General features: G+C 58.1%; 53 protein-coding genes and 2 tRNA genes (2 of these 55 running past the window's edge). 28 read left to right on the forward strand and 27 right to left on the reverse strand.

The features are described 5' to 3' along the window. On the reverse strand, positions 1–992 hold the 5' portion of the coding sequence (gene mdoG / locus MKleb_RS16595) for a glucans biosynthesis protein MdoG (RefSeq protein ID WP_004101027.1). 562 nt of this gene lie to the left of the window's left edge; the window shows 992 of its 1554 coding nt (coding positions 1–992); it begins with the start codon at positions 990–992; the stop codon falls past the left edge of the window. 251 nt (positions 993–1243) lie between these two features. On the opposite strand from mdoG, the gene mdoC reads away from it, so the two are divergent. Further along, positions 1244–2404: a glucans biosynthesis protein MdoC gene (gene mdoC, locus MKleb_RS16600; RefSeq protein WP_004849851.1), complete on the forward strand. Its 1161-nt coding sequence runs from the start codon at positions 1244–1246 to the stop codon at positions 2402–2404. Positions 2405–2440: 36 nt separating this feature from the next. Here mdoC and MKleb_RS16605 read toward each other — a convergent pair whose 3' ends face one another. The 7 genes from MKleb_RS16605 to ghrA form a co-directional block, all read right to left on the reverse strand. Then, positions 2441–3031, reverse strand: a complete 591-nt coding sequence (locus tag MKleb_RS16605; protein ID WP_004849849.1) for a TetR/AcrR family transcriptional regulator — start codon at positions 3029–3031, stop codon at positions 2441–2443. Positions 3032–3077: 46 nt separating this feature from the next. Next, complete coding sequence (gene ymdB / locus MKleb_RS16610) at positions 3078–3632, reverse strand: O-acetyl-ADP-ribose deacetylase (RefSeq protein ID WP_014228822.1); 555 nt, start codon at positions 3630–3632, stop codon at positions 3078–3080. 89 nt (positions 3633–3721) lie between these two features. After that, positions 3722–4027 (reverse strand): type 1 fimbrial protein, encoded by a 306-nt coding sequence (locus tag MKleb_RS16615; protein ID WP_014228821.1) that lies wholly within the window; start codon positions 4025–4027, stop codon positions 3722–3724. 289 nt (positions 4028–4316) lie between these two features. Continuing rightward, positions 4317–4808, reverse strand: a complete 492-nt coding sequence (locus MKleb_RS16620) for a DUF1097 domain-containing protein (protein ID WP_014228820.1) — start codon at positions 4806–4808, stop codon at positions 4317–4319. Between the two features lie 103 nt (positions 4809–4911). Then, complete coding sequence (locus MKleb_RS16625; protein WP_217076008.1) at positions 4912–5466, reverse strand: TorD/DmsD family molecular chaperone; 555 nt, start codon at positions 5464–5466, stop codon at positions 4912–4914. A gap of 22 nt (positions 5467–5488) precedes the next feature. Beyond that, on the reverse strand, positions 5489–6226 hold the full coding sequence (locus tag MKleb_RS16630; protein ID WP_025106900.1) for a phosphatase: 738 nt from the start codon (positions 6224–6226) through the stop codon (positions 5489–5491). Between the two features lie 85 nt (positions 6227–6311). Beyond that, positions 6312–7250 carry a glyoxylate/hydroxypyruvate reductase GhrA gene (gene ghrA / locus MKleb_RS16635; protein ID WP_014838073.1) on the reverse strand — a complete coding sequence of 313 codons (939 nt, stop codon included), beginning with the start codon at positions 7248–7250 and terminating at the stop codon, positions 6312–6314. Between the two features lie 267 nt (positions 7251–7517). Here ghrA and MKleb_RS16640 point away from each other — a divergent pair. Beyond that, positions 7518–7605 (forward strand) — tRNA-Ser (locus MKleb_RS16640). A 324-nt stretch (positions 7606–7929) separates the two neighbouring features. On the opposite strand, the gene MKleb_RS16645 is transcribed toward MKleb_RS16640, so the two are convergent. After that, a complete protein-coding gene (locus MKleb_RS16645) occupies positions 7930–8835 on the reverse strand; it encodes a LysR family transcriptional regulator (RefSeq protein WP_217076009.1) in 906 nt (301 codons plus the stop codon). A 114-nt stretch (positions 8836–8949) separates the two neighbouring features. Between MKleb_RS16645 and MKleb_RS16650 the strand changes: the two genes are divergently transcribed. The 3 genes from MKleb_RS16650 (at position 8950) to MKleb_RS16660 (ending at position 10741) form a co-directional block, all read left to right on the forward strand. Beyond that, on the forward strand, positions 8950–9810 hold the full coding sequence (locus MKleb_RS16650; protein ID WP_014228815.1) for a pirin family protein: 861 nt from the start codon (positions 8950–8952) through the stop codon (positions 9808–9810). Between the two features lie 20 nt (positions 9811–9830). Next, a complete protein-coding gene (locus MKleb_RS16655) occupies positions 9831–10508 on the forward strand; it encodes an isochorismatase family protein (protein ID WP_014228814.1) in 678 nt (225 codons plus the stop codon). A 145-nt stretch (positions 10509–10653) separates the two neighbouring features. Beyond that, positions 10654–10741, forward strand: a tRNA-Ser gene (locus tag MKleb_RS16660). Positions 10742–10828: 87 nt separating this feature from the next. On the opposite strand, the gene MKleb_RS16665 is transcribed toward MKleb_RS16660, so the two are convergent. From MKleb_RS16665 to MKleb_RS16680, 4 genes are all read right to left on the reverse strand, one after another. Beyond that, complete coding sequence (locus tag MKleb_RS16665) at positions 10829–13903, reverse strand: efflux RND transporter permease subunit (RefSeq protein ID WP_025106260.1); 3075 nt, start codon at positions 13901–13903, stop codon at positions 10829–10831. Continuing rightward, on the reverse strand, positions 13900–15048 hold the full coding sequence (locus MKleb_RS16670; protein ID WP_025106259.1) for an efflux RND transporter periplasmic adaptor subunit: 1149 nt from the start codon (positions 15046–15048) through the stop codon (positions 13900–13902). The genes MKleb_RS16665 and MKleb_RS16670 overlap by 4 nt, the downstream gene beginning before the upstream one ends. Before the next feature lie 78 nt (positions 15049–15126). Continuing rightward, complete coding sequence (locus MKleb_RS16675; RefSeq protein WP_217076010.1) at positions 15127–16323, reverse strand: sensor histidine kinase; 1197 nt, start codon at positions 16321–16323, stop codon at positions 15127–15129. Further along, positions 16320–17015, reverse strand: coding sequence for a response regulator (locus MKleb_RS16680; RefSeq protein WP_217076011.1), 696 nt, complete (start codon positions 17013–17015; stop codon positions 16320–16322). The genes MKleb_RS16675 and MKleb_RS16680 overlap by 4 nt, the downstream gene beginning before the upstream one ends. Positions 17016–17137: 122 nt before the next feature. Between MKleb_RS16680 and MKleb_RS16685 the strand changes: the two genes are divergently transcribed. Continuing rightward, on the forward strand, positions 17138–17926 hold the full coding sequence (locus tag MKleb_RS16685; RefSeq protein WP_025106256.1) for a MipA/OmpV family protein: 789 nt from the start codon (positions 17138–17140) through the stop codon (positions 17924–17926). A 115-nt stretch (positions 17927–18041) separates the two neighbouring features. Then, positions 18042–18335 carry a YciI family protein gene (locus MKleb_RS16690; protein ID WP_014838068.1) on the forward strand — a complete coding sequence of 98 codons (294 nt, stop codon included), beginning with the start codon at positions 18042–18044 and terminating at the stop codon, positions 18333–18335. Positions 18336–18385: 50 nt separating this feature from the next. Here the strand turns inward: MKleb_RS16690 and phoH are convergent, their stop codons facing one another. The 4 genes from phoH to efeU form a co-directional block, all read right to left on the reverse strand. Beyond that, entirely contained in the window at positions 18386–19174 is a 789-nt protein-coding gene (gene phoH, locus MKleb_RS16695) for a phosphate starvation-inducible protein PhoH (protein ID WP_014228807.1), read from the reverse strand. 509 nt (positions 19175–19683) lie between these two features. Beyond that, positions 19684–20964, reverse strand: a complete 1281-nt coding sequence (gene efeB, locus MKleb_RS16700) for an iron uptake transporter deferrochelatase/peroxidase subunit (RefSeq protein WP_025106255.1) — start codon at positions 20962–20964, stop codon at positions 19684–19686. Between the two features lie 4 nt (positions 20965–20968). After that, positions 20969–22096 (reverse strand): iron uptake system protein EfeO, encoded by a 1128-nt coding sequence (gene efeO / locus MKleb_RS16705; protein ID WP_025106254.1) that lies wholly within the window; start codon positions 22094–22096, stop codon positions 20969–20971. Positions 22097–22148: 52 nt separating this feature from the next. Beyond that, positions 22149–22979 carry an iron uptake transporter permease EfeU gene (gene efeU / locus MKleb_RS16710; RefSeq protein ID WP_009653546.1) on the reverse strand — a complete coding sequence of 277 codons (831 nt, stop codon included), beginning with the start codon at positions 22977–22979 and terminating at the stop codon, positions 22149–22151. Positions 22980–23252: 273 nt separating this feature from the next. On the opposite strand from efeU, the gene MKleb_RS16715 reads away from it, so the two are divergent. Then, positions 23253–24437: a NupC/NupG family nucleoside CNT transporter gene (locus MKleb_RS16715; protein WP_014228804.1), complete on the forward strand. Its 1185-nt coding sequence runs from the start codon at positions 23253–23255 to the stop codon at positions 24435–24437. Positions 24438–24538: 101 nt separating this feature from the next. Here the strand turns inward: MKleb_RS16715 and MKleb_RS16720 are convergent, their stop codons facing one another. Together MKleb_RS16720 and putP are read right to left on the reverse strand one after the other, a co-directional pair. Further along, on the reverse strand, positions 24539–24973 hold the full coding sequence (locus MKleb_RS16720; protein WP_025106253.1) for a DUF3574 domain-containing protein: 435 nt from the start codon (positions 24971–24973) through the stop codon (positions 24539–24541). A 112-nt stretch (positions 24974–25085) separates the two neighbouring features. After that, the gene (gene putP / locus MKleb_RS16725) at positions 25086–26594 is read right to left on the reverse strand and encodes a sodium/proline symporter PutP (RefSeq protein ID WP_025106252.1); all 1509 of its coding nucleotides are present in this window, start codon (positions 26592–26594) and stop codon (positions 25086–25088) included. A gap of 427 nt (positions 26595–27021) precedes the next feature. On the opposite strand from putP, the gene putA reads away from it, so the two are divergent. Together putA and MKleb_RS16735 are read left to right on the forward strand one after the other, a co-directional pair. After that, positions 27022–30984, forward strand: a complete 3963-nt coding sequence (putA, locus tag MKleb_RS16730) for a trifunctional transcriptional regulator/proline dehydrogenase/L-glutamate gamma-semialdehyde dehydrogenase (RefSeq protein ID WP_217076013.1) — start codon at positions 27022–27024, stop codon at positions 30982–30984. A 192-nt stretch (positions 30985–31176) separates the two neighbouring features. Continuing rightward, positions 31177–31572, forward strand: a complete 396-nt coding sequence (locus tag MKleb_RS16735) for a lysozyme inhibitor LprI family protein (protein WP_014228800.1) — start codon at positions 31177–31179, stop codon at positions 31570–31572. Here MKleb_RS16735 and rutR read toward each other — a convergent pair. After that, complete coding sequence (gene rutR / locus MKleb_RS16740) at positions 31569–32207, reverse strand: HTH-type transcriptional regulator RutR (RefSeq protein WP_004849813.1); 639 nt, start codon at positions 32205–32207, stop codon at positions 31569–31571. The genes MKleb_RS16735 and rutR overlap by 4 nt on opposite strands. Before the next feature lie 284 nt (positions 32208–32491). Between rutR and rutA the strand changes: the two genes are divergently transcribed. The 7 genes from rutA to rutG are packed head-to-tail and all read left to right on the forward strand — an operon-like array spanning position 32492 to position 37913. After that, on the forward strand, positions 32492–33583 hold the full coding sequence (rutA, locus tag MKleb_RS16745; RefSeq protein ID WP_014228799.1) for a pyrimidine utilization protein A: 1092 nt from the start codon (positions 32492–32494) through the stop codon (positions 33581–33583). Then, on the forward strand, positions 33583–34293 hold the full coding sequence (gene rutB, locus MKleb_RS16750; protein WP_025106250.1) for a pyrimidine utilization protein B: 711 nt from the start codon (positions 33583–33585) through the stop codon (positions 34291–34293). Before rutA ends, rutB begins: the two co-directional genes overlap by 1 nt. Further along, positions 34286–34678 carry a pyrimidine utilization protein C gene (gene rutC / locus MKleb_RS16755; protein ID WP_004131297.1) on the forward strand — a complete coding sequence of 131 codons (393 nt, stop codon included), beginning with the start codon at positions 34286–34288 and terminating at the stop codon, positions 34676–34678. Before rutB ends, rutC begins: the two co-directional genes overlap by 8 nt. Beyond that, the gene (rutD, locus tag MKleb_RS16760) at positions 34675–35478 is read left to right on the forward strand and encodes a pyrimidine utilization protein D (protein ID WP_025106249.1); all 804 of its coding nucleotides are present in this window, start codon (positions 34675–34677) and stop codon (positions 35476–35478) included. The genes rutC and rutD overlap by 4 nt, the downstream gene beginning before the upstream one ends. Further along, positions 35475–36065 carry a malonic semialdehyde reductase gene (locus MKleb_RS16765; RefSeq protein WP_014228796.1) on the forward strand — a complete coding sequence of 197 codons (591 nt, stop codon included), beginning with the start codon at positions 35475–35477 and terminating at the stop codon, positions 36063–36065. The genes rutD and MKleb_RS16765 overlap by 4 nt, the downstream gene beginning before the upstream one ends. A gap of 9 nt (positions 36066–36074) precedes the next feature. Then, positions 36075–36569 (forward strand): NADH-dependent FMN reductase RutF, encoded by a 495-nt coding sequence (gene rutF, locus MKleb_RS16770; protein ID WP_004849801.1) that lies wholly within the window; start codon positions 36075–36077, stop codon positions 36567–36569. A gap of 21 nt (positions 36570–36590) precedes the next feature. Then, positions 36591–37913 (forward strand): pyrimidine utilization transport protein G, encoded by a 1323-nt coding sequence (rutG, locus tag MKleb_RS16775; RefSeq protein WP_217076015.1) that lies wholly within the window; start codon positions 36591–36593, stop codon positions 37911–37913. 235 nt (positions 37914–38148) lie between these two features. On the opposite strand, the gene MKleb_RS16780 is transcribed toward rutG, so the two are convergent. After that, positions 38149–38322 carry a con-10 family general stress protein gene (locus tag MKleb_RS16780; protein ID WP_004131287.1) on the reverse strand — a complete coding sequence of 58 codons (174 nt, stop codon included), beginning with the start codon at positions 38320–38322 and terminating at the stop codon, positions 38149–38151. 374 nt (positions 38323–38696) lie between these two features. Between MKleb_RS16780 and wrbA the strand changes: the two genes are divergently transcribed. Together wrbA and MKleb_RS16790 are read left to right on the forward strand one after the other, a co-directional pair. Continuing rightward, a complete protein-coding gene (gene wrbA, locus MKleb_RS16785) occupies positions 38697–39293 on the forward strand; it encodes an NAD(P)H:quinone oxidoreductase (RefSeq protein ID WP_004100968.1) in 597 nt (198 codons plus the stop codon). Positions 39294–39313: 20 nt separating this feature from the next. Beyond that, positions 39314–39541 (forward strand): YccJ family protein, encoded by a 228-nt coding sequence (locus MKleb_RS16790; protein ID WP_004849783.1) that lies wholly within the window; start codon positions 39314–39316, stop codon positions 39539–39541. Positions 39542–39680: 139 nt separating this feature from the next. On the opposite strand, the gene agp is transcribed toward MKleb_RS16790, so the two are convergent. Further along, on the reverse strand, positions 39681–40928 hold the full coding sequence (gene agp / locus MKleb_RS16795; protein ID WP_025106248.1) for a bifunctional glucose-1-phosphatase/inositol phosphatase: 1248 nt from the start codon (positions 40926–40928) through the stop codon (positions 39681–39683). Positions 40929–41067: 139 nt separating this feature from the next. Next, a complete protein-coding gene (locus MKleb_RS16800; RefSeq protein ID WP_009653459.1) occupies positions 41068–41292 on the reverse strand; it encodes a hypothetical protein in 225 nt (74 codons plus the stop codon). 271 nt (positions 41293–41563) lie between these two features. On the opposite strand from MKleb_RS16800, the gene MKleb_RS16805 reads away from it, so the two are divergent. Further along, the gene (locus tag MKleb_RS16805) at positions 41564–41686 is read left to right on the forward strand and encodes a small membrane protein (RefSeq protein ID WP_004849777.1); all 123 of its coding nucleotides are present in this window, start codon (positions 41564–41566) and stop codon (positions 41684–41686) included. 121 nt (positions 41687–41807) lie between these two features. Here MKleb_RS16805 and MKleb_RS16810 read toward each other — a convergent pair whose 3' ends face one another. Next, complete coding sequence (locus MKleb_RS16810; protein WP_025106247.1) at positions 41808–43199, reverse strand: APC family permease; 1392 nt, start codon at positions 43197–43199, stop codon at positions 41808–41810. A 352-nt stretch (positions 43200–43551) separates the two neighbouring features. Continuing rightward, positions 43552–44970, reverse strand: a complete 1419-nt coding sequence (gene puuA / locus MKleb_RS16815; protein ID WP_004849770.1) for a glutamate-putrescine ligase — start codon at positions 44968–44970, stop codon at positions 43552–43554. 224 nt (positions 44971–45194) lie between these two features. Here puuA and puuD point away from each other — a divergent pair, with 224 nt between their 5' ends. The 4 genes from puuD to MKleb_RS16835 all read left to right on the forward strand — a co-directional run bounded on the left by puuD (position 45195) and on the right by MKleb_RS16835 (position 49544). Then, positions 45195–45947: a gamma-glutamyl-gamma-aminobutyrate hydrolase gene (puuD, locus tag MKleb_RS16820; RefSeq protein WP_160887670.1), complete on the forward strand. Its 753-nt coding sequence runs from the start codon at positions 45195–45197 to the stop codon at positions 45945–45947. 25 nt (positions 45948–45972) lie between these two features. Then, positions 45973–46530, forward strand: a complete 558-nt coding sequence (puuR, locus tag MKleb_RS16825) for an HTH-type transcriptional regulator PuuR (RefSeq protein ID WP_004849766.1) — start codon at positions 45973–45975, stop codon at positions 46528–46530. Positions 46531–46773: 243 nt separating this feature from the next. Further along, positions 46774–48261, forward strand: coding sequence for an aldehyde dehydrogenase PuuC (puuC, locus tag MKleb_RS16830; RefSeq protein WP_025106246.1), 1488 nt, complete (start codon positions 46774–46776; stop codon positions 48259–48261). Between the two features lie 2 nt (positions 48262–48263). After that, positions 48264–49544, forward strand: coding sequence for an NAD(P)/FAD-dependent oxidoreductase (locus MKleb_RS16835; RefSeq protein ID WP_014228788.1), 1281 nt, complete (start codon positions 48264–48266; stop codon positions 49542–49544). Positions 49545–49572: 28 nt separating this feature from the next. Here MKleb_RS16835 and MKleb_RS16840 read toward each other — a convergent pair whose 3' ends face one another. Next, positions 49573–50520 carry a LysR substrate-binding domain-containing protein gene (locus tag MKleb_RS16840; RefSeq protein ID WP_162557340.1) on the reverse strand — a complete coding sequence of 316 codons (948 nt, stop codon included), beginning with the start codon at positions 50518–50520 and terminating at the stop codon, positions 49573–49575. An 82-nt stretch (positions 50521–50602) separates the two neighbouring features. On the opposite strand from MKleb_RS16840, the gene MKleb_RS16845 reads away from it, so the two are divergent. Then, on the forward strand, positions 50603–51694 hold the full coding sequence (locus tag MKleb_RS16845) for a tartrate dehydrogenase (protein WP_014838053.1): 1092 nt from the start codon (positions 50603–50605) through the stop codon (positions 51692–51694). Between the two features lie 532 nt (positions 51695–52226). Here MKleb_RS16845 and ptsP read toward each other — a convergent pair. Beyond that, positions 52227–54728 carry a phosphoenolpyruvate--protein phosphotransferase gene (ptsP, locus tag MKleb_RS16850; RefSeq protein WP_025106244.1) on the reverse strand — a complete coding sequence of 834 codons (2502 nt, stop codon included), beginning with the start codon at positions 54726–54728 and terminating at the stop codon, positions 52227–52229. A 309-nt stretch (positions 54729–55037) separates the two neighbouring features. Between ptsP and MKleb_RS16855 the strand changes: the two genes are divergently transcribed. The 3 genes in view from MKleb_RS16855 to MKleb_RS16865 are tightly spaced (at most 51 nt apart) and all read left to right on the forward strand, a layout consistent with a single transcriptional unit that may run on beyond the window. Beyond that, entirely contained in the window at positions 55038–56114 is a 1077-nt protein-coding gene (locus tag MKleb_RS16855) for a PTS fructose transporter subunit EIIC (RefSeq protein WP_004131253.1), read from the forward strand. A 20-nt stretch (positions 56115–56134) separates the two neighbouring features. Then, complete coding sequence (locus MKleb_RS16860; RefSeq protein WP_004100938.1) at positions 56135–56455, forward strand: PTS fructose-like transporter subunit IIB; 321 nt, start codon at positions 56135–56137, stop codon at positions 56453–56455. A gap of 51 nt (positions 56456–56506) precedes the next feature. Continuing rightward, positions 56507–57159: the beginning of a formate C-acetyltransferase gene (locus MKleb_RS16865; RefSeq protein WP_217076017.1), read on the forward strand. It continues 1645 nt past the right edge of the window; the window shows 653 of its 2298 coding nt (coding positions 1–653); its start codon is at positions 56507–56509; its stop codon lies off the right edge, out of view.

Below are 57159 nucleotides of genomic sequence, written 5' to 3' on the forward strand. Positions count from 1 at the left end.
AGGTCTTCAAAACGCGAGAACTGACGGCCGCGCTGCAGCAGGCCAAACCCCTGCGGGTTTTCCATTGCGTAGCTGCTGACGGCCAGGTGTTTCGGGTTATTGAGCGGACGCCAGATCCACTCACCGTTACCGGCAAGAATGGACAGCCCGTTGGAGTCGTGCAGCGCCGGGCGGTAGTTGGTGGTCGGAGACGGCTGATGCGGCCCGAACAGGAACATGCTGGTTAACGGCGCCACGCCCAGTTTACCGACTTTGTCACGCAGATAGACCTTAGACTGCACGTCCACCACGGTATCGCGACCGGGCATGATCACAAAGCGATAGGCGCCGGTTGCGCGCGGGGAATCAAGCAGCGCATAAATCGTCAGGCGTTTATCGGTGGCTTTAGGACGCTCAATCCAGAACTCACGGAAGCGCGGGAACTCTTCTCCGGACGGCAGCGCGGTATCGATAGCCAGTCCGCGGGCAGAAAGCCCATATACCTGGCCCTGACCGAGCACGCGGAAATAGCTGGCTCCGAGCATGCTGACGATCTCATCGTTCTTGTCTTTGCTGTTGATCGGATACAGAACCTTAAAGCCCGCAAAACCGAGGTCTTTAACCGTGTCTTTATCGTGCTGAACGTTGCCAAAATTAAAATAGTCCGGGCTATATTTAATTTTACGTACGCTGGTTGCCGTCACTTCATTAATGGTGACCGGCGTATCGAAATACATTCCCTGGTGATAAAACTCGAGCTTGAACGGGCTTTTCAGATTATTCCAATAGGCTTTGTCGTGATTAAACTGAATTTGCTGATAGTCCGCATACTTCATGTCGCGGAAGGCAGAGGGCAGGTTACTTTTAGGCGCTTCAAAGCCTTTGCCGGCTAACGTTTGTGCCTCTTTTGCGACGTCATCAATGCTGAATGCCCATGCAGATGAAGTACACAGGGACAACATTACGGCTGCGCTTAACCAACGCATTTTCATCATCTGTGGTTTATGTTTCATATAAGTAAGCACTTCCCCCTTTGTGTGCTTAAATCGATCCGATCTATTTTAATGGAAACTCAGGCATTCCGACAACATAATCCCTGCATTGTTCGGCATCGCGGCACAGGGAATACACAGTTACTGCCCCGTTTGCACTTTGCGTGCTTATCCTGGAGACAGTTAACCAGAGTTCATGTAGGGTTGCAGAGAATTTAAACGTTATCACGTTGAGTGATAAGACGAATTGTCTGAGAATGTAGTGATATTGTATGAATAATACTCCGGTACAGCGTGAATATTTTTTCGATAGCATCCGCGCCTGGCTGATGCTATTGGGCATCCCTTTTCACATTTCGCTCATTTACTCCAGCCACAGCTGGCATGTTAACAGCGCCGAGCCCTCGTGGTGGCTGACGTTATTTAACGACTTCATCCATGCCTTTCGCATGCAGGTCTTCTTTGTGATTTCCGGCTATTTTTCCTACATGCTTTTTCTGCGCTATCCGCTGAAAAAATGGTGGAAAGTACGCGTTGAGCGCGTCGGCATTCCCATGTTAACGGCGATCCCGCTCCTGACCCTGCCGCAGTTTATTATGCTGCAGTACGTCAACGGTAAAGCGGATAACTGGCATACGCTGTCAGGCTATGACAAGTTCAACACCCTCGCCTGGGAGCTGATCTCTCATCTGTGGTTTTTGTTGGTGCTGGTGGTCCTGACGTCGCTGGGCGTGGTGATGTTCAAATGGCTGACGCGACCGCGTTCTGCCGCTGCGCCCACCTTTGGTGACACCGTCACATTAGGCCAGCTGTCGATGATTTTTCTCGCTCTGGGCGTGCTGTACGCGGTCATCCGCCGCACTATTTTTATTCTCTATCCGCCCATTCTCAGCAACGGTCTGTTCAACTTTATCGTGATGCAGACGCTGTTCTATCTGCCTTTCTTTATCCTGGGCGCCCAGACGTTTATTAACGCGCGGCTGAAGACGATGTTCACGACTCCCTCGCCGTGGTGCTTTGTGGCGGCTTTACTGGGATTTATCGCCTACCGACTGAATCAGCAGTACGGCTCGGGCGATGGCTGGATGTACGAAACGGAGTACGTGATTACGATGGTGCTGGGGCTATGGATGGTCAACGTGGTCTTTTCGCTTGGCCACCGTTTGTTAAATTTCCAGTCCGCGCGGGTGACCTACTTCGTCAACGCATCGCTATTTATCTACCTGGTGCACCACCCTCTGACCCTGCTCTACGGGGCATGGATAACCCCGGTCATTCAATCAAATACCCTTGGATTTATCACCGGGCTGGTTTTTGTTGTCGGGATTGCACTGGTGCTGTATGAAATTCATCTGCGGATACCGCTGTTGCGCTTTCTTTTTTCCGGAAAATTCCAGCAAAAGACGGCTAAGCCGCAAATTTCCGCCAGTTAAAACAGGGAGCTGCTGTGTGGAACGCACATAGCAGCGCTATTTTTGCGCAAACAACAGCTGAAAGACATCGCGGTACAGGCTCTCCATCGCCGCTTTATCTACCGTCGGAGCCGTCGCCAGGTCGCAACGGTATGCCGCCCCTTCCGTTAATATCGCGATAAATTCGCAGGCGACGCTAATTTGCTCCGCGGTCATCTCAGGATGGTAGTGGCGGGTAAGCCGCCCGCCCTCCTCTTTCAGGCGACGATCGGCCTGGATCATAATTTCACGCAGGCGCGGATTTCGGGACGCCTCGGCGTTAATTTCCATCAGCAGATAATTATCGTTTTTCGTAGACTCGGTCGCGGGGAGCACGCCGGCTAAAACTGAAGCCATGCGGGCTAAATCATGATTCCCGGCAACCATTTCGCCCACTCTGGCATTCACGATCTCGCTGACGATAACTTCGATGATCTCTTCTTTGCTGGCGAAAACGCGATATAGCTGGCCTACGCTAAGGCCAGCCTGACGCGCAATATCCGCTACGGAGGCGCCATGCAGGCCCTTTTCCGCGAAACATTTTTGTGCCGCGGCAACAATTTCCATCCGGCGAAGCCGTTGTTTTTGTAGAACCTTCCCTTCAGTCACCGATGACTCTCCCATTATGATAGTTTCCCGTCTTCGCAGGAAACTATCATATCTTATTCTGATGGCCGAGTTGCGCGCGACTCGCCTCGAGTAATTGGGTATAGATGCCGGCGGTTTCGCTATCAAAACAAACGAAATAAACGCGCTCCAGCGGATTGTAGCGAGTGAGAAAGGCAGTTACCGTCCGCACGGCTATCTCCGCGGCGGCCTGTTTAGGGTAACCATATACGCCGGTGCTGATAGCAGGAAATGCGATGGATCGGTAATTATTTGCCGAGGCCAGCAGCAGGCTATTTTTGTAAACGTCAGCCAGTAATTCCGCCTCCTGTCTGTCACCGCCGTGCCAGACCGGCCCTACGGCGTGAATCACCGCGCTGGCGGGCAGATTTCCTGCCGCCGTAATCACCGCATGACCCGGCGGACACTCTCCCTGCTGTTGCCGCACAACTTTGCAGGCAGCCAGCAATTCCGGCCCTGCCGCGCGGTGAATCGCCCCGTCCACCCCGCCGCCGCCAAGCAGCGACGGATTAGCCGCGTTGACGATAACATCGACCTCAAGCCTGGTAATATCGCCGAGAACCACTTCAGGTTGAACAGCCATTTCTCCTCCTGTCGGCATACGTCTTGAAAGGAATACAGGAGGATAATATGGCACGATAGCCCCCGGGGCGAAAGCCCGGGGGCAGAGGGTTACCGATAATCAACATCCAGAATGGCGAGGGTCCGTTGCGGATTAATATAGCGTAATTGCGCAGAACGGATATTTTCGTTGCGGATATTCCCTTTCTCAAGCTGCTGAGCGGAAATTTTAATCGTCTCCGCCCGCGGGCAATCCATAATAACCTGATTATTGATTGCATCGAGCTGGCAGGGTGCTTCCACCACCCGTCCGTAAAAATGGACGACGCCAGCCACGGTCTGTTCGGCGATCGCAGGGCTAATAAACGAGGGTAATATAAACAGGGCTGCAAGCGAAGCATATCTAATTGTTTTCATTATAAAACTCCTCTGCATATCGGTATAGCTACTGAAGAGCACCAGCCATCCATGAGTGCGACGAGTTAATTTTTTTTACTTCAATTTAATTATATTAACAATTTAAAAACAAAAAATATCATTTGTTTAAATGTGCTAACAAAATCGATTCACTAACTCCCGGTACAGTTAAAGTTGCGGATATATAAGGAAAAACAAAATGGCGGGAAGATTTATGATGAGGTAATACCTGGCAGCAAAAACAGCCAAAGAGCCCGACGGGCTCTTTGGTGATGAAAAGTGGGATAGGTTAAAAAGATTCGCGACTTTGATTAGCCAGAGATTTATTTTTCTCCGCCCGGGTCGCCAGCCACAGGCCGCTATTTTTCATGGCATAGCCAAATACCAGGCCCAGCGCGAGTGAAGGCACAACTAAACGCCAGTCGCCGCCGGCGGCAAACGTCGCACACGCGCCGATAAAAGTACCCGGCACAAAAGAGAGAATCAGCTGGCGCGCCTGGATACACATTAAAAACGCCACGACGCCGGTCATGATATAGCTAACCACTTCCAGCTGCGGCGCCAGCGCGCTACCGTGAATAATCACCAGCGCCCACACCACGCCGCTCATGACCGTACAGGTCGAAATAAGCAGCCCTTTTAACCCACCTTGCGGACAGGCAAAGTAAGCCGTACAGCCGAGGAAACCTGCCCAGCTCAGCAGACCCAATGCGACCGCCACCCATCCCCAGATACCGGAGAGAATGCCCGTCGTTAATGCGATTGCGAAGAGTATGTTCATGGCGCGTATCATAGCAGAAACGCGCCCGTCAAATGCGACACAGAGCACACTAAATGAAATTCAGAATGTTTTGTTGCAACTAAATTGTGACCTTAATCACAATTTATTGCTCATTTTCTTCCTGCAGCTCATCCCACATGGCGGAGAGGGCTTCACGAGTCAGCGGGGCCATGGCGCGCCAGAACGGCGTGGTTGCATGGGCTTCAACTTTGCCCAGGAACTCGCCGCACCACGGCAGAATATACTCAGCGAAAAGGGTTTCCAGAACGTCGCGTTCATCTTCCGGCGCGTGATCTTCCAGCCACGAAGCGGCCAGCAGCAAGGAGCCTAAATGATCCGCGGCGCCCTCCCCCGTGGGGACACCATGCGCGCTGAGGAAAGTACGAACGTCAGCTTCCGTAGCGCCTTCTACCCATGCGCTACGGTAAGGCGCCACGCGGCACTCTTCACCGACAAACAGCGCGTTGTATTCGGCGGCCAGAGACGGCATATCGCAGCTTTTTTGCAGACGCTCCAGCAGTTCATCCTGCTCCAGCGGCCAGCTCGCTGCCAGCTTCCCTTCGCGAATAAGGGTAAACAGCGGCACCAGCAGCGGGTCCTGCGGCTGACGATAATAGAGAGAGCCCAGCACGCGGCAGAGGATTGAAAACTCGTTCATTCATTTATTCCAGTTATTCAAATTAAAGTTCAGCAAACTCAGGAATCGCAGGCATCCCACGCGATTCAAGAAAATTAAGCAGACGCCGCGGCGTCACGTTAAGAATTCGCTCTTCCGGAAAATCAACAGCATCGAGGATTTTGCGACATTCGCTAAATTCACCAAGCGTGAATGCCGTATGGGAATCCGAGCCCAGCGCAACCCAGCCGCCGGCATCGCGTACGGCCGCGGCAACGGCACGGCAGTTATCTTCGCTGCCAATGCGCGACGAAACAAAGGATGAGTTATTGATTTCCAGCGCCACGTGGTGCTTCGCTGCTGCCGCGGCAATGGCCGGGATATCAACGGGAAACTTAGGATTACCCGGATGGCTAATGATATGCACCGCGCCGCTCGCTATCGTGGCGATCATCGCTTCGGTATGCGTTGCTTTATCCTTTGGAGGAAACACCGGCTCGTGAAAACCGGCAATGATCAGGTCCAGCGAGTTGAGCATCGGGCCGGTACAGTCAATTTCGCCCTGGGTATTTTTGATATTGGCTTCGATACCGCGCAGGATACCAACGCCCTCTACCAGCCGCGGCCAGATACGCATATTAATAAAATGCCAGTAGTGAGGCGCATCGGCCATATCGGGCCCGTGGTCGGTAATGGCAAAAAGTTTGATCCCCTTGCGCTTTGCTTCTGCAATATAATCGTGCAGGGTACTGTAGGCGTGGGTGCTGGCGACGGTATGCATGTGCAGGTCAACAGGATACATCACAATCTCCTTCTCTGTTTGTGGCAAGAATAGCAGGAATCTGCGCCTGTGATCAGCAAAAACCCCGCTCACGCGGGGCTGTCGCTTAGTATCCCAGCTGGCGATCGACCTGCCCGCTGACCGTTTCACCTCGTTCTAACTGACCGATGGTTTTGGCGATATAAGCCATGGCTTCCAGAGGCCGGGTGACGGCGGCAACATGCGGCGTCATCGCCACTCGCGGATGCCGCCAAAGCGGGCTCGCTTCAGGCAGCGGTTCGCGGCTGTACACATCCAGCATCGCGCCTTTCAACTTGCCGCTATTCAGCGCGTCCAGCAGATCGTCTTCCACCACATGAACACCGCGAGCCAGATTCAGCACGTAGCTGTTATCCGGCAGCTGCGCCAGGCGCGCGCTATTAATAATTCCAACGGTTTCCGCCGTGTTGGGCAGCAGGTTTATCAGCACTCGTGTTCCGTTGAGGAACGCATTCAGCTCCTCTTCTCCGGCAAAGCTGGTGACCTGCGGCCAGGATTTGCGGCTGCGGCTCCAGATGCGTAACGGAAAACCCCAGCTTTGCAGGGCTTCGGCCACTTTCGCGCCAAGCACGCCCGCGCCCATAATGCCAATGGTGAAATCTTCACGCTGATACTCCTCCAGCGGCTGCCACCGCGCCTCTTGTTTTAATGCCTGATAGTCATCAAAACGACGGAACCAGTGCAACACCTGGCTCACCGCGTATTCTTGCATCTGCAGCCCCATGCCGGTGTCTTCCAGACGGAACAGCGGAGTTGACAGCGGCAGCATTTCCGGGTGTTCCCGCAGTTTGCTGAGGATTGAATCGACGCCGGCGCCAAGGGCAAAGACGGCTTTAAGCTGGCGGCCCTGGAGCATTTCTACCGGCGGATGCCAGACCAGCGCATAGTCAGCGGGTTGATTATCTCCGGGTTTCCACTCGCGGACGCGCGAGCCGGGCAGCTGTTTTTCCAGTTCCGTAATCCAGAAAGGGGTGTCGAACGTGGGGTGGTAAAAGATGATATCCATAAAGGCTCCTGATAGCCGACGCTGCTGGCAGGTTAGGTTAGCGTCGCGTTTTACTCGTTGTTTTCTATTGGATTGCCAGCATAGCAAATTTCATTCGCCGAGCGTGCGAAAAAGGGAATGGCGATAAAAAAATCGATTTTCGCCCATTTAGGGAGCAAGTTGCTTGAAGTTTGGCTAAACGCGCGATTTTTTAAAAAAGTTGATTGACGGGAGATACGTATTTCCCTAAATTAGCGCCCGTCCCGGCAACAACGGGAAAGACAATATGGTGAGGTGTCCGAGTGGCTGAAGGAGCACGCCTGGAAAGTGTGTATACGGCAACGTATCGGGGGTTCGAATCCCCCCCTCACCGCCATATTTTAAGAAGAGCTCGTACGCAAGTACGGGCTTTTTTTCGTATATAGCACCCCGTCCGGTAGCCCGGACAGATGCGCAGCATCGCCTCCGGGAAATTCTGCTACTCCATGCTCTTCTCCCGGGGGCTGCGCGATGCGCCTGCCCGGGCTACAGCACCGCAGATTGCCGATAGCCCGTAGCCCGGGTAAGGCGTTTACGCCGCAACCCGGGGAATATGCCGTGACGCGGTATTGCTGTGGCTTCTTCCCGGCTTGCGCTGCGCTTAGCCGGGCTACCGGGCCGCAGATTGCCGGTAATCCGAGCGCCGGGATTATGGCAAATGCTAATCCTCTTCCATCCGCTGATACTCTTCGCTGAGAAAATCCACCAGCGCCCTGACCGAGGGGAGTAATCCGCGACGAGAGGCAAACACCGCATGGATCACCTCCCTGCGCGGTTGCCACTCATCGAGGACAACCACCAGCTCTCCGGCGGCCAACTGATCGCGCACCATTAATAAAGGAAGCTGTACCACCCCAACGCCGGCAATGGCCGCTTCACGGAGCGCCAGCATATCCGTGGTGACCAGCCGGGGAGTAAAGTAGATTTCCGCCCTTGCCCCCTCCGGGCCGGTCAACTGCCACTTATGCTGATGCTTGCCCGCCCCGAGGCTTAACCCCGGCCAATCGCTTAGCGCTGAAGGAACCTGAGGCTGCCCCTGCCGCTCCGCCAACCGGGGGCTGGCGACCAGACGGTGCCCGCGATCGGCCAGAACACGCATCACCAGATCGCTATCTTCTATCGGCCTTGGACGTACGCGAATCGCGACGTCGACGCCCTCTCCAACAACATCAACGCGTCGGTTAGTCGCTTCCAGCTGCAGATTCACGCCCGGATAGCGCACCATAAACCGTGCCAGCATCGGCCCGATATGCGCATGCAATAGCGTTACCGGGCAGGTCAGCTTTACGCTCCCGCGCGGCTCGGAACGCAGGGTTTCCACCGCCTGTTCTGCCGCTTCCGCCTCGATCAGCATCGCTTTGCAGTGCTGATAAAAGGTCAGGCCAACTTCCGTTACCGCAAACTGCCGGGTTGTACGTTGAATCAAACGGACGCCGAGGCGTTCTTCTAGCTGGGCGATACGACGGCTCAACTTGGATTTGGGTTGATCGAGCGCCCTGCCCGCCGCGGCAAAACCACCGTGATCGATCACCTGTACGAACCAGGCTAAGTCATTGAGATCCTGCATCCTTCCCCCATCGTTCCATTTTTAGAACAGTATAGGTCATTTTTGCTATCTAGCGGACTATTAGTGGCGAATATATGCTTATTCACATCAGAAACAGCTATTCAGGAGACTGCCATGAAACAAATTACAGGTATCTACACCGCGCCTTCACAGCACTGGGTAGGCGATGGTTTCCCGGTTCGCTCAATGTTCTCTTACCAGACTCACGGCGAACAGCTAAGCCCCTTCCTGCTGCTCGACTACGCAGGCCCCCATCACTTCCCGGCGGGGACAGGCAAACGCGGCGTCGGCGAACATCCGCATCGCGGATTTGAAACCGTCACCGTGGTCTATTCCGGCGAAGTTGAACATCGTGACTCTACCGGCAGAGGCGGCGTCATTGGACCGGGCGATGTGCAGTGGATGACCGCAGGCGCCGGGATCCTGCATGAAGAGTTCCACTCGGCGGAATTTACCCGTACCGGCGGCGAGCTGAAAATGATTCAGCTCTGGGTCAACCTCCCGGCGAAAGACAAAATGACGCAGCCGGGATACCAGAGCATCACTGCTGATGTGATTCCGGACGTTGAGCTGCCGAATAATGCGGGCCATATGCGGGTTATTGCCGGGCGCTACGAAGATATTGTCGGCCCTGCGCACACGTTTTCTCCGCTTAACGTCTGGGACCTGCAGCTTAACCAGAGCCAGGAAATCACGCTGCATCAGCCTGCCGGCTGGAGTACGGCGCTGGTCGTTCTGGAAGGTGAAGTGGTGGTGAACGGCGAGGGTAGCGCCCGCGAGGGTCAGCTGGTGGTGCTCAGCCAGAAAGGAGAAGCGCTCCACCTCTCGGCCAGTAGCAACGCAAAAGTACTGCTGATGGCCGGTGAACCGCTGCAGGAGCCGATCGTGGGCTATGGCCCCTTTGTGATGAATACCAAAGCACAAATCGCGGAAGCGGTTCGTGATTTTAATAGCGGCCGCTTCGGCCAAATCTGATATTGAATGAGGTGAATAATATGTCTACCCCAGCTAACTTTAATGGTTCTCGTCCGGTTATTGATGTCAATGATACCGCCATGCTGCTGATTGACCACCAGAGCGGTCTGTTCCAGACCGTGGGTGATATGCCGATGCCGGAGCTGCGGGCGCGCGCCGCCGCGCTGGCGAAGATGGCTTCATTAGCCGGGATCCCGGTGATCACCACGGCGTCAGTGCCGCAGGGACCAAACGGCCCGCTGATCCCTGAGATTCATGCGAACGCGCCCCATGCGCAATATATTGCGCGTAAAGGAGAGATTAACGCGTGGGATAACCCGGAATTTGTTGCCGCGGTAAAAGCAACCGGGCGTAAAACGCTGATTATCGCCGGTACCATTACCAGCGTCTGCATGGCGTTCCCGTCCATTGCCGCCGTCGCCGATGGCTATAAGGTTTTTGCCGTCATTGATGCTTCCGGTACCTATAGCAAGATGGCGCAGGAAATCACCCTCGCCCGCGTCGTCCAGGCTGGCGTCGTACCGATGGATACCGCAGCGGTTGCTTCTGAACTGCAGCGCACCTGGAATCGCCCGGATGCCGCTGAGTGGGCCGAGGTGTATACCAAGGTCTTCCCGGCATACCAGCTGCTGATTGAGAGCTACGCCAAAGCTCAGGACGTGGTGAAGAATAACGAACAGCTTGATTCACAGCGTTAAAATGACTGCCCCGCCGCGCTACGGCGGGGCAGTGTTCATTGCTTAACCGAACGATAGCGAAAGCATAAATACTGCTTGACCGTTTTAGCGCAACTCCCTATAGTAGCGCCCCGTTGCCCACCCAAGGTGAGCGGCAAAACAATATGGTGAGGTGTCCGAGTGGCTGAAGGAGCACGCCTGGAAAGTGTGTATACGGCAACGTATCGGGGGTTCGAATCCCCCCCTCACCGCCATATTTTAAGAAGAGCTCGTACGCAAGTACGGGCTTTTTTTTCGCCTGTTGCACCCCGACCGGGGTCGCCCCCGGCCATCCTGTGTTATTAAGCGGCGGGACGTTTTTCCCGGTATCCTCCCCTCTCCAGCAGCAGGCTAAAGGACGCCGGCAGCACGGTTAACGTGACGAGCGTCGCGACAATCAGCCCGCCAATGATGGCATACGCCATCGGTCCCCAGAATACCTGATGAGAGATGGGGACCATACCCAGTATCGCGGCGCAGGCGGTCAGAAATATCGGCCTGGCCCGGTGCTCTGCGGCGGCAATAATAGCGGCATCGCTTTCCATGCCCTGAGCCTGATTGCCGTCGACTTCAGTGATAAGTATCACGGCATTGCGGATAATCATCCCCGCCAGCGCGATGACGCCGAGCAGAGCCACAAATCCCATTGGCGTGTCGCCCGGCAGCATGGCCATAACAATCCCCGGCAAGCCGAACGGGGCCATGAACAGAGCCAGCAGCATACGAGAATAGCGCCGCAGCTGAAGCATCAGTAATAACAGCATAATGCCGAGGGTGACGGGTAAAATATTCAATACCGAGCTGTTGCCTTTTTCGGACTCCGCGACCACTCCGCCTTCGACAATGCTGTAACCGGTGGGTAAACCCGCGCGCAGTTGATCCACCGTCGGGCGCAGACCGTTCGATACGCCTTCTGCCCGCATTCCCGGCGCGAGGTCGGTTTGTACGGTGATAAACGGCAATCTTTGCCGACGCCAGAGCACCGGATCGTCCACTCCCCAGGTTGGCGTGGCCACCGCGCTGAGGGGAACTTTTTCTCCACCGCGCCCCTCAACCGTCAGCGATGACAGGGTGGCAAGATTCAATCGCTCGCTGTCGTTCGCCCGCAGCACCACATCAACCAGCCGGTCATTGTCTCTCAGCGATGTGACCGTCGTGCCTGACCAGACGGTATTAAGCGTCTGCGCCAGACTCTGCGATGACACTCCCGCCGCCCGCGCGGCAGTCTGGTTCACCTGCAGGACGATGGTTCTCTCCGGCTCGCCGGCGGTCTGATTTACCTCCCGGGTTAACGGCGAGCGCCCTATCGCCTCGGCCAGACGCCCGGCATACTCTCTGACCTTGAGATAATCAGGCCCGCTGACCCGGTATTTGATCGGCCAGCCCACCGGAGGCCCTAGCTCCAGAGGCGAAACGCGCGAGGTCAGATCGCTGAATTGCGTGGCCAGCAGCGTGTTTAACTGTTCCCGCAGGCGGTCGCGGGCGGCCAGGTCTTTCGCCACCACCACCAGCTGCGCCGTATTTTCATTATCCAGCAGAACATCCATCGGCAGATAAAAGCGGATGGCGCCCGCCCCAATATAGGTCGAATAATGGTCAATATTGCGATTCCCGGCGAGCGCCCTTTCCAGCCTCTCCGTTTGTTTCTCCGTTTCCGTCTGCGAAGCATTGGCCGGAAGCGTCAGGCTGACCAGCAGCTCCGGGCGATCAGATGAAGGGAAAAACTCCCCCTGCATAAACGTGGTCCCGTACACCGACAGTCCCAGCGCGGCCAGCGCAATCCCAAGGGTGGCAAGCCGGTGGCGCAGCACCGTACGCAGAAGTCGTCCATATCCCCGCGCCATGCGGCCCGGGCCTGCGGCACGATGTTTCAGCTTTTCCGGCAGCAGCCACGTTCCGGTCAAAGGGGAGAACAGAATCGCCACGACCCATGAATTCAGAAGCGCCATCAGCACCACGGCAAACAGCGAAAAGCAGTATTCGCCCGCGCTGGATGAGGCAAAACCGACGGGAATAAACCCGGCAATCATGACCAGCGTACCGGTCAACATCGGAAATGCCGTGGTTTGGAAAGCGTACGTCGCCGCCTGCCGTCGCGTATCGCCGGCCTCAAGCCGGGATACCATGGTTTCCACGGCGATCATGGCATCATCCACCAGCAGCCCTAGCGCAACGATCAGGGCCCCGAGAGAGATGCGCTGTAGACCAATGCCTGCCAGCAGCATCCCGGCAAAGGTCAACGCCAGCACCAGCGGGATCGCCGCGGCCACCACCAGCCCGGCCCTTAATCCCAGCGAGACAAAAGAAACCGCCAGCACAATCAGCACGGCTTCCACCAGTACCCGGACAAACCCGCTTACGGCGCCGCTGACCACCGCCGACTGGTCAGCCACTTTAACTATCTCGATGCCGTGCGGCAGCCCGGCGCCGATGGCGCGCATTCTGTTATTCAGCGTCTCGCCAAAGCGCAGCATATTGCCCGTCGGCGCCATGGAAATCGCCAACCCAACGGCAGGACGTCCGTTAACGCGAAACGCCGCTGAAGGCGGTTCGGCCGCGCTTCTTTCAATCGTGGCAATATCGGTCAGGGGAAGATAGCGGTCGTTGATGTGCAGGATGACGGCGCGCAGGCTCGCTTCGCTCCTGAGGGCCCCGCTGACGTTTAGCGTGATATTCTCCTGCCCGGTGCGCAGGGTTCCTGCCGGCACCACGGCATTCTGGGCCTTCAGAGCGTCCGCAACCTGCTGAATGGTAAGCCCCATACCGGCCAGCCGGGCGGGCGAAAAAGCGATGACTATCTGCTCCTGCGGCTCGCCAAGGAGGACCGTTTTGCCGATATCCGGCACGGACATCAGTTCACGGCGGATCGTCTCCACCCGCTGTCGCACCTCTTCAAGGCTATATCCGTCAGGGATAAATCCGTAAATGGTGCCGTACGTGTCGTCAAACTCATCGTTCACGCTCGGTCCCTGCGCGCCTTCCGGCAGCGATGGCGCAATATCCTGCATTTTTTTGCGGATCTGGTACCAGATCGCCGGGACGTTGTGCGCCGGGGTGTCATCGCGGAGATTAATATAGATAACCGTTTGCCCGGCTCGGGTTTCACTTTCGATATAATCGAGCCAGGGCGTTTCCTGTAATTTTTTCTCCAGGACATCCGTCACCAGATGCGTGGTATCCGTTACCGACGCGCCCGGCCATTGCGCCGAGACTACCGCCGTTTTGATAGTGAAAGCCGGATCTTCATTTCGCGGCAGCAGCGTATAGCTGAGCGAACCGATAACCATAATCAGCAGCATAAAGAAACTGACCATTTGCGGGTTTTCCAGCGCCCATGCAGAAAGGTTAAAGCGATTTTTTGACGGCGCTATTTTCACGGCAGCCTCTCTCCGGCGACGACTTTTTCGCCCGGGCGCAGTTTGCTAACGCCGGCGGTAATAACCCGATCGCCGGGCACAAGGCCGGAGGCGATGATCGCGGAAGAAGCCGTGTAGCTGGCGAGAACGACAACGCGCAGCTGCGCCTGCATCTGCGGGGTAATCACAAAGACGGCCGGTTTATCTCCGCAGCGGCTCAGCGCAGAAGCCGGTATGGCGTACCCCGTCGAGCCTGATGACGGCAGCCTTACCGTGACGCTGGCGCCCAGCGCCATCGCGGCGGGCGGTTTCTTGAGCGTTGCCCTGACGCGCCATGTCCGGGTCTGGGGATCGGCCTGTGGGCTAATATCACGCAAAACAGCATAGGCCTTCACCCCGGCATCGCTGAGCAAAGCAACCTGAAATTCTTCCGCCCTTTGCGCCTCAACCTTAGCGGGATCCGGGATATCAAACACCACATCGCGCGCCTGACCCGCCGCCAGCGTCACCACCGTCTCTCCGGCGCTGACCACCTGACCGGGAGAGGCGCTGACCGCCGTGATAACCCCCTCACCCGGCGAAGTAAGACGCGTCCAGCCCAGGCTTTCCCTGGCGTTGCGCAAAGCGGCCTCGCTGCTCTTCACCCGGGCGCTGGCGACCAGCCAGTCCGCCTGCGCGCTGTCCAGCTGAGAGCGGGCGATTGCGCCCGTGGCGATGAGCTTCTGCATCCGGTTAACGTTCAGCGCGGCGACCCGGGCGGTCGCTCGAGCGCTCTCATCATCAGCCGTCGCGCTGTCCAGCTGATTTCGCGCGCTGGTCTCTTCAAGCGTCGCCAGCAGCTGCCCGTAGTTGACCCGATCGCCGACATCCACCGCGCGCGTCAGCATCCTGCCCGCCGTACGAAAGCTCAGGGCCGTCTCATCATGCGCGTGGATTTCGCCCGTTCTTTCCAGAGCGGGAAGCGTCGCCGGGGAACCCACCACCACGTAGCGCACCGGGCGGGCCGACGCGGGCTTTTCGGCGCTTTTATCGCCGCAGCCCACAAGCGGTACGATCATCAGGATCAGTACGATCGGCGGCAACAGCGCAAACCAGGATAGCGTCCGTTCTGCGCCGAGCAAAGCGTACACGCACTGACGAAGGGAAAGAACTAACTCATATAACATAACGCCACTCCGTTCGGGAAATGGCGCCATTACATGACACATTCATCGAGAATGGCTCGATGTTGTGTCAAGGGATTATCAAGGCAGGCTGTTTTCTTCTGCGGCGGGAGCGTACGGCAGAACAACGCGAATCTGCAGGCCGCCGCTCGCCGGTAGCGACGCGCTGATGCGCCCCCCGTGCGCCACGCAGATAGCGCGCGCAATGGATAATCCGAGGCCGCTGCCGCCGGAGTGTCTGGCGCGGGACGCCTCCTCGCGGGTAAAACGTTCAAACATTTCCGGTAAAAAATGCCTCGCCACGCCGGGCCCATCATCGACAAAATCAATGGTGTAAGCGCCCTCGCCGCGGCGCAGCGTAATTGCCAGATGTCCCCCCCTGCGCCCGTAGCGTACGGCATTTTCCATCAGTACGCTAAATACCTGTCCCATGCGAAAAGCATCGCCGCGGAAGGGACAGGACGGCGATGGCTGAATGGCGATCGTCACGCTCTGCGCGTCCGCCTGCGGCGTTAACCATGCGGCTCGCTCCTGAAGGAGCTCATCCAGACAAAATGGCCGCTCATCGAGCACCAAATTGCCGGCATCCGCCAGGGAAAGCAGATGCAGCTCATCGGTCAATCGATTCAGATGCTGGAGTTGTTTCATCACCATCTCCAACTGCTGCGGCTGGGTATCAAAAACGCCATCCAGCATGCCCTGCAGACGGCCAATCGCCGCCGTCAGCGGGGAGCGAAGCTCATGCGCCATCGCAACATGCGAGGCGCGGAGTTCTTTATCATAGCGGGCCAGCTGGCCGGTCATTTTGTTAAAGTCGGCAGCAAAGCGGATCATTTCCGCTGGCGCGTCCTCAATCAGCTCCGCCTGGCGGCCAAATTGCCCCCCGGTGACGTCCTTCGCCGCATCACGAAGACGGCTGAACTGCAGCGAGAGCGGACGGGCGTAGCGGAGCCCCATGACGACAATGAAGGGGATCATGACCAGTACCAGCACCGCCACGGTCACCCAGTCCGCCGAGGCGATAGAGGGCGTGGAAAAGCTCAATCCCCACCAGGTATCGACAATCTGATGAAAACGCGCCGGGTTGGCCTCCGGATTGCGGCTGAGCGCAATGAACTCCTCCCGTAAAGAGGGCGGCATTTTGTGCATGATCCAATAGTTCTGCACGGCGAAACGCAGCCACATACAGGTGGCGATAACCATTACGCTGCCGATGGCCAGCGCCAGAATGCGCCCGCAAATCCAGCGCCAGAGAGAGGAGTGACGGGTTTTCATCATGGCTGTCTGAACCTGTAGCCCACGCCGCGAACGTTGACTAACACCCCGGATACTCCCGCCCCCTCCAGTTTTTTACGTAGGTTATAAATATGCGTATCCACCACGCGCTCAAGCGCTTCGCTCTCAGGAAGGCAGCGCTCCAGCAGATACTGTCGCGAAAAGGGACGGACGGGGGCGCGCATCAGCGTAGCCAGAAGCGAAAACTCGGTCGGGGTAAGATCGAGAACATGGGCAGGTTCCCCCGGATTGCTGACGGTCGCGACGATGGCAGCGACGTCCACCTCCAGCCCCTGCCAGCGCAGAATGTCTTCCTGCGTCTCCGCTTTGCGGCTCCGCCGGAGCACGGCCTGAACTCGCGCCACCACCTCGCCAGGATGATAAGGTTTCACCACATAATCGTCGGCGCCATAGCGCAGCGCGCCAATACGATCGGGCATATCCCCCATCGCGGTAACCATAATCACCGGCACATCGCTTTTCCGCCGCAGGCTGGCCACCACCTCGGTCCCGTTCAGTCCGGGCAGCATCACGTCCAGCAGAATCAGATCGGGTTTCCAGCGCTGCGCCATATCCAGTCCGGCGAGGCCATCCACGGTGACCGCCACATCATAGTTTTCCCGGCGTAAATAGGCCTCAAGCACCCCGGCCGCATCGGCGTCATCTTCAATTATCAACACTCTTCTGGACAACATCTGTTCACCTTGACCGTTTCTTAACACTATCCCGACCGTTCATTGATTCAGCAAAACCATACTGCACCGGCATTCTGCGGCGCGTCCTTATCGACGGCGCCCGCGTCCACGTGGAGAACAGTATGATAGCCAGAAAAATTTCGCCGTATATGGTCGTGCCGTTTTTAATGGCGATAACACCCGGCGCGCGTGCCGATGAAGCCGCCGCGCCTTCCGATGGGCTGACTATCGGGGTGGGCGGAAAATACGCGCCTCGTTACAGCGGCTCTGACAAGCAGAGTTGGCAGGTGGTTCCCGTACTACAGGGGCGGAAAGGCGCTTTCTTTATTGATAGTCAAAAAGGCATAGGCTATGACCTGGCTGACGACAGCGGTCTCTACTTCGAGCACACGCTCGGTTATGACCTCGGGCGAGCGGAAAAAAACTCAGGCTGGCGCGATGGGGCGAATACGCTGAAGGGGATGGGTAATATTAAAGCCACCATGAATACCGCCTTCGCCGTCGGCTGGTCGGTCACGCCGTGGCTCACCGTTGAAGGTAAGGCTACGCTTCCGCTTACCGACGCCCAGGGCGTGCATTATCAGACCTCCGCAACCCTCCTGCTGCTCCAGAATTCGCAGGATATCGTTGCCTTACAGTCCGCCGCGCTGTTTGGCGACGGCCGGTACGCCAATACCTTTTACGGGGTTGATCAACGGCAGAGCGCCCGTTCCGGCTATCGCCCCTATCGCGCACCCGGCGGATTTTACGGCATCGACAACGCGCTGACCTGGAGCCATCAATATGACGAGCATTGGGGTTCCACGCTCAGCGCCGGCTATACCTGGCTCGGAGAACACGCCGCTGACAGCCCGATAGTCTCACGGCGCAATGAAGGTTCCGTGACCGCGGCAATCACCTGGACATTTTAATCGATCCTGCGCTCGTCCAGACACCCACCGCGCCGGTTGATTAAAAAAACCTGAAGCGCTGTTCACGTGAATGATAAGCTTCTGCAGCGTTACATTTAAATGTTAAGGAAGGAAAATGAGCACCATTGCCGTTGTTGTTCTGACTTACGTTAAACCGCTTGATCAGGTAGACGCCCAGCTTGCTGCGCACGTGGAATGGCTTAAGCAAGGCTATGCTGACGGAATATTTCTCGCTTCGGGGCGTAAAATCCCCAGGTCCGGCGGCGTGATTCTGGCTAAAGGCGATGATATGGATGGGCTGCAAAACTGGCTGAGCCAGGATCCATTTCAGCAATCGGGCGTAGCGAAAGTCGAGATCGTTCCTTTTGAAGCCACGATGGCCGCTCCCTCACTGCAGGCTCTTCTGTAGTGCAGCAAAAACAAAGCCCGGTCACCCGGGCTTTGCAGACGCAGAAGTACTCAGTAGTAGGCTTTCAGCGCGCGCTGGCAAAGCGTTGAGCGCACGCAATCATCGGTTGTAAAGCGCACAATACCCACCATCTCATCCTCTTCAAAACGCGCCAGCGCATCGGTCAGACCCGACCGTACGCCTGAAGGTAAATCGCACTGGGTAATGTCGCCGTTGACGATAACCGTCACGTTCTCCCCGAGGCGGGTCAAAAACATCTTCATTTGCGCAGCGGTCACGTTCTGGGCCTCGTCCAGAATCACCACCGCATTTTCAAATGTACGTCCGCGCATATAGGCGAACGGCGCGATTTCCACCTTGCCGATTTCCGGACGCAGGCAGTACTGCATAAAGGAAGCCCCTAGCCTTCTCACCAGCACGTCATAGACCGGTCGGAAATAGGGAGCAAACTTCTCGGCGATATCTCCCGGTAAGAAGCCGAGATCTTCGTCGGCCTGCAGAACGGGACGGGTAACAATAATTCTGTCCACATCCTTATGGATCAGGGCTTCAGCTGCTTTTGCCGCGCTAATCCAGGTCTTACCGCACCCGGCCTCGCCCGTGGCGAAGATCAGCTGTTTATTGTCGATGGCATTCAAATAATGCGCCTGAGCGTCATTGCGCGCTTCGATTGGCGATGCGTCGCGGCTATCCCGCGCCATGCCAATGGCTTCTACGCCACTCATTTGCACAAGCGATGTGACCGATTCTTCTTCGCGCTGCTTATGGCTTCGCGAATCCTGTCTCAGCACACGTTTGGCCTCACGACGAGCTCTGGTCACTGCTTTTTGTCTTCCCATGGATAGCACCTTGCGTTGTTGGTTTACATCACACGCGCCACGATCGACGCGATTATGCGCACTAACGATTGAGGTTTGGCTTCCTTGTAAGCCATTGCTTGCCTGACGAATTGGCAGAGGGTCACGGCTACGCGCACCGGTAACCTTGCCTGGGTTCTGGTTTTCTTTGATAGAGGAGGAGGATTTTGCGGTGTGAAAATCGCGGCCGGAAGTTGGGCTCCCGTGCTGATGAGTACGGTCTGGGGTTTGACGTTTTCCGTTACAGCAATCGGGCATTCGCGATCTCCATAATGAAACGAGACTACTGCCGAGAACTACCGCGCCTGTAATAAGTACATCAGAAATAATTCTAAGCGCAACTTATTTTTCACACACAGACAACAAATAATTCTCATCGCAGCTGAGGAGAGTTTCCGACTATAAGATTACAGAAAAATGAAACAAGGCAGGAAATACAAAAAATGAATGGAAAAACAGCAGAAAACGCCCTGCCCTTGCGGGCAGGTACGTCAGGCTTCGAGCAGCGATTGCCCGAGATAATGCCGATCGTCGATAACCCCCGGCAGAACAAAGAAATAGCCGCCGCCAATGGGCTTCACGTACTCCTCCAGCGCTTCTCCATTCAGGCGCTTTTGCACCGTCAGGAAGCCATTTTCCAGATCGTGCTGGTAGCAAACAAACAGCAGCCCCATGTCCAGCTGACCGGAATTGGTCACCCCCAGCGAATAGCTATAGCCCCGGCGCATCATCAGGCTGGATTCGGTTTCCGGGGTACGCGGGTTCGCCAGACGAATATGGCTATCGAGCGCAATGGTATCGCCGTCAGGGTCTTTGCTGTAATCCGGGACATCGTGCTCGTGCTGCATCCCAAGCGGCGCGCCGCTCAGTTTATCGCGGCCAAAAATAGTCTGCTGCTCTTTCAGCGGCGTGCGATCCCAGAACTCAACGTGGAACTGAATAATCCTCGCCGCCTGATAGCTGCCGCCCGTCGCCCACGCTGGCTCTCCCTGGTCGGCGGTGACCCACACCACTTTATCCATTAGCGCCTTATCGGTGCTCACCGGATTCGCGGTGCCGTCTTTGAAGCCCAGCAGATTCACCGGCGTCTCTTTACCCTTGCTGCGCGCGGCGCTGTCGGAGATAAACCCTTCCCGCTTCCAGCGCACGCTGAGCAAATCCGGGGTGTGCTTAATCACATCCCGCAGGGCGTGAATCACCGTATCCTGGGTGTTGGCGCAAATTTGCAGCAGCAGATCGCCGTGGCACAGCGCCGCATCCAGCGAATCGTTCGGAAAACGCGTCATCTTTTGCAGCCTCTTCGGCGCCTGATGAGCCAGGCCGAAACGCTCGTCAAACAGCGAATGCCCCACCGAGACGGTGATCGTCAAATTATCCGGGGCGATCCACGGCCCGAGAATGCCTGAGTCCATCGGCGGCAGCCGCGGGTTCGGCGTCTCCGGCGCGGGACCGCCTTTGGTCAGAAAGGCGATACGCCGGGTCAGCAGGCGAAACAGCCGCTCAAGATCCGCTTTATCGCTGGCCAGCACATCAAAGGCGACAATCATCATCGACGCCTGCTGCGGAGTCAGCACTCCTGCCTGATGTGGACCATAAAACGGCTGCGCTTCCTGACGCGCATCCGGCGACACCGTGCCCGGAGAGCTATTGTCTTTTGCCGCGTGCGCCACCGGGCAGCCGCCGGATATCGCCAGCGCGCCGCCAAGCGCGCCGATCCCTTTTAACAACCGCCGCCGGGACGGTTGATTAACATCATATTTTTGCTCAGCCATCGCCTTAGTCCAGACCCAGGATCCCGCGCAGCTGGGCCAAATCTTCCGCCAGCGTGGTGATCGGGCCTTTCAGCGCGTTACGATCGGCATCCGTCAGCTTGTCATAGGTCTCAAAGCCATCTTTGGTGCGGTATTTGCTGAGAATGGCGTCCACCTTTTTGAAGTTGGCATCCACCTTCGCCAGCAGCGCGCTGTTCTCTTTTTGCAGCTGCGGACGCAGCAGGTCGACGATTTTCTGCGCGCCGTCAATGTTGGCCTGGAAATCCCACAGGTCGGTATGGCTGTAGCGATCTTCTTCGCCGCTGATTTTGCTGGCGGCCACTTCTTCAATCAGACCGGCCGCGCCGCCGACCACTTTTGACGGCGGAAACGCCAGTTCGCTAATGCGTTTTTGCAGCTCGAGAACGTCAGCGTTCAATTGATCGGCATAGTTATCCATTCCCTTGACGCTGTTATCGCCAAACAGCGCTTTTTCCAGCCGGTGGAAGCCGGTGAATTTCGGATCTTCGGCTTTTTTCTCGTAGTCATCCTCGCGGGCGTCAATGCTGCCATCGAGATCGGAGAACAGTTCGGCGATCGGTTCGATACGCTCATAGTGCTGGCGCGTCGGCGCGTACAGCGCTTTCGCCTTCTCGATATCGCCCGCTTTCACCGCATCGGTAAAGGCTTTCGTGCCGCTAACCAGCTCCGCGGTCTCGGCGCTAACCCAGGCTTTATAGGCGGTAATGGCTTCACCCAGGCTGAGCAGCGCATCGGCTTTGGCAGCATCTTTGGTCGCCTCGCCGGTCACCGTCAGTTTGCCTTTCGGGTTAGTCAGCAGGCCGCAGGTCATATCATATTCACCCGGCTGCAGGTTGGCCGTCAGCTTTTGCGTAAAGCCGGGGGCGATATTCTCCCGCTCTTCCACCACCATCACCCCTTTCAGAATCTCCCACTCCAGCGCTTTCTGGCTGTGGTTCTGAATGATGAACTGGGTTTTACCCGCCTTCACGGTGACGTTCATCGGCTCGCACTGTTTGTCGGTGACGGTCACTTTGACCTGCGGAATATCGGCCGCCTGGGCGTAAAAAGCCGAACTGAACAGCGCAGCAAGCGTAAGCTGCAGCGCATTACGACGAAAATGATTCATCATGACCATCCCTTTCGATAAGTATGTTGTCACTATTGCAATCCGCGATGCCCGACTACGCTGCCCGGGATGCGGTGGTTTTTTTACCCGGCGGCGAGACGTACAGCACCAGCGCCGGGATCAAATAGATAAAGTAGACCGCCACTTCGCTGACGGTCGGCGTTTCCTGATAGCCGAAGATCCCTTCCAGCAGCGTGCCGAATAGGGTGTGCGTCGAAATGACGTTGCTCAGGTCGAAGGCGACCGCCTGGAAATGGTTCCACAGTCCGGCCTCATGAAAGGCGCGGATAGCCCCCGCGGCGAGGCCTGCGGCCACCAGTAAAATAAACAGGCTGGTCCATTTGAAAAAGACGGCGAGATTCATGCGGATGCCGCCCCAGTAGATCAGGAACCCTAAAACGATGGCCGTCGCCAGGCCGAGCATCGCGCCGATGGGCGGCCAGATTCCGACATCCTGCTGGAAAGCGGCGAGCAGGAAAAAGACCGATTCCAGGCCTTCACGCGCAACGGCGAAAAAGACCATCATCACCAGCGCCCAGCCGTGGTTATTTCCGCGCTGGAGGGCATTATCAACCGCCTGCTCAAGCTGCTGTTTGACGTTGCGCGACACCTTACGCATCCAGAACACCATCCAGGTCAGAATGCACACCGCCACCACCGCCACGATGCCTTCGAACAGCTCCTGCTCGCGCTGCGGAAACTCGCCGGTGGTTTCGTTGATAAAAATTCCGAGGCCCAGGCACAGCGCCGCCGCAAGCAGCACCCCAATCCACATGACGCCAATCCAGCTACCGCGCTGGGTGCGTTTCAGATAGCTGGCAATCAGGCTGACAATCAGCGCAGCTTCCAGGCCTTCACGTAACATGATGAGAAATGGGACAAACATGCCAACACCCTTAAATGTGAACCGCAGTCAACTGATGCAAAGATAGGTAAATATTTATGATAGTGATTATCATTACAATAATCAGAAACACAAGTGAAATGTGGAGTGAATGATGACGATTTGTAAATCAGTCGCGAACAAATAATGACTTGCGCGATTATCTCGCAGCCCAGGCCGCTCGGGGCAGGAGGACGGGATTTTTTGCGCCAGATATTTACCCGGCTGCCCAGCTGTGGCTAAATGGCGGCCTTATTGACCTGCGAAATAAACGACATGACTCAATTCTTGCACTTCCTGCTGGCGCTGGTGGTTATCCTCGCCCTTGCCTGGCTTGCCAGCTACGACCGTAAAAAAATCCGCATTCGCTATATTATCCAGTTAATTATTATTGAAGTTGCCCTGGCTTTCTTTTTTCTCCACGCCGAAAGCGGCCTGTGGCTAGTGAAAAATATCGCATCCTTCTTTGAATCACTGCTCGGCTTTGCCGCCGAAGGCACCAACTTTGTATTTGGCGGCATGAGTGAAAAAGGGCTGGCGTTTATTTTCCTTGGCGTGCTGTGCCCCATTGTCTTTATCTCCGCGCTCATCGGTATTCTTCAGCACTGGCGTATTCTGCCAATTTTTATTCGCCTGATTGGCACCCTGCTGTCAAAGGTTAACGGTATGGGTAAGCTGGAGTCCTTCAACGCGGTCAGTTCGCTGATTCTCGGTCAATCAGAGAACTTTATTGCCTATAAAGGCGTGCTCGGCGATCTCTCTTCCCGCCGCCTGTTCACCATGTCGGCCACCGCGATGTCGACGGTGTCGCTCTCCATCGTCGGCGCTTATATGAGTATGCTCGACGCGAAATACGTCGTTGCCGCGCTGATCCTGAATATGTTCAGCACCTTTATTGTGCTGTCGATCATTAACCCGACGCGTCCGGGCAGCGAGGAGGAGATCAAGCTTGAAAAACTGCATGAATCCCAGAGCTTCTTTGAAATGCTCGGTGAATATATTCTGGCCGGTTTTAAAGTCGCGATGATTATTCTGGCGATGCTGATTGGTTTTATCGCCTTAATTAGCGCCATAAATGCCCTGTTCGCCACGATATTTGGCCTGAGCTTCCAGCAGATCCTCGGCTACGTCTTTTATCCCCTGGCGTGGCTGATTGGCATTCCGCTTAGCGATGCGCTGAACGCCGGGAGTATTATGGCGACGAAACTGGTGGCCAATGAATTTGTCGCCATGATTGAGCTGCAAAAAATAGCCGCCAGCATGACGCCGCGCGGGCTGGGAATTTTATCCGTGTTCCTGGTTTCCTTCGCCAACTTTGCCTCTATCGGCATTATCGCCGGGGCGATTAAAGGCCTGAACGAGCAGCAGGGGAATATCGTTTCCCGCTTTGGCCTGCGCCTGGTGTATGGCGCAACGCTGGTCAGCCTGCTCTCCGCCAGCTTTGCGGGGCTGGTACTGTAACCGAAGCGCGTTTGGCCTGTTACCCCGGGGTAACAGGCCCGCGTAGCTATGTAGCCCGGGTAAGGCGTTAGCCGCAACCCGGGAATATCACCTGATTCAAATTAAAAATGTACGCAGACCGGCTGGTCAACGCGCATCACCGACTCCTGAGCAAAGCGTGATTTATAGGTCGTGCGCAGCGCCTCAATCCCCTCTTCGCTCTTCTCATCTTTGCCGTGAATCAGCATCAGCGCTTTGCTCTGCTCGCGCGCCACGGTACCGTCATTGCCCAGCCACTGCCCGCGCGCGTCAAAGACCGTCAGGCCATCGCGAAAGCGCGGCGTCACGTCGCGGTCAACGAACTGCTGCCACTCCTGCGCGGTAATATCCTTCCCGGCCGGACGGCTTAAGCCGAAATAAAGCGTGGTTTGCACCATGGCGTTATCCGCCGGGCAGGCGTTAGCGTCCGCCGCCGGAGCCCTCTTCGCGGCGGGCGCTACGCAGCCGCTTAATATCCCTGCCAGTACCAGCGCCACTGCACCCTGTTTGAAACTCATTTTGCTACCCTCATTGTTATTTGTGCTGAGATATCAGCGTATTTTCAAGCCATTAGCAAGAGACATAAATAACAAAGCCCGCATTACGCGGGCTTGATGGGGTTGCAGAGGCTTACTCGGCGGTCGCGCGCACCGGCGGTGCGGAGTGATAATGGGCGTCCGCTTCGGCGAAGCGTCGCTGCATCTCGGCGGAGGGCGCTTTACCCAGCAGGCTGAAGACCACAATCCCCAGGCTACCAAAGATAAAGCCTGGGATGATTTCATACAGGCCCAGCCAGCCGAACTGCTTCCAGATAATGACCGTTAAGGCGCCGATGATCATCCCGGCCAGCGCACCGTTACGGGTCATTCGTGACCACATCACCGAGAACAGCACCACCGGGCCAAACGCCGCGCCAAAGCCAGCCCATGCGTAGCTCACCAGACCCAGCACGCGGTTTTCCGGGTTGGCCGCCAGGGCGATCGCAATTAACGCGACGAGCAGCACCATAAAGCGTCCTATCCATACCAGCTCTTTCTGTCCGGCATTTTTACGCAAAAACGCTTTATACAGATCTTCAGTAATCGCGCTTGAGCACACCAGCAGCTGGCAGCTCAGGGTGGACATCACCGCCGCCAGAATCGCCGACAGCAGGATCCCGGCAATCCACGGGTTGAACAGAATCTGCGCCAGTTCGATAAAGACGCGTTCGGCGTTCTGATTAACCGCACCGGCAACGGCCGGGTTGTTATTGAAGTAGGCAATACCGAAGAAGCCGACGGAACAGGCACCCGCCAGGCAGAGGATCATCCAGGTCATGCTGATGCGACGGGCGTGAACGATGCTGTGATGCGAATCCGCCGCCATAAAGCGCGCCAGAATATGCGGCTGACCAAAATAGCCCAGGCCCCAGCCCATCAGCGAAATAATCGCCACGAAGTTCAGGCCCTTGAGCATATCAACGTTCTCAATGCTCTTTTGCTTAATCACTTCCAGGGAATCGCCAAACCCGCCGACGGAAATCACCACCATCACCGGCGTCAGGATCAGGGCGAATATCATCAGGCTGGCCTGAACGGTATCGGTCCAGCTTACCGCGAGGAAGCCGCCGACAAAGGTATAAATAATGGTTGCCGCCGCCCCGGCCCACAGCGCGGTTTCGTAGCTCATGCCAAAGGTGCTTTCAAACAGACGCGCGCCGGCCACAATACCGGAAGCGCAATAGATGGTGAAAAATAACAAAATGACCAGCGCCGAGATAATTCGCAGCACGCGGCTTTTATCTTCAAAACGGCCGGTGAAATAATCCGGCAGCGTCAGGGCGTTATTATTCGCCTCGGTATGGACCCGCAAACGCCCCGCCACCAGCTTCCAGTTAATCCATGCGCCTAACGTCAGGCCAATGGCAATCCAGCTTTCGGAAATACCGGAAATAAATATCGCCCCCGGTAGCCCCATCAGCAGCCAGCCGCTCATATCGGAGGCTCCGGCGGAGAGCGCGGTGACAAATGGGCCAAGGCTGCGGCCGCCGAGAATATAATCATCAAAGTTCTTTGTCGAGCGCCAGGCAATAAAGCCGATGAGTACCATGCCAAAAATATAAACAATAAAAGTCACCAACATGGGTGTGCTAATAGCCATGTAAAAATCTCCAGAATTTTTGTCGACAGCATCCAAATTTGTCGTTTTATCCACTACCGGAACGGGGCAATGGCCTATTGGTTGTATTGGGCGACCGTATCCTGACGGAAGCTTTGTTTTTTCACAAACGATTTAACACAGCATTTACACGAAATGCTTCCGGGACCAAACTTCATTTTGTTATAGGTTGCACTCTCTCACGTTTTTAGCGGTTGCACCACGCAAAAGTGTTAAGTGACGCATAGAAATACCTTATTAGACAGGGGATAAATACCTGCTATTTTCATCATCATTTTTAACATTCACGGCGTTTTTCTACCTGCCACACAATTCTCAATTAACAAGGTTGCACAAAGTTGCAACATGGTAGATATTTCTACGCAACCTCATCTTGGCACGAAGACGTTCTATTACAGGAGTTCCTGACATGGGCACCACCACCATGGGTGTAAAACTTGACGACGCGACGCGTGAACGCATTAAATCCGCGGCGAGCCGTATTGACCGCACGCCGCACTGGCTGATTAAACAGGCCATTTTCAACTATCTGGAAAAGCTGGAAAACGACGAGACGCTGCCGGAGCTGCCGGCGCTGCTGTCCGGCGCGGCGAACGAAAGCGATGAGGCCGGTCATCAGGCTGACGAACCTTATCAGCCCTTCCTCGATTTCGCCGAGCAGATCCTGCCGCAGTCCGTTTCCCGCGCGTCGATCACCGCCGCCTGGCGCTGGGCCGAAACCGACGCCGTGCCGATGCTGCTGGAGCAGGCTCGCCTGCCGCAGACTCTCGGCGAACAGGCGCACAAGCTCGCCTATCAGCTGGCGGAGAAGCTGCGCAATCAGAAACCCGCCAGCGGCCGCGCCGGAATGGTGCAGAGCCTGCTGCAGGAGTTCTCGCTCTCCTCGCAGGAAGGCGTGGCCCTGATGTGCCTGGCAGAAGCGCTGCTGCGCATTCCCGACAAAGCCACCCGCGATGCCCTGATCCGCGACAAAATCAGCAACGGCAACTGGCAGTCGCATATCGGCCGCAGCCCGTCGCTGTTCGTCAACGCCGCCACCTGGGGGCTGCTGTTTACCGGCAAGCTGGTCTCCACCCACAACGAAACCAGCCTGTCGCGCTCGCTGAACCGTATTATCGGCAAAAGCGGCGAACCGCTGATTCGTAAAGGCGTCGATATGGCGATGCGCCTGATGGGCGAGCAGTTCGTCACCGGCGAAACCATCGCCGAAGCGCTGGCCAACGCCCGTAAGCTGGAAGACAAAGGCTTCCGCTACTCCTACGATATGCTGGGCGAAGCGGCGCTGACCGCCGACGATGCTCAGGCCTATATGGTCTCCTACCAGCAGGCGATCCACGCCATCGGCAAAGCCTCCAACGGACGGGGCATTTATGAAGGACCGGGCATTTCGATTAAGCTCTCCGCGCTGCACCCGCGCTACAGCCGCGCCCAGTACGACCGCGCGATGGAAGAGCTTTACCCGCGCCTGAAATCGCTGACCCTGCTGGCGCGCCAGTACGATATCGGTATCAACATTGACGCCGAAGAGGCCGATCGCCTGGAGATCTCTCTCGATCTGCTGGAAAAACTCTGCTTTGAACCGGAGCTGGCGGGCTGGAACGGGATTGGCTTTGTGATCCAGGCCTATCAGAAACGCTGCCCGTTCGTGATTGACTACCTGATCGACCTCGCGACCCGCAGCCGTCGCCGCCTGATGATTCGTCTGGTCAAAGGCGCCTACTGGGACAGCGAAATCAAACGCGCGCAGATGGACGGTCTCGAAGGCTATCCGGTCTATACCCGCAAGGTCTACACCGACGTCTCCTATCTGGCCTGTGCGAAAAAGCTGCTGGCGGTGCCGAGCCTGATCTATCCGCAGTTCGCGACCCATAACGCCCACACCCTGGCGGCAATTTATCAGCTGGCCGGACAGAACTACTACCCGGGACAGTACGAATTCCAGTGCCTGCACGGCATGGGCGAGCCGCTGTACGAGCAGGTGACCGGTAAAGTCGCCGATGGCAAACTCAACCGCCCGTGCCGTATCTACGCGCCGGTCGGCACCCACGAAACGCTGCTGGCGTATCTTGTGCGTCGTCTGCTGGAAAACGGCGCCAACACCTCGTTCGTGAACCGGATCGCCGACAGCACCCTGCCGCTGGATGAGCTGGTTGCCGACCCGGTCGCCGCGGTGGAAAAACTGGCCCAGCAGGAGGGCCAGGTGGGTCTTCCGCACCCGAAAATCCCGCTGCCGCGCGATCTTTACGGCAAAGACCGCAGCAATTCAGCCGGTCTGGATCTCGCCAACGAGCATCGTCTGGCCTCCCTCTCCTCCTCGTTATTAAACAGCGCGCTGCATAAATGGCAGGCGCTGCCGATGCTGGAGCACCCGGTGGCCGAAGGCGAAATGCAGCCGGTCGTGAACCCGGCGGAGCCAAAAGATATCGTCGGCTACGTGCGCGAAGCCAGCGAGGACGAAGTTCAGCAGGCGCTGACCAGCGCGGTTAACAACGCGCCAATCTGGTTCGCCACCCCGCCGCAGGAGCGCGCGGCGATCCTCGAACGCGCCGCGGTGCTGATGGAAGGCCAGATGCCGACCCTGATGGGCATCCTGGTGCGCGAAGCGGGGAAAACCTTCAGCAACGCGATTGCCGAAGTGCGCGAAGCGGTGGACTTCCTCCACTACTACGCCGGTCAGGTGCGCAACGATTTTGACAATGAAACCCATCGCCCGCTGGGCCCGGTCGTCTGTATCAGCCCGTGGAACTTCCCGCTGGCGATCTTTAGCGGACAAATTGCCGCCGCGCTGGCGGCAGGCAATACCGTGCTGGCAAAACCGGCCGAGCAGACGCCGCTCATCGCCGCTCAGGGCGTGGCGATCCTGCTGGAAGCGGGCGTACCGCCGGGCGTTATTCAGCTGCTGCCGGGCCGCGGAGAAACCGTCGGCGCCGCGCTGACTTCAGACGAGCGCGTACGCGGCGTGATGTTTACCGGCTCAACCGAAGTCGCCACCCTGCTGCAGCGCAATATCGCCAGCCGGCTGGATGCTCAGGGTCGTCCGACGCCGCTGATCGCCGAAACCGGCGGCATGAACGCGATGATCGTCGACTCTTCAGCATTAACCGAGCAGGTGGTGATCGACGTGCTCGCCTCGGCGTTCGACAGCGCGGGGCAGCGCTGCTCCGCCCTGCGCGTACTCTGCCTGCAGGATGATATCGCCGATCATACGCTGACCATGCTGCGCGGCGCGATGGCCGAGTGCCGGATGGGCAATCCGGGCCGTCTGACCACCGATATCGGGCCGGTGATTGACGCCGAAGCCAAAGAGAATATTGAGCGCCACATCCAGACGCTGCGCGCCAAAGGGCGCAAAGTCTTCCAGGCGGTGCGCGAAACCGGCGAAGATTCCCGCGAGTGGACCAGCGGTACTTTCGTTCCGCCGACGCTGATTGAGCTCGACAGCTTCGATGAGCTGAAAAAAGAGGTCTTCGGCCCGGTGCTGCACGTAGTGCGCTATAACCGCAACGAGCTGGACGGGCTGGTCAAACAGATTAACGCCTCCGGCTACGGTCTGACCCTCGGCGTGCATACCCGTATTGACGAAACCATCGCTCAGGTCACCGGCAGCGCTAACGTCGGCAACCTGTACGTCAACCGTAATATGGTCGGCGCCGTGGTCGGCGTGCAGCCGTTCGGCGGCGAGGGCCTGTCGGGTACGGGTCCAAAAGCCGGCGGCCCGCTGTATCTGTATCGACTGCTCTCCAGCCGCCCGCAGAACGCCGTCGGGATTACCCTCGCCCGCCAGGACGCGGAGTATCCGCTGGACGCGCAGCTGAAGACGCTGCTGGAAAAACCGCTGGTCGCTTTACAGCAGTGGGCGGCGGATCGCCCGGAGCTGCAGGCTTTGTGCCAGCAGTTCAGCGAGCAGGCGCAGGCCGGAACCCAGCGTCTGCTGCCGGGGCCAACCGGCGAGCGCAACACCCTGACCTTTATGCCGCGCGACCGCGTGCTGTGCGTGGCCGATAATGAGCAGGATGCGCTCACCCAGCTGGCGGGCGCGACCGCCGTTGGCTGCGAAGTGCTGTGGCCGGACGCCCCTCTGCAGCGCGAGCTGGCGAAAAAGCTGCCGCGTGAGGTCAGCGCGCGGATCCACTTCGCCAAAGCGGAAACCCTGACGACCGAGCCTTTCGATGCGGTTATCTACCACGGCGATTCCGATCAGCTGCGGGAGCTGTGCGAACAGGTGGCGGCGCGCGATGGCGCGATCGTGTCGGTGCAGGGCTTCGCCCGCGGCGAGAGCAATCTGCTGCTTGAGCGCCTCTATATTGAACGTTCGCTCAGCGTCAATACCGCCGCGGCCGGCGGCAACGCCAGCCTGATGACGATTGGCTAAGCCCGCTTCCCGGGTTGCGGCTGATGCCTTACCCGGGCTACCCAACCACAGCCCGCACTATCAGTAGCCCGGGCAAGGCGCTTTGCGCCGCCCCCGGGAAAGCAGACGGCACAACGTCAGCTAATGACACCAGACGCAGGCTGTGGTTAATTAAGGCTCCCGGACGGGAGCTTTTTTTATGGGAGTTGACCAATGAAACGCACTTTACTCGCTTTTGCCGCGCTGCTGGCAAGCACCCATGCGCTGGCGGACGAATGCAGCAACGCCAGCAATCAAACGGAAATGAACCAGTGCACCGCCGAGCGGTACCAGGCTGACGACAAAAAACTAAATGAAACGTACCAGGAAGCGCTGAAGCGCGCCTCCGGCAAGCAGCAGGAGTTGCTGAAAAAAGCGCAGCTGTCGTGGATTGCCCTGCGCGACGCCGACTGTCAATTCCTCGCCTCCGGCGCTGAAGGCGGCAGCGTACAGCCGATGCTGATCAACCAGTGCATGTCCGATAAAACCGTCGAGCGCGAATCGTTCCTCGCCTCGCTGCTGCAGTGCGAGGATGGCGATCAGAGCTGCCCGCTGCCGCCCGCCAATTAACGTACGCGAATCCCTTCGATAATCATCCGCTGGACGTTATCGACGGTTTGCTGAAAAAACGCCTCATCGCGCAGCGTCGCGCCGGTTACCGCCTCAACCTGAGTGGCGAAATCGGCGTAATGCTGTGTGGTCGCCCAGATCATAAAGATCAGATGCTGCGGGTCAACCGGCGCCAGCCTGCCGCTCTCGACCCAGCCGGAAATAATCGCCGACTTTTCATCCACTAGCGCTTTCAGATCGCCGGTCAGCTCGCCCATCAGCAGCGGCGCGCCCTGCAGCATCTCCAGGCAGAACAGCCTTGACGCCTGCGGGTGATCGCGGGAAACCTCCAGCTTAAGGCGGATATATTCGCCGATGGCCACCAGCGGGCTGATATCTTCGCGAAAGGCCTTTAGCGGCGCCAGCCAGATAGCCAGAATCTGCTGCAGCACGGCAATATACAGCGCCTCTTTCGACGGGTAGTAGTAGAGCAGGTTCGTTTTCGATACCCCGGCCAGTTCGGCTACCTGCTCAAGCCGGGTACCGTGGATACCAAACTGCGAGAACGCGTCCAGCGCGGCGGCCAGGATAGCCTCTTTTTTCGCGCTCACCGCCTGTGAGCGTTTGCCGATCTTTTTCACGCCGCCCTGTGCCATTCGTTATCTCCTTCTTTTCACGCCATCAGCATAGCAAAAGCCCAGCGCCGACACGACTCTCTGCACCCTGATTGCGCACGACTGCGGTTTTTTCGTGCACCGATTTTGACCATTCAGTCCACTTTTATTGCTGCTATTTTCAGCAACCATCCAGCAACACCTTAATAACATTAGCCTTTGCAAAACTGGCATCGCCTTTGCTTTATCTTTCAGGCGAGGTGATTGAGGGAGATGCAGGATGCAGCGCCGCGCCTTCTTGTTCAACGACATGCAGAGAGGTAGGTATGAAAATTGGTGTCTTCGTTCCGATTGGTAATAACGGCTGGCTGATTTCCACCCATGCTCCCCAGTACATGCCGACGTTTGAGCTCAATAAGGCCATCGTGCAAAAAGCCGAACACTACGGCTTCGATTTCGCGCTGTCGATGATTAAACTGCGCGGCTTCGGCGGCAAGACCGAATTCTGGGATCATAATCTGGAGTCCTTCACCCTGATGGCCGGACTGGCGGCCGTCACTTCGCGCATTCAGATCTACGCCACCGCCGCCACGCTGACGCTGCCCCCGGCGATCGTCGCGCGCATGGCCTCGACTATCGACTCTATCTCCGGCGGCCGCTTTGGCGTCAATCTGGTCACCGGCTGGCAAAAGCCGGAATACGAGCAGATGGGCATCTGGCCGGGCGACGACTACTTCGCCAGCCGCTACGACTATCTCACCGAATATGTCCAGGTGCTGCGCGACCTGTGGGGAACCGGGCGCAGCGACTTTAAAGGCGACTACTTCACGATGAACGACTGCCGCGTCAGCCCGCAGCCGTCGCAGCCGATGAAAGTGATCTGCGCCGGACAAAGCGACGCCGGTATGGCGTTCTCCGCCCGGCACGCTGACTACAACTTCTGCTTCGGCAAAGGGGTCAACACCCCTGCCGCCTTCGCCCCCACCGCCGCGCGGATGATGGAGGCGGCGGAAAAAACCGGCCGCGACGTCGGTTCCTACGTCCTGTTTATGGTGATTGCCGACGAAACCGACGAGGCGGCCCGCGCCAAATGGGAGCATTACAAAGCCGGCGCCGATGACGAGGCGCTGGCGTGGCTTACCGAACAGAGCCAGAAAGACACCCGCTCCGGCAGCGACACCAACGTGCGCCAGATGGCCGATCCCACCTCGGCGGTCAACATCAATATGGGCACCCTTGTCGGCTCTTACGCCAGCGTCGCCCGCATGCTCGACGAAGTAGCGGCGGTCCCCGGCACCGACGGCGTGCTGCTGACGTTTGATGATTTCCTTATCGGTATCGAAGCCTTTGGTCAGCGCATTCAGCCGCTGATGCGCTGCCGCGACCATATCGCCACCATGACTCAAGAGGTTGCCTGATGATTACCCTGCCCGCTCGCCCGGAATCCCTGACCTTTGCGCCGCTGCAGAGCGCGCTGATCGTTGTCGATATGCAGAACGCCTACGCCAGCCAGGGCGGCTATCTCGACCTCGCCGGATTTGACGTTTCCGCCACCCGCCCGGTTATCGACAATATCAACGTCGCCGTGGCCGCCGCGCGCGCCGCCGGGATGCTGATTATCTGGTTCCAGAACGGCTGGGACGACCAGTACGTGGAGGCCGGCGGCCCCGGTTCGCCGAATTTTCATAAATCCAACGCGCTGAAAACCATGCGAAAGAACCCGGAGCTGCAGGGCAAGCTGCTGGCGAAAGGCGGCTGGGACTATCAGCTGGTCGATCAGCTTAAGCCGCAGCCCGGCGATATCGTGCTGCCGAAACCGCGCTACAGCGGCTTCTTTAACACCGCGCTCGACAGCATTCTGCGCAGCCGCGGCATCCGCCATCTGATCTTTACCGGTATTGCCACCAACGTCTGCGTGGAATCGACCCTGCGCGACGGCTTCTTCCTCGAGTATTTCGGTATCGTGCTGGAAGACGCCACCCATCAGGCCGGTCCGGCGTTCGCCCAGCAGGCGGCGCTGTTCAATATCGAAACCTTCTTTGGCTGGGTCAGCGATGTCGCCAGCTTCTGTACCGCCCTTGAGCCCGCCGCGCCGCGCGCCTTTTCCGAGGAGAAACGTTATGCCTAAACAGGTGATTATTCCGCCAGGCACCACCACGCCTATCGCCCCGTTTGTCCCGGGCACGCTGGCCGACGGCGTGGTTTACGTCTCCGGCACCCTGCCGTTCGATAAGCAAAACAACGTGGTTTATATCGGCGACCCAAAGGCGCAAACCCGCCACGTGCTGGAAACCATCAAGAGCGTTATCGAGACGGCGGGGGGCAGTATGGCGGATGTGACCTTCAACAGCATCTTTATCACCGACTGGAAAAACTACGCCGCGATTAATGAGGTCTACGCGGAGTTCTTCCCCGGCGACAAACCGGCGCGTTTCTGCATTCAGTGCGGGCTGGTGAAGCCCGATGCGCTGGTGGAAATAGCCACCGTCGCGCATATCGGGAAGCCGGCATGATGAAGCTAAATGTCTCCCCGGCGCCTTATCCGGGCGCGCCGGTGGTGGTTCTGAGCGCCGGGCTCGGCGGCGCGGGCGGCTACTGGCTACCGCAGCGGGCGGCGCTCGAACCGCACTATCAGCTGGTGAGCTATGACCATAACGGCACCGGTGAAAACGGCGGCCCGCTGCCCGTCGGCTACAGCATGGCGGCCATGGCGCAGGAGCTTAACGCAGCGCTGCAGGCGGCGGGGATTGTGCGTTTTGCGCTGGTCGGTCACGCCCTGGGCGCGCTGATCGGTCTGCAGCTGGCGCTGGACCATCCCGAAGCGATAAGCGCCCTGGTGCTGGTGAACGGCTGGCTGACGCTCTCCCCGCATACCCGCCGCTGCTTTCTGGTGCGCGAACGCCTGCTGCACGCGGGCGGCGCGCAGGCGTGGGTAGAAGCGCAGCCGCTGTTCCTCTATCCGGCGGAGTGGATGGCTTCTCGCCTGCCGCGGCTGGAGGCCGAAGACGCGCTCGCCATCAGCCATTTCCAGGGCAAAGAGAATTTACTGAAAAGGCTGAACGCCCTCAAGCAGGCCGATTTTTCGCGGCGGGCGGCAGCGATAACCTGCCCGACGCTGATTATCAGCGCCGCTGACGATCTGCTGGTCCCGGCCTCCTGCTCCCGCGTGCTGCAGGCGGCAATCCCCGGCAGCCAGCTGGCGGAAATGGCCTGGGGCGGCCACGCCTGCAACGTCACCGATACCGCCACCTTTAACCCTATTTTATGCGATGGGCTGGCCGCAATGCTGCCCGTCCCCCAGGAGAACCTATGAGCGAAGCCATTAGCCCGGCCGCCTGCGCCGCGCTGTTTACCGAGGCCCGAACCCACAACGGCTGGCTGGACAGGCCGGTCAGCGACGAGCAGCTGCGTGAAATCTACGCCTTGCTGAAAATGGGACCGACCTCCGCTAACTGCTCCCCGGCGCGCTTCGTTTTCATCCGCACACCGGAAGGCAAAGAGAAGCTGCGCCCGGCTCTGTCGAGCGGCAACGTTGCGAAGACCCTGCAGGCGCCGGTCACCGCTATCGTCGCCTGGGACAGCGCGTTCTATGACCGGCTGCCGGAGCTGTTCCCTCACGGCGACGCCCGCAGCTGGTTTACCTCCAGCCCGCAGATGGTGGAAGAGACCGCCTTTCGCAACGGTTCATTGCAGGCGGCGTACCTGATTTTCGCCTGCCGCGCGCTGGGCCTGGACACCGGCCCCATGTCGGGCTTTGACCGCGAAAAAGTCGATGCGGCGTTTTTTGCCGACGGCGCCTGGAAAAGCAACCTGCTGATTAACATTGGCTACGGCGATCCCGGCAAGCTGTACGCTCGCCTGCCGCGTCTGCCTTTTGATGATGCCTGCCAGCTGGCATAAGGAGCCCGCATGTCTACTGCCGATAAACAAAGCTTTCGCGACGCCATGGCCCACGTCGGGGCGGCGGTCAACATCATCACCACCGATGGTCCCGCAGGCCGCGCCGGCTTTACCGCCAGCGCCGTCTGCAGCGTTACCGACGCGCCGCCCACGCTGCTGGTGTGCCTGAATCGCTCCGCCTCGGTGTGGCCGATCTTCAGCCAGCACCAGGCGCTGTGCGTCAACACCCTGGCGGCCGGCCAGGAAGAGCTCTCGAACGTTTTCGGCGGTAAAACGCCGATGGCGGAGCGCTTCGCCGCCGCCGACTGGCAAACCGGCGCGACCGGCTGTCCGCGTCTGGAAGCGGCGCTGGTCAGCTTCGACTGCCGCATCAGCCAGATCGTCAGCGTCGGAACTCACGACATCCTGTTTTGCGAAGTGGCGGCGATTGTACGCCATCCGGAACCGCGCGGACTGATGTGGTTCGACCGCGGCTACCACACGCTGATGCGTCCAGCCTGTTAACCCTAAACCCAGGATCTCATCATGGCTCTCTTCGATTTTCCTCGCTGGCAGTTAACCTCCCCCTCCGCCGCGTCCGGCGTCGTGGCCCCCGATGAATGGCTGTCGGTCGGGCAAACCGTGGTGATGGGCGTTCAGCACGCGGTGGCGATGTTTGGCGCGACCGTTCTGATGCCAATCCTGATGGGGCTGGATCCCAATCTGTCGATCCTGATGTCCGGCATCGGCACCCTGCTGTTCTTTTTGGTTACCGGCGGGCGCGTGCCGAGCTACCTTGGCTCCAGCGCCGCCTTTGTCGGCGTGGTCATCGCCGTTACCGGCTTCAACGGCCAGGGGCTTAACCCGCACCTTAGCGTCGCGCTGGGCGGCATTATCCTCTGCGGGCTGGTTTATACCCTGATTGGCCTGGTGGTGATGAAAATCGGCACCCGCTGGATTGAGCGGCTGATGCCGCCGGTAGTCACCGGCGCGGTGGTCATGGCGATAGGCCTTAACCTCGCGCCCATCGCGGTACGCAGCGTATCAGCAACGCCGTTCGACGGTTGGATGGCGGTGCTGACGGTGCTGTGCATCGGCCTGGTCGCGGTGTTTACCCGCGGGATGCTGCAGCGGCTGCTGATCCTCGTCGGGCTGATTATCGCCTGCGCGCTGTACGCGCTGCTGGCCAACGGCCTCGGGCTGGGCAAGCCGCTGGATTTTAGCCTGCTTGAGCAGGCGGCGTGGTTCGGTTTGCCGCAGATGACCGCCCCGACCTTTAACGGCCAGGCAATGATGCTGATCGCTCCCGTGGCGGTGATTCTGGTGGCGGAAAACCTCGGCCACCTGAAGGCGGTTGCCGGGATGACCGGGCGCAATATGGACCCGTATATGGGCCGCGCGTTCGTCGGCGACGGACTGGCAACGATGCTCTCCGGCTCGGTTGGCGGCAGCGGTGTGACCACCTACGCGGAGAATATCGGCGTGATGGCGGTCACCAAAGTGTACTCGACGCTGGTCTTCGTCGCGGCGGCGCTGATTGCGATGCTGCTTGGGTTTTCACCGAAATTCGGCGCGCTGATCCATACCATTCCGGGACCGGTGATCGGCGGCGCATCGATTGTGGTGTTTGGCCTGATTGCCGTCGCGGGCGCGCGAATTTGGGTGCAGAACCGCGTGGATTTGAGCCAGAACGCAAATCTGATTATGGTGGCGGTGACGCTGGTGCTGGGGGCGGGCGACTTCGCGCTTTCGCTCGGCGGCTTTACCCTCGGCGGCATCGGGACGGCCACCTTCGGCGCGATCCTGCTCCACGCTCTGCTTAACCGCCGTCCGCGTGAGGCCGGGCAAACCAACGTCACCCCGGTATGAAAGCGTGCGACGCCAGCAGACCCGTACCGGGAAATCCCCGGTCGCGCTGCGCTTACCGGGGCTACAAAACAGCGTCAACCCGTAGCCCGGTTAAGGCGTTTACGCCGCGAGCCGGGCGTTCCTCCCGCTCAGCGGAACCTGCAAAGTGGAAAAAAAACCGCCGACGTGACGTCGGCGGCGAGGGTGATGGGGTCGGGCCCGGGAGATTAACCCCCATCAGCAACAATCCGGCGCGCTAGCTTTCGCGGCTACCATGACTGTTTTTGCCCCCTTTCTTGCCCGCTTCGGAAGCGCGTTGAGGATCGTTTTTAAAGTTCCCCCCGCTATGCTGGCCACCTTTACGACCTGCTTCTGATGCTCTTTCACGGTCTTCGGCAAAGTTGCCGGCACCGCCACGATGGTTTGCCATTACTGACCTCCATTTAGGTTAGACATCATGCTGCATTAGGTGAAACACGAGGCTCTGGCCTCCGCGATACGGGTTGCGTATCACGTGCTTTTAAGGTTAGCGAAGGAAAGCCGTGCCGGGTGGATATCGTCACATTCTGAAATAGATTTTGTATAAGAACTGCCGCTATTGCGCCGGACGCGCGCTAAGCGACTCTTATGACAGCCTAAAATGGCGCCGCTGAAGATGTATCTTTTTGCAACAGCCCTGAATGTTAGCAATGTTGTTATAAATCAAATAAATGATTGTTGCATTTGCACTCTTCGCCAGAGGTCTTATCTTTAAAGGTAGCCAGTCGACTGGCTGGCTCATAACGCAACCGAGGAGTGATGCAAATGGCTAAGATTCTGGTGCTTTATTATTCCATGTACGGACACATTGAGACCATGGCGCATGCCGTCGCCGAAGGAGCAAACAAGGTAGATGGCGTTGAAGTGGTCGTGAAGCGCGTGCCGGAAACCATGCAGGCAGAGGTTTTTGCCAAAGCAGGCGGGAAAACGCAAAACGCGCCCGTCGCCACGCCGCAGGAGCTGGCTGAGTACGACGCCATCATCTTTGGTACCCCAACCCGTTTCGGCAATATGTCCGGACAGATGCGCACCTTTCTCGATCAGACCGGCGGCCTGTGGGCGTCCGGAGCGCTGTACGGCAAACTGGCCAGCGTATTCAGCTCAACCGGTACCGGCGGCGGTCAGGAGCAAACCATCACCTCGACCTGGACCACGCTTGCCCACCACGGGATGATTATTGTACCGATTGGCTACGGCGCCCAGGAGCTGTTTGATGTTTCGCAGGTTCGCGGCGGCACGCCTTACGGCGCCACCACCATTGCCGGCGGCGACGGCTCACGCCAGCCAAGTGAAGAAGAATTAGCCATTGCCCGCTATCAGGGGCAACACGTTGCGGGTCTGGCAGTGAAATTACACGGTTAATCTTCAGCAGGAGGACAAGCATGCCGAATCAAGAAGCAAAGGCCCACCGCGTGGGTGAATGGGCCAGTCTGCGCAATACGTCTCCCGAAATTGCCGAGGCGATTTTTGAATTAGCCAATTACGATGAAAAGCTGGCGGAGAAAATCTGGGAAGAAGGCAGCGATGAAGTCCTGCCCCTCGCCTTCGCCAAAACCGACAAAGACTCCCTGTTCTGGGGCGAACAAACTATCGAACGCAAGAACGTGTAGCCAGGACAGGTACGCAGTACCGCCTCCGGGAGTTATTGCATGAGCTTCCCGGAGGCGGGGCGTTGCGCCTGTTCGGGCTACAAGACCAGGCTAAACATCGGCAGCAAGACCCGGATTGCTCCGGGTTTTTTATACTCTGCTACTTCGTGGCCTCGGCCATCGCCTTTTTAAAGGTGTCCATCGGGCAGAAGCCGTTGTCATCGACCGGACAACCGTTCAGCGCCAGCGTCACCCGCTGCGGCGGCGATTGCAGGGTCAGCGCGTCGGCATTGCGCAGCTGTTCGGTACTTTGATACACGTACTCAATCTTCATCAAATCGCGATTGCCGCTCTTATCATGCCAGCGCTGGAACACCAGCTTGCCGCCGATGGGCGTACGTTCGTACTGGTTGTGCAGCTGATAAGGTTTAAAATCCAGCGCCGTCAGCAGCGAGGCGATATTGGAATCGTGCCCCACCAGCAGCGTGACTTTCGCCGCTTTCGCCGCGTCGCCCACCAGCGCGTTATCGATATATTTCACCAGCGGTTTAGCCACGTTGCGCGCCACTTCCGGCGAGGTGAAGAGACTGTCCTGATAGCCGTTTTTCAGCTTCGACAGCACCTGCCACTGCTTATCGCTGGCGATTTCGCCCCACGCCACCTGGTCTTTCGGGAAACCTTCGTAATATTGCAGCGTAAAGGCGTCAACCAGCGAGTTGCCGACTTTAAGCGGCCCGGAAACGCCCGGCTCCTGCTGATATTTGGCGCTAAAGGTATCTTTCGCGTCGCTCAGCGAGCACTGCTGCTTCTCTTTGCAGGACGGGGAGTTACGGTAGTCGGTCATCTCCTCCAGCAGCTTATAGCTTTCGCTCAGCTGCATCCCCTGCCGCTCTTTCTCCATCGCCTGCACCGCCTTTTCGCTAAACGCGGCGGAATCGTCAGTGATCACCGGATTAAACGTCGGGTCCATGGTGCCCATTTTTTCCTGATGGTGCACGGTCACGCCGCAGCCGGGAAACGCGCCGGTGATAAAGAACTGCGCGGTGGCGACGGTGCGCTGCAGGCTATTGGCATAGGCGTAGACCGCGTTCTCCGGCGGGCATTCGCCGCTGGTCACCAGCCCCTGCTGCGCCAGCCATTCGCGCATATAGTGCCCCATATACACTTCCAGCACCCCGCCCTTGGTGGTCAGCTGGCCGCCGGGGACATCCCACTCAGGCCAGGACTTCGGCGTTGATTGCTCCAGCACGCTGCCGTTGTTCGCCAGCGGCGCGCGCAGGTTATGGCGGCTCATGATCAGCACCTGCTGAAGCTGGTACCCCTCCGGTGCCGCCTGTTCCTGCGCCTGGACGCCGGCGGAGAGTAAAATAACGCCGGTCACGGCGGCAGCGAGTAGACTTTTTCTCATCCCTTAATCCTCAGTCAGTGATTATCATCGCCTTAATTGTGACAAATTTATGACATTTTTCCGGGCAATGGCTCGCAAAGTGCGGAAAGAAATACGTTTTCCGCCAGAACGAAGGGGGGCTGAAATCAGAGGGAGGGCGTTACTCCGGTAGCGGTACCGCCGCCAGCGTGCAGATAGCCGCATGCTTGCCGCCGCGATGGTCGACGATCAGCACTTTATCGCCGGCTTTTTTTCCTTCGCAGGGTTTTAACACCTGCTCGACAATACGTTCACGAATTGACGGGTGCCCGGCGTCAGCCAGGCTATGGAATGAAGTCAGAATCAACAACGGCCCAATAAGACCGATGATATGCTTGTTAAACATTTATTACTCTCAACCCTATTTAAGCGGGCCAAGGGTAGCAGCCTGTAGGGCTCTCGTCTGTAAATTCGCTTAAACGAGTGTAACCCGTTCATTTTTTCACCACACCTTTGCTTTACTCTTCACATTTATTCATGTAAATAATAATTTCAGTGTATTGCTGGCAGTCTATTCTCGTCTGATTCATCGGGTCATCTTTAAGAAATATCCCGATGCTATTATCTCGATATCACGGTATTTTTTCTTCATGTTAAACATAACATTAGGTTAATCTATGTCAGGTATCCTGCTCTTTATCGTCGCGGTGGTTTTGCTGGGAGTAGCCATCTTCAGCCTGGTCTCCTATGTGAAGGATCGGCGCTCTGCACAGCTGCCAACTCATAAGAAAAAGAAATAATACGTCCTCACTATTCTTACCTTCTGCCCCTGCTATCTCTCCCGAGCGCCTGATTTCAAACGAGAATGACAAAAAAGAAGGCAGGCTCAATCGCCTGCCTTTGTGTCGGCGTAAACAATCGTTACGATTCCCAGGCCTGTTCCGCTTTGGCGCCGTCAAACTGCGGCGGCGGCTTGCGGAAGCGGCGGGTCAGATACGTCAGATACAGCAGCCCGAGGCCCGCCCATATCAGACCCAGCGTCAGCGAGGTCGCCTCCAGGTTAATCCACAGTACGCCAACCGTTAGCGCGCCGACCATCGGCAAAAGCAGATAGTGAAAGCGATCTCTCCAGGTTTTGTTAAAACCTTTACGCCGCCAGAAGTGGTTAAATACCGACAGGTTAACGAAGGTAAACGCCACCAGCGCGCCAAAGTTAATCAGCGCCGTGGCGGTGACCAAGTCAAAGAACAGCGCCGACAGCGCGACAATCCCCACCATGATCACGTTCAGCGCCGGGGTACGCCATTTCGGATGGACGTAGCCGAAAATGCGCTCCGGGAAAACGTTATCGCGGCCCATAACGTACAGCAGCCGTGACACGCTGGCGTGCGAAGCCAGGCCTGAGGCCAGGGTATTCACAAACGTCGTGCACAGGAAAATCGACTGGAACAGCTTGCCGCCAACGTAGAGGGCGATCTCCGGCAGCGCCGCGTCCGGGTCTTTAAAACGGCTAATATCGGGAAAAAAGAGCTGCATAAAGAACGAGGCGGCGATAAAAATCACCCCACCGTAGACCGCAGTAAGGAAAATGGCCTTCGGGATCACCCGCGCGGCGTCCGGCGTCTCTTCGGAAAGCGTGGTCACCGCATCGAAACCGAGGAACGAAAAGCAGACTATCGTCGCCCCGGTAATGATCGGAATCAGGTGCGCATTCTGGCTAATAAACGGCTGGAGCGACCAGACGGTGCCCACCCCTTCCCCTTTATGCAACCCCTGCACCACCAGCACGATAAAGACCACCATGATCGAGATCTGCACCAGCACGAACAGGGTGTTGAAGTTCGCCACCAGGTTGACGCTTTTCAGGTTCGCCGCGGTGAGAATAGCCACAAACGTCACCACCCACACCCAGGGCGGCACGTCCGGAAACAGCGCGGAAAGATAAATCTTCGCCAGCAGCACGTTGATCATCGGCAGGAATAGATAATCCAGCAGCGATGACCAGCCCACCATAAAACCGACGTGCGGGCTGATCGACTTCTGCGCATAGGTATAGGCCGAACCCGCCTGCGGAAACTGGCGCACCAGCTTGCCGTAGCTGATGGCGGTAAACAGCACCCCGGCCAGCGCCAGCAGATAGGACGCCGGGACGTGGCCGTTGCTGATGCCGGAGACGATGCCGAAAGTATCGAAAACCGTCATCGGCGTCAGATAGGCGAGGCCCATCATCACCACCTGCCACAGCTTGAGAGACTTGCGCAGGCGCGGTTTTTCCGCCCCGGAGGCGTTATCGAGAGAGGGATTAATAGACATAGCCATTTCCCCCGCTGCACACCTGGGTTTGCGGTCGTAGAGACCGGGAAACCAACCTGCTTCGCAACGGGGTTAATGGCAAATCAAAAGGTAAAAAGAACCGACGAGCGGCGGTGGCGACGCATTCCATGCGGCCATGACGGCCCCCTTCTCCCTGCGGATATTTAAACATCTGCATCATTTCCTACCTCGTTACACACTGTGTCGTTAACTGAAGCCCCGTTGCCGCCTGCGCTCCTTAACGCGACATCCGGGAATGGCTGGGCTCCCAGCAAAAACGTCCGACCAGGCTCCGCTCAGGCCGCATGATGCTACTCGTGATAATGCTAAAGCGCCCCTCGCGGGGCGAAAATCAGGCGTTTTTCAACATCCACTCGATTTCAGTTTCTGTGATCAGACGCTCAAACTGCAGTAATTCGTCATTTTTACAGGCGTGATAAACGTGGCAGAAGCGTTCGCCAAGCCGCTCGCGCAGATGATCGTTTTGCATAAACTCCCACAGCGCATCGCTCTGGCGAATCGGGAACGGCAGCCCCTCCTGCTCGAGGCCGTTGCCCTCCACCTCTTCCTGTAACGGCAGCGGATTATCCAGACCGTGGAGGATGCCGGCAAAAATCGCCGCCATCACCAGATAAGGGTTGGCGTCCGCCCCGGCCACGCGATACTCGACGCGGTGATTGTGCCGATCGCCGCACGGAATGCGCAGCGCCACCGTCCGGTTGTTGTGCCCCCACGACGCCTGGGTCGGCACGTACATTCCCGGCTGGAAACGACGATACGAGTTCACGTTTGGCGCCAGCAGCGCCATCGACGCCGGCATCAGGTCAATCATCCCGGCGAGCGCGCGTTTTAACATCGCGGAATCTTCGCCGTCCGCGTCCGCCAGCACGTTCTCGCCTTTGTTGTTCTGCATACTGATATGGATATGCATCCCGCTACCGGCGTGCTCTTCATAGGGTTTCGCCATAAAAGTGGCGTGCATCTTATGCTTCTCCGCCATCAAACGCACGAGACGTTTTAACGCCAGCGCATCATCGCAGGCGTCGAGCACGTTATCGGTATGGTGGAGGTTGATTTCAAACTGGCCGGGAGAGGCTTCCGCCACCGCGCCGTCGGCGGGGATCAGCTGGAGCTGGGCGATCTCGTCGATTTCGTTAAGCACGTCGGCAAAGTGGTTGAGGTTGTCGACGGAGTAAACCTGGCTTTGGGTATTGCGATCGCCGGTTCCCGGCGCGCACGGCGGCTGCAGGTAACCTTCCGCGTCGCGCTTGCGGTCAAGTAAATAGAACTCCAGCTCTACCGCTACCACGGGGAACAGCCCGCGCTGGCGCAGCTGCTGCCAGAGCCGGTTCAGCACGTTCCGCGGCTCAACGTCAAAGGGAGCGCCATCTTCATCAACCATGGTCAGCAGAACCTGACCAATGTATTCCGGGTCCGCCGCCGACGGGGTTAAGGTTCCCAGCACCGGCACGCAGGTGCGGTCCGGTTCGCCCATCTCCTGGCCGAGCCCCGCCTCTTCCACCACGTTGCCGAGAATATCCATCGCAAACACCGAAGCCGGGAAATAGCACCCCTTCTCCAGCTTGCTCAGGCTGGACACCGGGATCCGCTTACCGCGGAAGCAGCCGTTCAGGTCGGTTAGCAGCACATCAACGTATTGCGTATTGGGGTAACGCTCGAGGTAGCGCTTCACTTCCCAGGTGAATGCGCTGACCCGTCTCTCTTCCGACTGCTGAACAAAATTCTCAACTTCTACGATATTGGTTTCCATGATTCACCGCCGTTGTTTTAGTTTCGGACCCTGAATGGCACTGTTAAATATAATGTCCACTCTTCGAATGTGTATGCAAACAAATTGTTTGTCAAATGTTAAATTAAGTTTGCAAAGGGCAATATCCACTGCTAGATTGAGAAAATATTGAACGAAATGGCCGTTTTACCCGCTAACCCGGTCATAATTTAGTCCACTTTGTGAGGGCGATCATGGAAAATATAATGTACAAGCCAGTTATTGGCGTAGTGATGTGCCGAAACAGGCTTAAGGGTCACCAGACCCAGACTCTGCAAGAGAAGTACCTGAACGCGATTGTTCACGCCGGCGGCGTACCGATTGCCCTGCCGCACGCGCTGGCCGAGCCGGAACTGCTTGCTACGCTACTGCCGAAACTGGACGGCATTTATCTGCCCGGTAGCCCGAGCAACGTACAGCCGCACCTTTATGGTGAAAACGGCGATGAGCCTGACGCCGATCCCGGGCGTGATCTTCTGAGCATGGCGCTGATTAACGCCGCGCTCGAAAGGCGCATCCCCATTTTCGCCATCTGCCGTGGACTACAGGAACTGGTTGTCGCCACCGGCGGGACTCTGTATCGTCGTCTGTTCGAGCAGCCTGAGCTTCTTGAGCACCGCGAAGACCCCGAACTTCCCGTCGAGCAGCAATACGCGCCCTCGCATGAAGTTCAGGTTCAGGAGGGAGGATTACTTTCTCAGTTAATACCGGGCTGCAACACGTTTTGGGTAAACTCGTTACACGGGCAGGGAGCAAAAACGACGGGTCCACGGCTGCGCGTGGAAGCGCGTTCTCCGGACGGGCTAGCGGAAGCGGTCAGCGTTAACGACCATCCTTTCGCCCTCGGCGTGCAGTGGCATCCTGAATGGAACAGTAGCGAATACGCCCTGTCGCGAATGTTGTTTGAAGGTTTTATCACCGCCTGTCAGAACTATATCGCTGAAAAACAGCGACTCTGACCACTACCGTTAAGGAAATGCAAATATGAGCGATGACGGACTGGCGCCAGGGAAACGTCTGTCAGAGATCCGCCAACAGCTGGGTCTCTCACAGCGTCGTGCCGCCGAACTGTCTGGGTTAACACATAGTGCCATCAGCACCATAGAACAGGACAAAGTCAGTCCTGCGATCAGTACGCTGCAAAAGCTGCTGAAAGTCTACGGGCTGTCGCTCTCGGAATTCTTTTCTGAACCAGAAAAACCGGCTGAACCGCAGGTGGTTATCAATCAGGACGATCTGATTGAAATCGGCAGTCAGGGGGTGTCGATGAAGCTGGTTCATAATGGTAATCCGAACCGCACGCTGGCGATGATTTTTGAAACGTACCAGCCTGGAACCACAACCGGGGAGAGGATCAAGCATCAGGGTGAGGAGATAGGCACCATACTGGAAGGTGAAGTCGTGCTGACCATCAACGGTCAGGCGTATCATCTGGTGGCTGGGCAAAGCTATGCCATTAACACCGGCATACCGCATAGCTTCAGCAACACCTCGGCGGGTATCTGCCGAATTATCAGCGCCCATACCCCCACCACATTCTGATTTTTTAGCCTGAGGTTTTCTCAGGCTTTCTTCAGGCCTGCGCCGCCGGAGGCGAACTCCGGCGGCGCGAAGATAACGCAGTTCACCTTGCGCAATGCGGAAAGACTTATTCCGCTGGCCCCGGATAATTCACGCCTGTTAATGGGCAATTTAAACGGTACTCAACCCCGGGGACGCCCTGCGCCCTGAGGGTCTGAAATCACCACTTTTTTATTTTTCCGATTATGTCATTAAGGAGTCATGATGGATTTTCACAACCTGGCTTACTGGCAAGAAAAAGCAAACAATATCGCGATTGAAACGCGGCTATTTATTAACGGCGAATACAGCGCCGCCGCCGATAATAGCGTGTTCGCCACCGTCGACCCTACCGCCCAGCAGACGCTCGCCGAGGTCGCGCGCGGCAAAAAGGCCGACGTCGATCGCGCGGTCCAGGCCGCCCGCGGCGTCTTCGATCGCGGCGACTGGTCGCAGGCCTCCCCTGCCCAGCGCAAAGCGGTGCTGCATAAATTCGCCGACCTGATGGAAGCCCATCGCGAAGAGCTGGCGCTGCTGGAAACCCTCGACACCGGTAAACCGATTCGCCACAGCCTGCGCGACGATGTCCCCGGCGCCGCCCGCGCAATCCGCTGGTACGCCGAAGCCATCGATAAAGTGTACGGCGAAGTCGCCCCCACCGGCGGCAACGAACTGGCCATGATCGTCCGCGAACCGATTGGCGTGATTGCGGCGGTGGTGCCGTGGAATTTTCCGCTGCTGCTGGCCTGCTGGAAGCTTGGCCCGGCGCTGGCGTCCGGCAACAGCGTGGTGCTTAAGCCGTCGGAAAAATCCCCGCTTACCGCTCTGCGCCTGGCGGGCCTGGCGAAACAGGCCGGGCTGCCGGACGGCGTATTCAACGTGGTGAGCGGTTTCGGCCATGAAGCAGGTCAGGCGCTGGCGCAGCATCATGACGTTGAAGTCATCACCTTTACCGGCTCCACCCGCACCGGTAAACAGCTGCTGAAAGACGCGGGCGACAGCAATATGAAGCGCGTCTGGCTGGAGGCGGGCGGTAAAAGCGCCAATATCGTCTTTGCCGACTGCCCGGACCTGCAAAAAGCGGTTAACGCCACCGCCGGCGGTATTTTCTACAATCAGGGCCAGGTCTGTATCGCCGGTACCCGTCTGCTGCTTGAGGAGAGCATCGCCGGCCGCTTTCTCGACCTGCTAAAAGAGCAGGCAAAGGGCTGGCAGCCTGGCAATCCGCTCGACCCGAATACCACCATGGGCATGCTGATCGACAACAGCCACGCCGATAGCGTCCACAGCTTTATTCGCGCCGGCGAAGCGCACAGCACGCTGCTGCTGGATGGACGTAAAAATCCGTGGCCCGCGGCGGTCGGCCCGACCATCTTCGTCGACGTCGACCCCGCCTCCGCCCTCAGCCAGGAGGAGATCTTCGGCCCGGTGCTGGTGGTGACCCGCTTTAAAACCGAAGAGCAGGCGCTGGCGCTGGCCAACGACAGCCGCTACGGCCTCGGCGCGGCGGTCTGGACCCGCGATCTCTCCCGCGCTCACCGCGTCAGCCGCCGTCTGAAAGCCGGCTCCGTCTTTGTGAACAACTACAACGATGGCGATATGACCGTGCCCTTCGGCGGCTATAAGCAGAGCGGCAACGGACGCGATAAGTCCCTGCACGCGCTGGAAAAATTCACTGAACTGAAAACTATCTGGATTGCCCTGGAGTCTTAATCATGAGCGAACATACCACCAGCTATTACGCCGCCAGCGCCAACCGCTATGAGCCGTTCCCGACGCTGGACGAATCGATCGGCTGCGACGTCTGCGTCGTCGGCGGCGGCTATACCGGCCTCTCTTCGGCGCTGCATCTGGCCGAAATGGGCTACGATGTGGTTCTGCTGGAAGGCGCGCGCATCGGCTTCGGCGCCAGCGGACGCAACGGCGGCCAGCTAGTCAACTCCTATAGCCGCGATATCGACGTTATCGAAAAAACCTACGGCCCGGATGCCGCAAAAATGCTCGGCAGCATGATGTTTGAAGGCGGCGACATTATTCGTGAACGTATCCAGCGCTATCAGATTGCCTGCGACTATCGCCCCGGCGGGCTGTTTGTCGCGCTGAATCATAAACAGCTGGAGACCCTGGAAGAGCAGAAAGCGAACTGGGAGCGCTACGGCAATACCCAGCTGGAGCTGCTGGATGCCAGCGCCATTCGTCGCGAAGTGGACAGCGATCGCTACGCCGGCGCGCTGCTGGACCACAGCGGCGGTCATATCCATCCGCTCAATCTGGCGATTGGCGAAGCGGACGCCATTCGGCTCAACGGCGGCCGGGTTTACGAACAATCACCGGTCACCGGCATTCAGCACAGCAGCCCGGCGGTGGTGACCACCGCGCGCGGACAGGTCACCGCCCGCTACGTGATCGTCGCCGGTAACGCCTATCTCGGCGATAAGCTCGAGCCGGAGCTGGCGAAACGCAGCATGCCGTGCGGCACCCAGGTGGTCACCACCGCGCCGCTGTCTGAGGATCTGGCGCGCTCGCTGATCCCGAAAAACTACTGCGTAGAAGATTGTAACTATCTGCTGGATTACTACCGCCTGACCGCCGACAACCGTCTGCTGTACGGCGGCGGCGTGGTGTACGGCGCGCGGGATCCGGACGACGTTGAGCGGCTGATTATGCCGAAGCTGCTGAAAACCTTCCCGCAGCTGCAGGGGGTGAAAATCGACTACCGCTGGACCGGCAACTTCCTGCTGACCCTCTCGCGAATGCCGCAGTTTGGCCGCCTCGATAACAATATCTATTATATGCAGGGCTACAGCGGCCACGGGGTCACCTGTACCCACCTCGCCGGACGGCTGATTTCGGAGCTGCTGCGCGGGGACGCCGAACGTTTCGACGCCTTCGCCAGGCTGCCGCACTATCCGTTCCCCGGCGGGCGCAGCCTGCGTATTCCGTTTACCGCCATGGGCGCGGCTTACTACAGCCTGCGCGATCGGCTCGGCGTGTAATCCCCCGGCCGACGGTGCCCGCCGTCGGCTATTTTTCCTCGCCGTTGTGCGGCGGAAATCGCTGCTGGAAGTAGTGGCGCAAAAACTCCACGGTGGTACGAATTTTGGCCGAGGTCGCCAGCCGCGACACGTATACCGCCCAGATATTGGCGGGCTGATAGTACTCCGGCAGCAGCTGCACCAGATTGCCGCTGGCGATATTTTCCCTGACGTCCCACCACGAGCGCAGCGCAATCCCCTGCCCCTCCAGGCACCACTGATGGACGATTTCACCGTGGTTAGACGACAGCGGTCCGGTCACCTTGATGGCGTGCTCCCCCTCTTTATCATCGCGCAGCTGCCAGACGCCAAAGGGCCGGTCGCGCTCTTTGATCACCAGACAGGGCAGCGCGGCGAGATCGCTGAGCTGTTTCGGCCGGGGATAGCGGGCGACAAACGCCGGCGAGGCGCAGAGGATGCGGTGATTGCTGGCAAGCTGGCGGGCTATCAGATTGGGCGCGATATCGTCGCCGACGCGAATATCCAGATCGACCCCTTCATTGGCCAAATCCACCAGCCGGTCGGCGACGTCAAAACGGATCTCCAGCTGCGGGTAGCGACGGGCTAGCTCGGAGAGCGCCGGCGCGACTACCCGCCGGCCAAAGCCAAAGCTGCTGATAATCCGCAGCGTCCCCTGCGGCACCTGCCGCACATCGGAGAGCTCATCCATCATCTGGTCGACATCCTGCAAAATGCGCAGTCCCCATTCGTAGATGCGCTCGCCCTCTTCGGTGATAGCCACGCGCCGGGTGGTACGGTGCAGCAGCTGGACGTTGAGCGTTTGCTCCAGCAGCGACACGCGCTTGCTGACGAAAGCCGGCGAGACGCCGAGCTCTTCCGCGGCGGCGGCAAAACCGGCGCGGCGGGCAACCAGCATAAATACGCGTAAATCGTTCAGCAGCGGCAGATTATTCATGATTCGTGTTTTATGTTTCACCAGTTAACGGGATTAATTATGAATCAGTCAATTATAGGATAGCGGTGAAGTCAATTTTCCTTACCTCAAACTGAGAATAACGATGAATAAAACCTTACGTATTGCCGCCATCCCCGGCGATGGCATCGGTAAAGAAGTGCTGCCGGAAGGCGTCCGCGTACTGCAGGCCGCCGCCGAACGCTGGGGGCTGGCGTTAAGCTTCGAGCACTTTGAGTGGGCCAGCTGCGACTATTACGCGCAGCACGGCGCCATGATGCCCGACGACTGGCGCGCGCAGCTGCAAACGTTTGATGCGATCTACTTCGGCGCGGTCGGCTGGCCGGATATCGTGCCGGACCACATTTCACTGTGGGGCTCGCTGCTGAAGTTCCGCCGCGAGTTCGACCAGTACGTCAACCTGCGTCCGGTGCGCCTGTTCCCCGGCGTCCCCTGCCCGCTGGCGGGTAAACAGCCCGGCGATATCGATTTCTACGTGGTGCGTGAAAACACCGAAGGGGAATATTCCGCCCTCGGCGGCCATGTGAATCCGGGGACTGAACATGAAGTGGTGATTCAGGAGTCGGTATTTACCCGTCGCGGCGTTGACCGGATCCTGCGCTACGCCTTCGAGCTGGCGCAGAGCCGACCGCGCAAAACCCTGACCTCGGCGACCAAATCCAACGGTCTGGCCATCAGCATGCCCTTCTGGGACCAGCGCGTCGAAGCGATGGCGCAGCACTACCCGGAGGTGAAATGGGATAAGCAGCACATTGATATTCTGTGCGCCCGCTTCGTGCTGCAGCCGGAACGTTTTGACGTGGTGGTCGGCTCCAATTTGTTCGGCGATATCCTCTCCGATCTCGGCCCGGCCTGTACCGGCACCATCGGCATTGCCCCGTCGGCAAACCTCAACCCGGATCGCACCTTTCCGTCGCTGTTTGAAGCGGTGCACGGTTCGGCACCGGATATTTACGGCAAAAATATCGCCAACCCGATTGCCACCATCTGGGCCGGCGCGATGATGCTCGACTTCCTCGGCAACGGGGACGCGCGCTACCAGGCCGCCCACGACGGCATTCTGGCGGCGATTGAGCAGACCATCGCCAGCGGACCGAAGACGCCGGATATGCAAGGCAGCGCCTCCACCCAGCAGGTGGGCGAGGCGATTTGTCGGGCGATTGTTGAACAAAAGTAGCCCGGACAGGCGCGTAAGCGCCGCCTCCGGGAAAGTGTGCAAGGGTTCCGTTCACTATTATCCCGCAGAAAATGTCTCACCGTGGTAGGTGAACGGGTAAAGGGGGAGAAAACCGTCTCCCCCTTTACAATCCCCGCGGTCCCGCAAAGAAATCGGTGCTGCGCACTGCGCTCACCTCCCGGACCTCAGCCTGCGGTCGGCTCAACTCGACATCGCTGTCTCGATTCGCCTCTGTCCGCCATCCCTGGCGGCCAGCCCTTGTCTTCGGACCTCCGGTTCGCCGATTTCAGCGGGCACCAGGGCATCGCTGCATAACACGTTGTTTCAGAGGCATATCGTAGCTGCAAGAACATCGTCCCGGAGGCGGCGCTTACGCGCCTGTCCGGGCTACCCAATCTGCCTCCCTCAGGCTCCGGGCCCGGAAATCCCGGGTCGCGGCGTAAACGCCTTATCCGGGCTACTGCCCCGCAGACGGCTGGAAACCCGTAGCCCCGGTAAGCGCAGCGCCACCGGGGAGATTCTCCGGACCGAATTACAGCTCCAGCTCGCGCTGCAGCAGCGCCGCGATCGCCTCGCTGCTCTGCGCCGTCACCAGCGATTGCCGGAACTCCGCATGCATAATGCGCCGCGCCAGCCGCGAGAAAATACGCATATGCTGATCCCCCGCCGAATGCTTATTGAGCGTCAGCATAATCACAAACTGCGCCTCGTCGTCGCCCCACGCCACCGGCTGCGCCAGACGGGCGACGCTGATGGTCGACTGCTCAATATGCTCCGATTTACTGTGCGGAATGGCGAAGCTAAACCCTAACCCGGTGGAGAACACCGCTTCGCGGGCCCACAGATCCGCTTCCAGCTTACGCGGATAGCGGCAGCGCCCGGCCAGCAGCAGATTGTCGGTCATGCCCTTAATCACCTCCTCTTTACTGCGCCAGTCGCTGTTCAGCGTAATGCACTGAGGGGTAATCAGCGGCGCGTCCTGCTGGGTCATACGGAACTGGGCTAGCAGGTGCTCGACCTCCAGCGAAGTACGACACTGCATCGCCTGATTCAGCAGCTGACGGCAGGCGCGGCTGTCAAGCTGCGCCAGACGCGCCTTGGTCGCCGGGATCGACGGCGCGCTCATGCTCAGCTCATCCAGCCCCAGCCCCACCAGCAGCGGCAGCACGGAACCTTTGGCCCCCAGCTCGCCGCACAGGCCGATCCATTTACCCTGGCGATGCACCGCCTGAACCGCGTAATCCAGCGCGCGCAAAAAGGCCGGATTGAGGCTGTTGTAGTGGCGCGTCACCCTGGCGTTATCGCGATCCACCGCCAGCAGATACTGGGTCAGGTCGTTGCTGCCGATACTAAAGAAATCAATCTCTTCGCAGCACTGGTCGATGATAAACATCACCGACGGCACCTCGAGCATAATGCCCAGCGGGATCTTTTCATCAAACGGAATCTGTTCGCTGCGCAGCGATTGTTTAGCATCCGCCAGCTGCTCTTTCACCCACAGGATCTCCTCCATCGAGGAGATCATCGGGATCATGATTTTCAGCGCGCCGTGCGCGGAAGCGCGCAGAATCGCCCGCAGCTGAGTGCGGAACAGCGCCTGATACTCCTCATAAATACGCACCGCCCGGTAGCCGAGGAACGGGTTGTTCTCCGCCGGAATGTTGAGGTAGGCCACCGGCTTGTCGCCGCCGATATCCATGGTGCGGATGATAATGCTGCGCCCGTTGGCCGGCTCCAGCGCCTGGCAAAATAGGTTATACAGCTCGTTTTCCGACGGCGCGCTGGGCCTGTCCATATAGAGCATTTCGGTGCGGAACAAGCCTACCGACTGCGCGCCGTTGTTGAAGGCCGCCGTCGCCTCTACCGAATGGGCGATGTTGGCCGCCACCTCCAGGCGAATACCGTCTTCCGTACGCCCCGCTTTATCCAGCCAGGCCTGCTGCTGGCGGCGGATCTGCGCCTGCACCCAGGCCTCCTGCTGATAGTAGCGCGCCACCGCTTCATCGGGATTCACCACCACCAGCCCGGCGTTACCGTCAATCTGCACTCGCCGATCGACCCACGGCAGCAGCGCCTCCATATCGACGCCCACCAGAGTGGGAATATTGAACGAACGCGCGAGGATCACCGTATGTGAAGTGGTGCCGCCGCTGCGCAGCAGCAGACCTTTAAGCAGGGTTTTATCCAGTTCAAGAAACTGACTGGGGGTGAGTTCATCGGCGAGGCAGATAGCCTCTTCCGTCAGCTTACCCGGTGCCGGAAAACGATCCTCACCGTAGATATGCTGCAGAAGCTGGAAGCAAACATCGCGCACGTCCAGCACCCGCTCCTGCAAATAACTATTGCCGGAAGCGCTGAACTGGGCGCAAAAATGTTCGCCGGTCGCGACCACCGCCTCAGCGCAGCTCAGGCCGCTCAGCAGCCCGCCCAGCAGATGCTGGCGCAGCGAGGCGTCGGTGGCCAGAGAGCGATGCGCCTCAAGGATCGCGCTGGCGGTCCCGTCGTTATCCAGCAGGCGGAACTCAATATTTTTCACCAGCAGGGTCAGGCCCCTGTCCAGCGCCGCCTGTTCCTGTTCAATTGCGCCCGCTGCAGGCAGCGCGCCTGAATCGCGCAGGTCGAGGGACTTAAGATGGGTGAGCCTGCCGCCCGCGCTGCCGGCGCAGACCGGCTGGGCGTGAAACAGCGTGGGATTGAGGCGCGAGAGGGATTCAGGAACCGGCTGAACGTCCATGGATTCCGCCGTCGGCAGCGGCGCATCGCAGTGCGGGAACTCCTCGCTGATGAATGCTGACAGCGCGTCAAACGCCTGCTGTTCATCTTCGCCGCTGACGACCAGCTGGCAGCGGTCCCCCTTCAAGGTATTGGTGCCGATAATCGCCAGCGCGCTTTTCGCGTTTCCGCGTCCTTCCGTGCGGGTATTTAACCATTCGACCGAAGACGAAAAAGTATTGCACAGGGTTTCTACCAGGCTTGCCGGACGCGCATGCACGCCGTTGGGCAAATCACATATGAATTCAATTACCAGAGCCATCGCCTTCCTCCTGAATAATGCGTATTTAGCCAAAAGGTAAAGAAAGAACCGGCCCGCCACTACACGATAAAAGTGGCAATTACTGGATAATTGTATGCCCGACTCTTTTTTATGCTCGCGGTCACAAATCGCCTGACTAACGGCGCCAAAAACCCACCAGCGCTAAGATTTGAGGTGGATCGCAATTTTCCTCTGGCCTTACAAATATCCAGTAAATGCACTTTTTCTCTACTATTTTATGCGCCGCCCTTTTTCTAAGGTTGAAGCATCAACTCAGTCACGGGCCACGCAGCGCTCAGGAGAATAACAATGAATGAACTGGTGCAAATATTAAAAAATACCCGCCAGCACCTCATGACCGGGGTTTCACATATGATCCCGTTTGTCGTGTCCGGAGGGATCTTGCTGGCAGTCTCCGTCATGTTGTACGGCAAGGGCGCGGTGCCCGATGCCGCCACCGACCCTAACCTGAAAAAACTGTTTGATATCGGCGTGGCCGGCCTGACGCTAATGGTGCCGTTTCTGGCGGCCTATATCGGCTACTCCATCTCCGACCGCGCGGCGCTGGCTCCCTGCGCCATCGGCGCCTGGGTCGGCAACAGCTTCGGCGCCGGTTTCTTCGGCGCGCTGATTGCCGGGATCATTGGCGGGCTGGTGGTCTACTACCTGAAGAAAATCCCGGTGCATAAGGTGCTGCGCTCGGTGATGCCCATCTTCGTTATCCCGATTATCGGCACCTTTATTACCGCCGGGATCATGATGTGGGGCCTCGGCGAGCCGATTGGCGCGCTCACCGCCAGCCTGACCGGATGGCTGCAGGGCATGCGCGAAGGCAGCATCGTGATTCTCGCCATCATCATGGGCCTGATGCTGGCCTTCGACATGGGCGGTCCGGTGAATAAAGTCGCCTACGCCTTCATGCTGATTTGCGTTTCCCAGGGCGTTTACAGCGTGGTGGCCATCGCCGCCGTCGGCATCGCCGTGCCGCCGCTGGGCATGGGCCTGGCAACGCTGATTGGGCGTAAATACTTCTCCGCGGAAGAGCGCGAAACCGGTAAGGCCGCGCTGGTGATGGGCTGCGTTGGCGTGACCGAAGGCGCGATCCCCTTCGCCGCCGCCGACCCGCTGCGCGTTATCCCGGCCAATATGATCGGCGCCGCCGCCGGCTGCGTCACCGCCGCGCTGCTCGGCGCCCAGTGCTATGCCGGCTGGGGCGGGCTTATCGTTCTGCCGGTCGTTGAGGGTAAAGGCGGATTTATTGCCGGCCTCGCGGTTGGCGCCATCGTCAGCGCCGCCTGCGTCATCCTGCTTAAGGCCCTGGCGAAAAAGAAAACGTCTGACGCCAAAGCCGATGACGAGATGGATCTTGATTTCGAAATTAACTGAGACACGGGAAGGAATATTGTATGACCAAAATTATCGCCGTTACCGCTTGCCCGTCTGGCGTCGCCCACACCTATATGGCCGCCGAATCGCTGGAGAGCGCCGCTAAGGCCAAAGGCTGGCAGGTCAAAGTCGAGACCCAAGGCTCCATTGGCATTGAGAACGAGCTGACCGCGGAAGACGTCGCCAGCGCCGATATGGTGATTCTGACCAAAGATATCGGTATCAAGTTTGAAGAGCGTTTTGCCGGTAAAACCATCGTGCGCGTCAACATCAGCGACGCCGTGAAGCGCGCCGAAGCCATTATGAACAAAATCGACAGCCACCTTTCGCAGAATGCCTGACTGAATACACGGGGCGCGGCCTGCGCCCCGCAAAATAACATGGAGCTTGTCATGACTAATCGCACTCAACGCTTAAAAGATCGTCTGTTCGCCAACCCGCGCGAAATCTCCCTCGAGCGAGCGCTGCTCTACACCGCCAGCCATAAACAGACCGAGGGGGAGCCGGTGATGATCCGCCGGGCGAAAGCGACCGCATGGGTCCTCGATCATGTGCAGATTTCGATTCGTGATGATGAACTGATTGCCGGTAACCGTACGATCAAGCCGCGCGCCGGGATCATGTCGCCGGAGATGGATCCCTACTGGCTGCTCAAGGAGCTGGACCAGTTCCCGACCCGCCCGCAGGACCGCTTCAACATCAGCGAAGAAGATAAGCGCATCTACCGCGAAGTGCTGTTCCCCTACTGGGAAAATCGTTCGATGAAGGATTTCATCAACGCCCAGATGACCGATGAAGTGAAGGCCGCCGTCAGCACGCAGATTTTTAGCGTCAACCAGACCGATAAAGGCCAGGGACATATCATCATCGACTACCCTCGCCTGCTGGAAAACGGCCTCGCCGCGCTGGTGGCGGAGATGAAAGCGGTGAGTCAGCGGCACCCGCAGAACAATTTTTATCAGGCGGTGCTGATCCTGCTGGAAGCCTCCCAGCGCCATATTCTGCGCTATGCGGCGCTTGCCGATGACATGGCCGCCGTCTGCGG

The organism is Klebsiella sp. PL-2018 (assembly GCF_019048985.1).
GTDB classification, from domain to species: Bacteria; Pseudomonadota; Gammaproteobacteria; order Enterobacterales; family Enterobacteriaceae; genus Klebsiella; species Klebsiella michiganensis.

Excerpts from the sequence above, each read along its gene's own strand:
- MKleb_RS16720 (WP_025106253.1), bottom strand. The coding sequence starts at position 24,973 with ATGAGTTTCAAACAGGGTGCAGTGGCGCTGGTACTGGCAGGGATATTA.
- MKleb_RS16690 (WP_014838068.1), top strand. The coding sequence starts at position 18,042 with ATGAGCACCATTGCCGTTGTTGTTCTGACTTACGTTAAACCGCTTGAT.
- MKleb_RS16620 (WP_014228820.1), bottom strand. The coding sequence starts at position 4,808 with ATGAACATACTCTTCGCAATCGCATTAACGACGGGCATTCTCTCCGGT.
- ymdB (WP_014228822.1), bottom strand. The coding sequence starts at position 3,632 with ATGGCTGTTCAACCTGAAGTGGTTCTCGGCGATATTACCAGGCTTGAG.
- rutG (WP_217076015.1), top strand. The coding sequence starts at position 36,591 with ATGGCTCTCTTCGATTTTCCTCGCTGGCAGTTAACCTCCCCCTCCGCC.
- MKleb_RS16790 (WP_004849783.1), top strand. The coding sequence starts at position 39,314 with ATGCCGAATCAAGAAGCAAAGGCCCACCGCGTGGGTGAATGGGCCAGT.
- rutA (WP_014228799.1), top strand. The coding sequence starts at position 32,492 with ATGAAAATTGGTGTCTTCGTTCCGATTGGTAATAACGGCTGGCTGATT.
- MKleb_RS16615 (WP_014228821.1), bottom strand. The coding sequence starts at position 4,027 with ATGAAAACAATTAGATATGCTTCGCTTGCAGCCCTGTTTATATTACCC.
- MKleb_RS16855 (WP_004131253.1), top strand. The coding sequence starts at position 55,038 with ATGAATGAACTGGTGCAAATATTAAAAAATACCCGCCAGCACCTCATG.
- putP (WP_025106252.1), bottom strand. The coding sequence starts at position 26,594 with ATGGCTATTAGCACACCCATGTTGGTGACTTTTATTGTTTATATTTTT.
- MKleb_RS16765 (WP_014228796.1), top strand. The coding sequence starts at position 35,475 with ATGAGCGAAGCCATTAGCCCGGCCGCCTGCGCCGCGCTGTTTACCGAG.
- MKleb_RS16650 (WP_014228815.1), top strand. The coding sequence starts at position 8,950 with ATGAAACAAATTACAGGTATCTACACCGCGCCTTCACAGCACTGGGTA.
- ptsP (WP_025106244.1), bottom strand. The coding sequence starts at position 54,728 with ATGGCTCTGGTAATTGAATTCATATGTGATTTGCCCAACGGCGTGCAT.
- puuA (WP_004849770.1), bottom strand. The coding sequence starts at position 44,970 with ATGGAAACCAATATCGTAGAAGTTGAGAATTTTGTTCAGCAGTCGGAA.
- efeU (WP_009653546.1), bottom strand. The coding sequence starts at position 22,979 with ATGTTTGTCCCATTTCTCATCATGTTACGTGAAGGCCTGGAAGCTGCG.
- MKleb_RS16685 (WP_025106256.1), top strand. The coding sequence starts at position 17,138 with ATGATAGCCAGAAAAATTTCGCCGTATATGGTCGTGCCGTTTTTAATG.
- rutR (WP_004849813.1), bottom strand. The coding sequence starts at position 32,207 with ATGGCACAGGGCGGCGTGAAAAAGATCGGCAAACGCTCACAGGCGGTG.
- rutB (WP_025106250.1), top strand. The coding sequence starts at position 33,583 with ATGATTACCCTGCCCGCTCGCCCGGAATCCCTGACCTTTGCGCCGCTG.
- phoH (WP_014228807.1), bottom strand. The coding sequence starts at position 19,174 with ATGGGAAGACAAAAAGCAGTGACCAGAGCTCGTCGTGAGGCCAAACGT.
- putA (WP_217076013.1), top strand. The coding sequence starts at position 27,022 with ATGGGCACCACCACCATGGGTGTAAAACTTGACGACGCGACGCGTGAA.
- MKleb_RS16860 (WP_004100938.1), top strand. The coding sequence starts at position 56,135 with ATGACCAAAATTATCGCCGTTACCGCTTGCCCGTCTGGCGTCGCCCAC.
- MKleb_RS16680 (WP_217076011.1), bottom strand. The coding sequence starts at position 17,015 with ATGTTGTCCAGAAGAGTGTTGATAATTGAAGATGACGCCGATGCGGCC.
- puuD (WP_160887670.1), top strand. The coding sequence starts at position 45,195 with ATGTACAAGCCAGTTATTGGCGTAGTGATGTGCCGAAACAGGCTTAAG.
- efeB (WP_025106255.1), bottom strand. The coding sequence starts at position 20,964 with ATGGCTGAGCAAAAATATGATGTTAATCAACCGTCCCGGCGGCGGTTG.
- efeO (WP_025106254.1), bottom strand. The coding sequence starts at position 22,096 with ATGATGAATCATTTTCGTCGTAATGCGCTGCAGCTTACGCTTGCTGCG.
- MKleb_RS16810 (WP_025106247.1), bottom strand. The coding sequence starts at position 43,199 with ATGTCTATTAATCCCTCTCTCGATAACGCCTCCGGGGCGGAAAAACCG.
- MKleb_RS16625 (WP_217076008.1), bottom strand. The coding sequence starts at position 5,466 with ATGAACGAGTTTTCAATCCTCTGCCGCGTGCTGGGCTCTCTCTATTAT.
- rutD (WP_025106249.1), top strand. The coding sequence starts at position 34,675 with ATGATGAAGCTAAATGTCTCCCCGGCGCCTTATCCGGGCGCGCCGGTG.
- ghrA (WP_014838073.1), bottom strand. The coding sequence starts at position 7,250 with ATGGATATCATCTTTTACCACCCCACGTTCGACACCCCTTTCTGGATT.
- agp (WP_025106248.1), bottom strand. The coding sequence starts at position 40,928 with ATGAGAAAAAGTCTACTCGCTGCCGCCGTGACCGGCGTTATTTTACTC.
- rutC (WP_004131297.1), top strand. The coding sequence starts at position 34,286 with ATGCCTAAACAGGTGATTATTCCGCCAGGCACCACCACGCCTATCGCC.
- puuR (WP_004849766.1), top strand. The coding sequence starts at position 45,973 with ATGAGCGATGACGGACTGGCGCCAGGGAAACGTCTGTCAGAGATCCGC.
- MKleb_RS16645 (WP_217076009.1), bottom strand. The coding sequence starts at position 8,835 with ATGCAGGATCTCAATGACTTAGCCTGGTTCGTACAGGTGATCGATCAC.
- rutF (WP_004849801.1), top strand. The coding sequence starts at position 36,075 with ATGTCTACTGCCGATAAACAAAGCTTTCGCGACGCCATGGCCCACGTC.
- MKleb_RS16675 (WP_217076010.1), bottom strand. The coding sequence starts at position 16,323 with ATGATGAAAACCCGTCACTCCTCTCTCTGGCGCTGGATTTGCGGGCGC.
- MKleb_RS16800 (WP_009653459.1), bottom strand. The coding sequence starts at position 41,292 with ATGTTTAACAAGCATATCATCGGTCTTATTGGGCCGTTGTTGATTCTG.
- puuC (WP_025106246.1), top strand. The coding sequence starts at position 46,774 with ATGGATTTTCACAACCTGGCTTACTGGCAAGAAAAAGCAAACAATATC.
- MKleb_RS16835 (WP_014228788.1), top strand. The coding sequence starts at position 48,264 with ATGAGCGAACATACCACCAGCTATTACGCCGCCAGCGCCAACCGCTAT.
- wrbA (WP_004100968.1), top strand. The coding sequence starts at position 38,697 with ATGGCTAAGATTCTGGTGCTTTATTATTCCATGTACGGACACATTGAG.
- MKleb_RS16735 (WP_014228800.1), top strand. The coding sequence starts at position 31,177 with ATGAAACGCACTTTACTCGCTTTTGCCGCGCTGCTGGCAAGCACCCAT.
- mdoC (WP_004849851.1), top strand. The coding sequence starts at position 1,244 with ATGAATAATACTCCGGTACAGCGTGAATATTTTTTCGATAGCATCCGC.
- MKleb_RS16630 (WP_025106900.1), bottom strand. The coding sequence starts at position 6,226 with ATGTATCCTGTTGACCTGCACATGCATACCGTCGCCAGCACCCACGCC.
- MKleb_RS16715 (WP_014228804.1), top strand. The coding sequence starts at position 23,253 with ATGACTCAATTCTTGCACTTCCTGCTGGCGCTGGTGGTTATCCTCGCC.
- MKleb_RS16805 (WP_004849777.1), top strand. The coding sequence starts at position 41,564 with ATGTCAGGTATCCTGCTCTTTATCGTCGCGGTGGTTTTGCTGGGAGTA.
- MKleb_RS16655 (WP_014228814.1), top strand. The coding sequence starts at position 9,831 with ATGTCTACCCCAGCTAACTTTAATGGTTCTCGTCCGGTTATTGATGTC.
- MKleb_RS16780 (WP_004131287.1), bottom strand. The coding sequence starts at position 38,322 with ATGGCAAACCATCGTGGCGGTGCCGGCAACTTTGCCGAAGACCGTGAA.
- MKleb_RS16670 (WP_025106259.1), bottom strand. The coding sequence starts at position 15,048 with ATGTTATATGAGTTAGTTCTTTCCCTTCGTCAGTGCGTGTACGCTTTG.
- MKleb_RS16845 (WP_014838053.1), top strand. The coding sequence starts at position 50,603 with ATGAATAAAACCTTACGTATTGCCGCCATCCCCGGCGATGGCATCGGT.